At 60.9% G+C, this 57,671-nt stretch carries 42 protein-coding genes and 3 pseudogenes (1 of these 45 cut by a window edge); 13 read left to right on the top strand and 32 right to left on the bottom strand.

Features of this window, described 5'->3' with window-relative positions; translation table 11 throughout:
* The 3 genes in view from H8F21_RS06430 to H8F21_RS06420 are tightly spaced (at most 50 nt apart) and all read left to right on the top strand, a layout consistent with a single transcriptional unit that may run on beyond the window.
* Window positions 1–3,171, top strand: the 3' portion of a protein-coding gene (locus tag H8F21_RS06430) for an MBG domain-containing protein (protein ID WP_236042917.1). It extends 1,809 nt beyond the left edge of the window; only the last 3,171 of its 4,980 coding nucleotides appear in the window; its start codon lies beyond the left edge, outside the window; its stop codon occupies window positions 3,169–3,171.
* Window positions 3,172–3,173: 2 nt separating this feature from the next.
* Window positions 3,174–4,922 (top strand): ShlB/FhaC/HecB family hemolysin secretion/activation protein, encoded by a 1,749-nt coding sequence (locus H8F21_RS06425; protein ID WP_203480678.1) that lies wholly within the window; start codon window positions 3,174–3,176, stop codon window positions 4,920–4,922.
* Between the two features lie 50 nt (window positions 4,923–4,972).
* Window positions 4,973–5,230, top strand: a complete 258-nt coding sequence (locus tag H8F21_RS06420; RefSeq protein WP_136476191.1) for a hypothetical protein — start codon at window positions 4,973–4,975, stop codon at window positions 5,228–5,230.
* Between the two features lie 37 nt (window positions 5,231–5,267).
* Here H8F21_RS06420 and H8F21_RS06415 read toward each other — a convergent pair whose 3' ends face one another.
* Window positions 5,268–5,873, bottom strand: a complete 606-nt coding sequence (locus H8F21_RS06415; RefSeq protein ID WP_328824176.1) for a TetR/AcrR family transcriptional regulator — start codon at window positions 5,871–5,873, stop codon at window positions 5,268–5,270.
* Between the two features lie 242 nt (window positions 5,874–6,115).
* Here H8F21_RS06415 and H8F21_RS06410 point away from each other — a divergent pair, with 242 nt between their 5' ends.
* From H8F21_RS06410 to H8F21_RS06390, 5 genes are all read left to right on the top strand, one after another.
* Window positions 6,116–6,982 carry a fumarylacetoacetate hydrolase family protein gene (locus tag H8F21_RS06410; protein ID WP_203480682.1) on the top strand — a complete coding sequence of 289 codons (867 nt, stop codon included), beginning with the start codon at window positions 6,116–6,118 and terminating at the stop codon, window positions 6,980–6,982.
* Window positions 6,983–7,177: 195 nt separating this feature from the next.
* Window positions 7,178–8,176, top strand: a complete 999-nt coding sequence (locus tag H8F21_RS06405; protein WP_203480684.1) for a VOC family protein — start codon at window positions 7,178–7,180, stop codon at window positions 8,174–8,176.
* A gap of 19 nt (window positions 8,177–8,195) precedes the next feature.
* Entirely contained in the window at window positions 8,196–8,807 is a 612-nt protein-coding gene (locus H8F21_RS06400; protein WP_203480685.1) for a malonic semialdehyde reductase, read from the top strand.
* Window positions 8,808–8,935: 128 nt separating this feature from the next.
* A complete protein-coding gene (locus H8F21_RS06395; protein WP_203480686.1) occupies window positions 8,936–10,174 on the top strand; it encodes an MFS transporter in 1,239 nt (412 codons plus the stop codon).
* A 157-nt stretch (window positions 10,175–10,331) separates the two neighbouring features.
* Window positions 10,332–11,186 (top strand): hypothetical protein, encoded by an 855-nt coding sequence (locus H8F21_RS06390; RefSeq protein WP_203480687.1) that lies wholly within the window; start codon window positions 10,332–10,334, stop codon window positions 11,184–11,186.
* 146 nt (window positions 11,187–11,332) lie between these two features.
* On the opposite strand, the gene H8F21_RS06385 is transcribed toward H8F21_RS06390, so the two are convergent.
* The 3 genes from H8F21_RS06385 to H8F21_RS06375 are packed head-to-tail and all read right to left on the bottom strand — an operon-like array spanning window position 11,333 to window position 15,527.
* On the bottom strand, window positions 11,333–12,091 hold the full coding sequence (locus tag H8F21_RS06385; RefSeq protein ID WP_203480688.1) for an SDR family oxidoreductase: 759 nt from the start codon (window positions 12,089–12,091) through the stop codon (window positions 11,333–11,335).
* Entirely contained in the window at window positions 12,088–13,809 is a 1,722-nt protein-coding gene (locus H8F21_RS06380) for an FAD-binding protein (RefSeq protein WP_203584155.1), read from the bottom strand. Before H8F21_RS06380 ends, H8F21_RS06385 begins: the two co-directional genes overlap by 4 nt.
* An 8-nt stretch (window positions 13,810–13,817) precedes the next feature.
* The gene (locus H8F21_RS06375) at window positions 13,818–15,527 is read right to left on the bottom strand and encodes an FAD-binding protein (protein ID WP_203480690.1); all 1,710 of its coding nucleotides are present in this window, start codon (window positions 15,525–15,527) and stop codon (window positions 13,818–13,820) included.
* 198 nt (window positions 15,528–15,725) lie between these two features.
* Here H8F21_RS06375 and H8F21_RS06370 point away from each other — a divergent pair, with 198 nt between their 5' ends.
* The gene (locus H8F21_RS06370) at window positions 15,726–16,709 is read left to right on the top strand and encodes a flavin reductase family protein (RefSeq protein WP_203480691.1); all 984 of its coding nucleotides are present in this window, start codon (window positions 15,726–15,728) and stop codon (window positions 16,707–16,709) included.
* Between the two features lie 86 nt (window positions 16,710–16,795).
* On the top strand, window positions 16,796–17,758 hold the full coding sequence (locus tag H8F21_RS06365) for a site-specific integrase (protein WP_203480692.1): 963 nt from the start codon (window positions 16,796–16,798) through the stop codon (window positions 17,756–17,758).
* Here H8F21_RS06365 and H8F21_RS06360 read toward each other — a convergent pair.
* Both H8F21_RS06360 and H8F21_RS06355 read right to left on the bottom strand, forming a co-directional pair.
* Window positions 17,747–18,892 carry a glycerate kinase gene (locus tag H8F21_RS06360; protein WP_203584154.1) on the bottom strand — a complete coding sequence of 382 codons (1,146 nt, stop codon included), beginning with the start codon at window positions 18,890–18,892 and terminating at the stop codon, window positions 17,747–17,749. The genes H8F21_RS06365 and H8F21_RS06360 overlap by 12 nt on opposite strands.
* A gap of 103 nt (window positions 18,893–18,995) precedes the next feature.
* The gene (locus H8F21_RS06355) at window positions 18,996–20,096 is read right to left on the bottom strand and encodes a sugar diacid recognition domain-containing protein (RefSeq protein WP_203480695.1); all 1,101 of its coding nucleotides are present in this window, start codon (window positions 20,094–20,096) and stop codon (window positions 18,996–18,998) included.
* A gap of 161 nt (window positions 20,097–20,257) precedes the next feature.
* Between H8F21_RS06355 and H8F21_RS06350 the strand changes: the two genes are divergently transcribed.
* Window positions 20,258–21,592, top strand: a complete 1,335-nt coding sequence (locus H8F21_RS06350; protein WP_203480697.1) for an MFS transporter — start codon at window positions 20,258–20,260, stop codon at window positions 21,590–21,592.
* A 57-nt stretch (window positions 21,593–21,649) separates the two neighbouring features.
* Here H8F21_RS06350 and H8F21_RS06345 read toward each other — a convergent pair whose 3' ends face one another.
* The 8 genes from H8F21_RS06345 to H8F21_RS06310 form a co-directional block, all read right to left on the bottom strand.
* Complete coding sequence (locus H8F21_RS06345) at window positions 21,650–23,347, bottom strand: AMP-binding protein (RefSeq protein ID WP_203480699.1); 1,698 nt, start codon at window positions 23,345–23,347, stop codon at window positions 21,650–21,652.
* An 85-nt stretch (window positions 23,348–23,432) separates the two neighbouring features.
* Window positions 23,433–24,527, bottom strand: a complete 1,095-nt coding sequence (locus H8F21_RS06340) for a thiolase C-terminal domain-containing protein (protein WP_203480701.1) — start codon at window positions 24,525–24,527, stop codon at window positions 23,433–23,435.
* Window positions 24,528–24,589: 62 nt separating this feature from the next.
* Window positions 24,590–26,407, bottom strand: coding sequence for an SDR family oxidoreductase (locus H8F21_RS29815; protein ID WP_203480703.1), 1,818 nt, complete (start codon window positions 26,405–26,407; stop codon window positions 24,590–24,592).
* A 25-nt stretch (window positions 26,408–26,432) separates the two neighbouring features.
* Complete coding sequence (locus H8F21_RS06330) at window positions 26,433–27,572, bottom strand: acyl-CoA dehydrogenase family protein (RefSeq protein WP_236042928.1); 1,140 nt, start codon at window positions 27,570–27,572, stop codon at window positions 26,433–26,435.
* A 32-nt stretch (window positions 27,573–27,604) separates the two neighbouring features.
* Window positions 27,605–28,750, bottom strand: a complete 1,146-nt coding sequence (locus H8F21_RS06325) for an acyl-CoA dehydrogenase family protein (RefSeq protein WP_203480707.1) — start codon at window positions 28,748–28,750, stop codon at window positions 27,605–27,607.
* A gap of 262 nt (window positions 28,751–29,012) precedes the next feature.
* Window positions 29,013–31,694, bottom strand: a complete 2,682-nt coding sequence (locus H8F21_RS06320; protein ID WP_203480709.1) for a LuxR C-terminal-related transcriptional regulator — start codon at window positions 31,692–31,694, stop codon at window positions 29,013–29,015.
* A 254-nt stretch (window positions 31,695–31,948) separates the two neighbouring features.
* Complete coding sequence (locus tag H8F21_RS06315) at window positions 31,949–33,091, bottom strand: acyl-CoA dehydrogenase family protein (RefSeq protein WP_203480712.1); 1,143 nt, start codon at window positions 33,089–33,091, stop codon at window positions 31,949–31,951.
* A 97-nt stretch (window positions 33,092–33,188) separates the two neighbouring features.
* Window positions 33,189–34,325, bottom strand: coding sequence for a CaiB/BaiF CoA transferase family protein (locus tag H8F21_RS06310; protein ID WP_203584153.1), 1,137 nt, complete (start codon window positions 34,323–34,325; stop codon window positions 33,189–33,191).
* A gap of 243 nt (window positions 34,326–34,568) precedes the next feature.
* Between H8F21_RS06310 and H8F21_RS06305 the strand changes: the two genes are divergently transcribed.
* The gene (locus H8F21_RS06305; RefSeq protein WP_203480717.1) at window positions 34,569–36,545 is read left to right on the top strand and encodes an alkyl/aryl-sulfatase; all 1,977 of its coding nucleotides are present in this window, start codon (window positions 34,569–34,571) and stop codon (window positions 36,543–36,545) included.
* A 70-nt stretch (window positions 36,546–36,615) separates the two neighbouring features.
* Here H8F21_RS06305 and H8F21_RS06300 read toward each other — a convergent pair whose 3' ends face one another.
* From H8F21_RS06300 to H8F21_RS06220, 17 genes and pseudogenes are all read right to left on the bottom strand, one after another.
* Window positions 36,616–37,944, bottom strand: a complete 1,329-nt coding sequence (locus tag H8F21_RS06300) for an MFS transporter (protein WP_203584152.1) — start codon at window positions 37,942–37,944, stop codon at window positions 36,616–36,618.
* A 74-nt stretch (window positions 37,945–38,018) separates the two neighbouring features.
* Window positions 38,019–38,951 carry an electron transfer flavoprotein subunit alpha/FixB family protein gene (locus H8F21_RS06295; protein WP_203480720.1) on the bottom strand — a complete coding sequence of 311 codons (933 nt, stop codon included), beginning with the start codon at window positions 38,949–38,951 and terminating at the stop codon, window positions 38,019–38,021.
* Window positions 38,951–39,442: pseudogene (locus tag H8F21_RS06290) on the bottom strand (electron transfer flavoprotein subunit beta/FixA family protein); the annotation flags it as partial. The pseudogene H8F21_RS06290 and the gene H8F21_RS06295, both read right to left, overlap by 1 nt.
* A gap of 39 nt (window positions 39,443–39,481) precedes the next feature.
* Window positions 39,482–39,829, bottom strand: a pseudogene (locus H8F21_RS06285) (acyl-CoA dehydrogenase family protein); the annotation flags it as partial.
* A gap of 172 nt (window positions 39,830–40,001) precedes the next feature.
* Window positions 40,002–41,153 (bottom strand): thiolase, encoded by a 1,152-nt coding sequence (locus tag H8F21_RS06280; RefSeq protein ID WP_203480750.1) that lies wholly within the window; start codon window positions 41,151–41,153, stop codon window positions 40,002–40,004.
* Window positions 41,150–41,542 carry a Zn-ribbon domain-containing OB-fold protein gene (locus H8F21_RS06275; RefSeq protein ID WP_203584151.1) on the bottom strand — a complete coding sequence of 131 codons (393 nt, stop codon included), beginning with the start codon at window positions 41,540–41,542 and terminating at the stop codon, window positions 41,150–41,152. Before H8F21_RS06275 ends, H8F21_RS06280 begins: the two co-directional genes overlap by 4 nt.
* A 26-nt stretch (window positions 41,543–41,568) precedes the next feature.
* Window positions 41,569–42,036, bottom strand: coding sequence for a PaaI family thioesterase (locus H8F21_RS06270; protein ID WP_203480762.1), 468 nt, complete (start codon window positions 42,034–42,036; stop codon window positions 41,569–41,571).
* 19 nt (window positions 42,037–42,055) lie between these two features.
* A pseudogene (locus tag H8F21_RS06265) lies at window positions 42,056–42,682 on the bottom strand (NAD(P)H-dependent flavin oxidoreductase); the annotation flags it as partial.
* Window positions 42,564–43,601: an aldehyde dehydrogenase family protein gene (locus H8F21_RS06260; protein ID WP_236042915.1), complete on the bottom strand. Its 1,038-nt coding sequence runs from the start codon at window positions 43,599–43,601 to the stop codon at window positions 42,564–42,566. The pseudogene H8F21_RS06265 and the gene H8F21_RS06260, both read right to left, overlap by 119 nt.
* Before the next feature lie 29 nt (window positions 43,602–43,630).
* Window positions 43,631–44,431, bottom strand: a complete 801-nt coding sequence (locus tag H8F21_RS06255; RefSeq protein WP_203584150.1) for an enoyl-CoA hydratase/isomerase family protein — start codon at window positions 44,429–44,431, stop codon at window positions 43,631–43,633.
* Between the two features lie 25 nt (window positions 44,432–44,456).
* Window positions 44,457–45,605, bottom strand: a complete 1,149-nt coding sequence (locus H8F21_RS06250; protein ID WP_203541426.1) for an acyl-CoA dehydrogenase family protein — start codon at window positions 45,603–45,605, stop codon at window positions 44,457–44,459.
* Window positions 45,606–45,683: 78 nt separating this feature from the next.
* A complete protein-coding gene (locus tag H8F21_RS06245; RefSeq protein ID WP_203541427.1) occupies window positions 45,684–46,517 on the bottom strand; it encodes an SDR family NAD(P)-dependent oxidoreductase in 834 nt (277 codons plus the stop codon).
* Between the two features lie 17 nt (window positions 46,518–46,534).
* Entirely contained in the window at window positions 46,535–46,951 is a 417-nt protein-coding gene (locus H8F21_RS06240; RefSeq protein ID WP_203480770.1) for a MaoC family dehydratase, read from the bottom strand.
* 10 nt (window positions 46,952–46,961) lie between these two features.
* Window positions 46,962–47,405 carry a MaoC family dehydratase N-terminal domain-containing protein gene (locus H8F21_RS06235; protein ID WP_203584149.1) on the bottom strand — a complete coding sequence of 148 codons (444 nt, stop codon included), beginning with the start codon at window positions 47,403–47,405 and terminating at the stop codon, window positions 46,962–46,964.
* A 27-nt stretch (window positions 47,406–47,432) separates the two neighbouring features.
* Window positions 47,433–48,617, bottom strand: a complete 1,185-nt coding sequence (locus H8F21_RS06230) for a lipid-transfer protein (protein ID WP_203584148.1) — start codon at window positions 48,615–48,617, stop codon at window positions 47,433–47,435.
* A gap of 34 nt (window positions 48,618–48,651) precedes the next feature.
* Entirely contained in the window at window positions 48,652–50,217 is a 1,566-nt protein-coding gene (locus tag H8F21_RS06225) for an acyl-CoA synthetase (RefSeq protein WP_203480775.1), read from the bottom strand.
* 178 nt (window positions 50,218–50,395) lie between these two features.
* On the bottom strand, window positions 50,396–52,081 hold the full coding sequence (locus H8F21_RS06220; protein ID WP_203584147.1) for a GMC family oxidoreductase: 1,686 nt from the start codon (window positions 52,079–52,081) through the stop codon (window positions 50,396–50,398).
* A 324-nt stretch (window positions 52,082–52,405) separates the two neighbouring features.
* Here H8F21_RS06220 and H8F21_RS06215 point away from each other — a divergent pair, with 324 nt between their 5' ends.
* On the top strand, window positions 52,406–55,150 hold the full coding sequence (locus H8F21_RS06215; RefSeq protein WP_203584146.1) for a LuxR C-terminal-related transcriptional regulator: 2,745 nt from the start codon (window positions 52,406–52,408) through the stop codon (window positions 55,148–55,150).
* Here H8F21_RS06215 and H8F21_RS06210 read toward each other — a convergent pair whose 3' ends face one another.
* Complete coding sequence (locus tag H8F21_RS06210; RefSeq protein WP_203584145.1) at window positions 55,151–57,622, bottom strand: LuxR C-terminal-related transcriptional regulator; 2,472 nt, start codon at window positions 57,620–57,622, stop codon at window positions 55,151–55,153. It lies immediately after the preceding gene.
* Between the last annotated feature and the right edge of the window lie 49 nt (window positions 57,623–57,671).

The following is a 57,671-nucleotide window of genomic DNA, read 5'->3' as shown; positions in this document are numbered from 1 at the left end:
GGTTTGAACTTCGCTGGCGAATTGGCCGGCAAGGCCAGCAACGGCATATTCACCTTCAGCCAGACCAATGCCAGCGGCACCGGGCCTGACACCAGCAAAACCATTACCGCCCCGCTGACCGGAGAAACCCTCAGCGGCATCAAAGCCTATGCCCTGACCAAAGTCGGGACACAAGTGATTATCGGCAACAACAACGTGGACCGTACCGTTGAACTGAGCCCTGGAAACGGTCAGGCATTCGACTATGTGGTGTTCGAGGCGTTGAATCTTCGTGACGAGAATGGCAACGAGATTGCGCAAGCAGACGTACTGCGTTATCTGGACAGCTCCGACTACCTGATCTACGGCATCAGTTTTCGCGATAGCCAAGGCGCGTTGTGGAAGTTCACCCCCAACCCCAGCGACGTCAATGCCCCCATTGTCAGCCGCGACGGCGTTCCCGTTAATGTCCCCGTGGGCTTTTCCCTTAGCCCGGTGGGTGGACAGCTCGCCGTTGGTGTCATGACCGGCATTGGCTACTGGGGTGTGGATGGCGAGTACATCCCCGGTGCATCGAACCAGCACGAGATACAGTACAAACCCGCCACAGATACCTCCCAGCAATTGATTTTCAAGCTGCCCGGTGAAACCGACGCGATGCTCGCACGCATTGGCTGGCTGGCCGATGACAAGCCCTGGATAACCACCACGGACGGCACGCCTGTCACCCAGAAAAACCTGTTTGAAACAGCCCAGGTCCAGTTTCTTTCAACACAGGACAAAACCGACACAAACGTTGCGATCTCCACTAACAAGGCACAAATCAGTGCTACCCCCGCGCACGCCAGCCGCGAATACGGCGAGCACAACCCGGCCTTTACCCAGGGCATCGTCAACAGCGGGTCAAGCGTGGAACAAGTACGTGGGTTGGACCAGTATGTTGACGCTCAATTGGGTCGGGTCGGTGTCACCAAGGCCGCGCCATCGACAGCCGCAACCGAGCACTCCAATGTCGGCCAGTACGCGATCGAGGGTGGCTTGAGCGGCGATGCATTTGCCCAGCAGCGCTATGAACTGCAAAACAACACCGCCACCCTGACCGTGACCCCGGCAGAGCTGACCGTGACCGCCAACGACAAGCACAAAGTCTACGGTGACAATGACCCTGGCCTGGACTACAAGGTCGGCGAGACAAAACTGGGTCACACCGGCGCTGAGCTGCTTCAGGGCAATCTTGATCGTCAGTCCGGTGAAAATGTCGGCCAGTACACCATCAACAAGGGCGGCCTCGCGTTGAACAACGGCCTGGGCGGTAACTACACCCTCAAGTATGTCGACGGCACGCTGCAGATCACCCCGGCGACCTTGACCGTTCAGGCGCAGAACACGTCGAAAGTCTATGGCGATGCCGACCCTGCCCTGACTCGTAGTGTCTCGGGCCTGAAGAACGGCGACACAGTGGCATCGGTACTCAACACCGGCACCCTTGGCCGTGAAGCCGGCGAAAACGTGCGTGCCGCCGGCTACACCATAAATCAGGGCAGCGTCGGCCTGAACAATGACCAGGGCCGTAACTACGTTCTGCAGTTTATCGACGGCAAGCTGACCATTACCCCCGCCGCCTTGACCGTAGCCGCTGATAACAACGGCAAGGTCTACGGCGACCTCGACCCTGCGCTGGGTTATCAGGTCCGTGGCCTGAAAGCCCAGGACAGTGCCGGCGAGGTGTTGAACAACGGCACACTGGTTCGCCAGACGGGTGAACAGGTCAGCGCTGGCGGCTACAGCATCGAACAAGGTTCGGTAGCCCTCAACCAGGGCAAAGGCCAGAACTACATACTCAGCTATGAGGCTGGAAACTTCAGCATTACTCCGGCAACCCTCCTCGTGCGTGCCGATGACAAAACCAAGGTCTACGGTGAAATCGATCCGGCACTCAGCTATCAGGTGTCCGGACTCAAACGTGGCGATCAGCAAACCTCGGTGCTCAACGGCGGCGCCTTGCAACGCACAGCTGGCGAAGACGTCAAGGCAGGTGGCTACGCCATCGGCCAGGGCACGCTGGCCAACATCAGCCAGAACTACATCCTCAACTACGAAGCTGGCGTATTTACCATCACGCCAGCCTCGTTGCAGATCGACGCTGGCACGCACTCCAAGGTGTATGGCGAGGTAGATCCAACGCTTTCCTACCGCCTCAGTGGCCTGGTCAATGGCGACAGCGCCGGCGATGTGCTCAACAGCGGCGCCATCGCCCGTAACAGCGGCGAAAACGTCGGCCAGTACGCCGTTCACCAGGGCGATCTCGGCCTTAACAGCGGCAAGGGTGGCAACTACATCCTCACCTTCAACAACGGTCAACTGGCAATCACCCCAGCCGTGCTAAGTGTGACCGCCGACCACAAGGCCAAGGTCTATGGCGATCTTGATCCTGAGTTGACCTATTCGGTCGCCGGCCTGAAACGGGGTGACAGTGCTGCCGATGTGCTCAAGGGTGCGCTCACTCGGGATGCCGGCGAGAACGTCAAGCCCGGCGGTTACGCCATCACCCAGGGCAATGTGCTGCTCACCAGCGGTAACTACGCCATGGTTTTCAAGGACGGCAAACTGCAGGTCACCCCGGCTCCGCTGGATGTACGCGCAGACAACAAGTCCAAGGTTGTCGGCGCTGCCGACCCGCAACTGACCTATAAAGTCAGCGGCCTGAAAAACGGCGACAAGGCTGATCTCGCCCAAGGTTCGCTGGTCCGCGCTCCAGGTGAAAGTACCGGGGCCTATGGCATTGGCCAGGATCAGACCTACCAGGCGGGCAGCAACTACACCGTGACCTTCCATGACGGCACCTTGACCATCACCGGACCGCTCGCGCCCATTGACCCATTGCCCACTGCGGTACGCCAAGTTGTTCCTGTCACCGCGCAATCGCCAGGCAACACCCGCTGCACGGCCCTGGAATCACCCTCGGCGGTATCGGCCAACTACTCGGTAACCCCCGCAGTGGCCCGCACCTACGCCGTGCAATTGCTCTGTAAACCCCGTGCCTACGGCGATAGCAACAGCACCATCCCGGATATCCGCGATGTGCTCAGTTACGCCAACAGCCACTTCAAGGACGGCCAGTTCATCGTCCCTGATTGGAGCCGCAGCGTCATTCCTCACGACCTTCAGGCTCCGCAAAAGGGAGGTAAATAATCATGAAATCCTATCCCTCACGCATGACCCGTATCGCGGTGGCAGTGCTGTCCAGCCTGCTGGTGCTGTCGGCGCAGGTAAACGCCGCGCCGCTGGGGCAACTCAACCCCGGCCGGATCGAAGTTCCCGACCGCAGCGGGATGCGCAACTCGCCCACGCAGATGCCTGAAACGCTGGAGCTACGTGAAACCTCCGTCACCCCGCAGCTGGAACAGTTGCCCGAAGAAATGACTGCACTGCCAGCGAACCTGTCACGATTCAAGGTCAACAGCGTCACCCTGATCGGTGCTGACAGCTACCCTGCCGGCACCTTCAAGCCGGTGCTAGCGCGCCTGGAGGGCAACAGCGTCAACCTTGCCGAGATCAACGCCGTGGTGGACACCATCACCCAGCGTTATCGCAAGGCCGGTTTTTTGCTGGCCAAGGCCTTCGTTCCACAGCAACGCCTGGAAGGCGGCAAGCTGACGATTCAGGTGTTCGAAGGCAAAATCAACCAGGTCAGCTTCAGCGGCCCAAGCAACAAGGCACTGGAGCGCTACGCCGAAAACATTCGCCAGCAAACCCCACCGAAAAGCGCCACCATCGAGCGCAACTTGCTGCTGATGAACGATGTGTCCGGTAACGAAAGCCGCGGTGCCTTGCAGGCATCACCGCTGCAGGCCGGTACTGAACTGACGGTAGAAAACCAGCTGCGCAAGTACGAAGGTTTCATCGGTTTCGACAACCGAGACAGCCGCTACTTCGGGCCCTGGCAGGTCTATGGCGGCATTGGTGTCAACGACCTTACTGGCAACGGCGACCATTTGGGCATCCGCGCCGGCCGGTCAGTGGAAGGCAACAAGATGACCTTCTTCGAGGGCCAGTATGAGTTGCCGGTTGGCAGCCAAGGCGATGTCCTCAGCGTACTGGCCCAACATAACGATGGCCACGCCGACACCTATTCGTTCCTCAATGCCAACAGCTCCGGTGACACCTTGGCCGTGCGTATCACTCGGCCATGGATTCGTCAGCGCGACAGTACGTTCAAGACGTCGGCGGCGTTCACCTACTTCAACGGCAAGTCCGAGTACCTCGACGACGCTGATCTGCCACCTTCCAGCGACGACCGCATTCGGGCAATACGCCTGGGTGCAAGCTATGACTTCGTCGATAGCTACGGCGGCAAAAACCTCGCCAAGCTCGAACTGAGCAAAGGCCTGGCAGTGATGGGCGCCAGCAGCGAAAGCCGGCAGAACCCGTCCCGCGAAGGGGGTGAAACCGACTTCACCAAACTCCAGCTGGATGCGCAACGGCTGCAAGACCTGAGCCGCCTCATGGACGGGCTGAACCTGTACATGGCCGCCACTGCGCAGACATCCTTTGGCCAAGCCCTGCTGTCGCCGGAACAATTCGGTGTGGGCGGCAGCGAGTTCGGCCGCGGCTATGACCCTTCGGAAATCACCGGTGACCGTGGCTTTGCAGTCAAGACCGAACTGCAATACAACCGCATCCACGCCTTCAAAGGCTACGCCGTACCCACTCAGTACTACGCGTTCTGGGACTTTGGCAAAGTGTGGAACGAAGAGCCCTATTGGGTCCCGACTCAGAGCTTGTCTTCCGCGGGCGTGGGGGCTCATTTGCAAGTGTTCAAGGACACCTTCGTTTCCCCGGAAATCGCCTTCCCGCTGACCCGTTCGGTCTCTGCTGAAGAGTTGGATAACGATAACGGCAAGGCGCCACGGCTCTACATCAACTTCCTCAAACTGTTCTGAAATCAGCGAAGCGAATGCCCCTCCTGGCGCATTCGCTGTGGAGACCGCACATGACTAGCCACGGTGAACTTTTGCGCACAATCAGAAGCGCTTCGTTCAATGACGAAGCGGCGGCAGAACTGTTGCTGGAAATACGCCGCCTTGGCCTGGCACCAAAGCTCAGCCATCGCCTCGACGATATCGCCATTCATATGCACCACGATGCCAGGGCGCTGGAGGCGCTCTACCTGGCGTTGAGCAGCGGCCGCATCGTGTTCAGCACAGGAGGGTCAGCGGATGACCAGGATTGTGCTGCATCGCCCAGCTAAAAAGCGATGGCAGGCATGATCACCCGTCACCTGCGTTTCATGGTTGCAGACCCCGCAGAAATATAGTGATGGCCTCATCCACCCGCCGCTGTCGATCCACCTGCGAAGGGATATCCATCAACCCCAACAAGCAGCGCAACTGAAAATCACCGGTCAGGGCATCAAGAAACAGCACTGCCCGGGTCTGGGCGTCTCCCGCCCGGACGATTCCGTCTTTCTCGGCCCAGACAAAATAATCAAGCAAACAGCCGTAGGCTGCGCCGGGTGCCGCCTCGAAAAACGCCCGTGCAGCTTCCGGGGCACGCAATGCTTCAGCGACGATCAGCCGGTGCATGGCGATCGTTCGTGGCGAAAGAATTACCTCCAGGAAGGTTTCGGCAATGGTGCGCAATGCCTGCGGCAGCGGTTTGCAGGTGAGGTCCATGTGCGTGAGTGGATTGACGATCTGCTCGCACAGACGGGCGATAATGGCCGCAAACAAGCCGTCCTTGTCCCCGAAGTAGGCATACACCGTACGCTTGGAGCCGCCGATGCGGGCGATGATGGCGTCGACGCTGACCCCGGCATAACCCTCTTCAAGGAACATTTCCGTCGCTGTGGCGAGAATGCCCTCCCTCTTTTCGACCTGCCGCTTACTTTCCACCCGCTCGCTCAAGTAGCACCTCTGTCAGTTCCAGACGCAATCGCTGCGCGCTAAGCCTACCTGCCCTGCGGGAGGCGTTCCACTTTGTCGATAAAAATGCATATCTGACCTGCATTTTTATGCAAAACACTTCCTGGCAATGGCATTGACAGACTGTGACCGCAATGGGAATCTTCACGCAACGGTACGGTACGGTACCGTTTACTTAAACCTTGAAGAACAATAACAGCGAGGTACGGATCATGCGTTTTGTCAGCTTTGCCGAGGGTGCTCTCAAGGGCCTGGCCGTGGAAACCGAAAGCGGCCTGCGCGGCCTCACTGAAAACCTCCCAGGCTACCCGGGCTCGCTGTTCGACTTGCTCGGTCGCGGCGCGAAGGCGCTGCAGCATGCTCACCAGCAGTTGAGCACAGCGCCCTTACTCGACAACGGGCGGATTCGGTATCTGCCGCCTCTCGAACGCCCCGGCAAAATCGTCTGTGTCGGCCTGAACTACGCCGACCACACCAAGGAAAGTCCCTATGAACAGCCTACCTACCCAACCTTCTTTCCCCGGTTCTCCACGACACTGATTGGCCACGGCGAGGCCATTATCCGTCCTCAGGTGTCCGAGCAACTGGACTACGAAGGCGAACTGGCAGTGATCATTGGCACTCGAGGCCGTCACATCTCGCAAGAACAGGCCTTGCGGCATGTTGCCGGCTACTCGATCTTCAACGAAGCCTCGGTGCGCGATTACCAGTTCAAGTCGCCGCAGTGGACCATCGGCAAGAACTTCGATGGCACCGGCGCGTTCGGCCCGGTCTTCGTCAGCGCGGATGAGTTGCCGCCCGGCGCCCGTGGCCTGTCGCTGACGACTCGCCTGAACGGCAAGGTTGAACAGCACGGTAACACTGCCGACATGGTCTTTGATGTGGCGCATCTGATCGCCGTACTCAGCGAAGCCGTCACCCTCGAACCGGGCGATGTCATCGTTACCGGTACCCCCGCCGGCATTGGCTGGGCCCGCCGCCCGATGTTGTTCATGAAGCCTGGTGATGTCTGCACCGTGGAGATCGAAGGGCTCGGCACTTTGGTCAACCCCATCGCCGCTGAGACGCCGCCCGCCTGAGGCCGCGTTTGAAACGCTAGTCCAATCCCGTTCGCCTTTGACAGGCGGGAGCTTCACGGTCGGCCTCGCCGCGCCGTGACCCCGGCTGCGCGCGCCCGGACCGATTTGCGGTTCGCGGGTGCGGCTGCCTGGAGAATGCCTCTTGCCAGCGAACGCCCGAACAAATCGTCGGCCCTGGGCTGAGGAGACGCAGCCATGCTGCACATCAAAGACATCAACCATGTGGTCTACCGGCATGCCGATCTGGACCTGCTTGAACGCTTCCTGCTCGACTTCGGCCTGACTGTCTGTCACCGCAGCAAACACCGGCTTTACCTGCGTGGTACCGGGCCGCTGCCCTATGTCTACATTGCCGAGCACGCTGACACGCCGGCCTTGGGCGCCATCGCGTTTGCCGTCGAGTCGTTCGCCGACCTGCAGTTCGCCGAACGCTTGCCAGGAGCCTCAACGATCCAGGCGCTGGAGCACCCCGGCGGTGGTCATGTTGTGGCACTGCAAGACCCCTGCGGGCGTCGCATCGAACTGGTGCAGGGTATCGAGCCGGTCCAAGCCCTGACGCAACGCTCGGCGCTGGTACTCAACTCGGCGGTCGAAAAGCGCCGCTTTGGCGATGTGCAGCGCCCCGGTAAAGGCCCGGCACAGGTCATGCGCCTGGGCCATGTCGCAATCGGCGTCGCCGACATGCCCAGCATGATTGCCTGGTACCGAAACGTGCTGGGCATGCTGCCGTCCGATCTGATCGTCGAAGGCGACGAGCAGGGTTGCCCATCGGCGGCATTCCTGCGCCTGAATCGCGGCAGCCAATGGACCGACCACCACACCATTGCGCTGTTCCAGGCCAGTCGTGATGTTGTGCACCACGCCTCCTTCGAGGTTCAGGACTTCGATGCGCAATGCCTGGGCCATGAGTGGATGGACGATCAAGGCTGGACCCCTTTCTGGGGCGTTGGCCGCCATGTGCTTGGCAGCCAGATATTCGATTACTGGCGCGACCCGTCGGGCAACCTCATCGAGCACTTCACCGACGGTGACCTGTTCAATCATGCCTCACCCATGAACTGCACCCAGGCCTGCGATTCCAGCCTGTACCAGTGGGGACCGCCCATGTCGGTGGAGTACTTCCTCGGTGGCAGCGATGAAAGCGAGACCGTCGCACCACGATCGCTGGCCGAACGCCAACGCCGCAGCCGCTGACCATCACAGGAGTTCTGCCATGAATGAAACATTGTCCAACCACGCCCTCGACCAGCTGTTTCGCAGTGCGCGCAGCCAGAATGGTTGGCTCGACAAAGCTGTAGACGACGACACCCTGCGTGCTATCTACGACCTGGTGCGCTGGGGGCCGACCAGTACCAACGGCTGCCCGGTGCGTATTATCTTTCTGCGTAGCGCCCACGCCAAGGCGCGACTGCTGCCTGCGCTAGCCGCGGGCAACGTTGAAAAAACCCTCAATGCCCCGGTCACCGCGATCATCGGCTATGACGTCAACTTCCACGAGCAGCTACCACGCCTGTTTCCACATAACCCGGGCATGCGCGACTGGTACGCCGCGCAACCGCAGGCAATCCATGCCACTGCGCTGCGAAACAGCGCCTTGCAGGGTGCCTATCTCATTCTTGCCGCACGGGCACTGGGTCTTGACTGCGGACCGATGTCCGGCTTCGACCATGAGCAGGTCGACGCCGAATTCTTTGCAGGTAGCACCCGCTTTCCCGGCCAGCAGATAAGCACCAATTTTCTCTGCAACATCGGCTACGGCGATCCCTCGAAGCTGTTCCCACGCAGTCCGCGACTGAGTTTCGACGAGAGTTGTGCCCTGCTGTAAAAGCCTGCGCTCTGCGCACAGCCAAGCGCGCCATGTCGTTCACAACAAAAACAAAGGAGAACACCATGCGGCATACCCACCCAACCCTCCCTTCCACACCTTGGTTCGACCGCTGACGGAGACACACCATGCAGAACATTTCGAAATGGCATGTGCTTGTCGGCGGCTTCCTCGCCTATCTGTTCGACGCGATGGAAATCATTCTGCTGACCATCGCCCTGCCGGTAATCCAGCAGGACCTGGGCCTGACCATTGCTCAAGCTGGCATGCTCGCGTCGGCGACATTGCTTGGTATCGGCTTCAGCAGCATTACCACCGGCTGGTACTCGGACAACTTTGGCCGGCGCAAGGCGCTGCTGCTGTCACTGATCAGTTTTGGTGCGCTGACTATGGCCGTGGCATCCACCAGTAACTGGTACCTGTTACTGGTGCTGCGATTTTTCTCCGGTTTGGGCCTGGGTGGCGTGTGGGGGATTGTTTCGGCCTACATTGCCGAAACCTGGCCTGCGCACCAACGTGCCCGCGCCACAGGCTTTGTGCTCAGTTCGTTTCCCATCGGCGCAGCAATCGCCGCGATGGCTGGCAAGGCTTTGCTGCCGGATTGGCACGTGCTGTTCCTTGCTGCGGGCATCTCGACGCTTATCCCTGTGCTGTACCTGTGGTTCTTCGTTCCAGAGTCCCCCGAATGGAAGGCACAAAAAGCGATCGCCAGCCCCTGTGCCGATGCCCCTCGCAATGCTTCGGTGCGAGAAATCTTCGCCCCAGGCTTACTGCGCCTGACCCTGCTTGGCACCGCTGCGGCAAGTTGTTCGGTGATCGGCTTCTGGGGGGCCAGTACCTGGTTGCCAACCTATCTGGTGCACGAGCGCGGCTTGGAGATCGGGATGATGGCGCACTTCATGACCATCATGAACATTGGCGCGTTTATCGGCATCAACGCCTTCGGCTTTTTCGCTGACCGTATCGGCAAGCGCAATGCCACGCTATTGTCGCTGCTGGGCAGTTCAGTGATGCTGGCAATCTACGCCCTAACCACCGATAACCAGATTCTGTTCTGGCTCGGCCCGGTGTACGCCTTCTTCTATGCCTTTGCCAGCCTGTTCGCTTCATATTTCAGTGCCCTTTACCCGGTGCGCGTTCGTACCATTGGCGCCGGCTTCTGTTTTAACTTCGGCCGTGGCCTTGCCGCTTTCGCACCCTTGCTGCTCAGCGGTATTGCAACCAGCTACAGCTTGGCGTTGGGGTTGCTGGTATGCGCCGGATTCTTTGCAGCTGGCATGCTAATCATGTTTTTCATGCCACATGCCGAAGCACCACTGGGCATCCACGCAACACCCTTGAAGCCTGCGCAAAACGCTACCTCCTGATCACCTCACGCTGAAATCGCAAGCGTACTGCCCGACAGTTTGCCTGTCGGCTCGGGACTGCTCGCCCGGAGAAAACCTGGGCCCGGCCGTACCGTCCTTCCCCAACGCCAGCGGCGCACGAGCTGTGCAGCTGGCAAGCCATCGGAAATGCACCTCGATGAACGCACAACAATTACAACAACGCATTTGCAAGGTACTGAGCGCTTTAACCCTGTGCAGCACTGCTGTTGTCGCCAATGCGGCGCAGTGGAGCGACACCTTTGTCGGCTTTCGCTACGGTGAGCATTACAGCGAGCCACCCGTGGACAAGAAAATCCAGAAGGAGATCTACCAGCTTGGCCACAGCAGTGGAAATGAATGGGGCGCTAATTTCTTCAACCTGGACGTGCTCAAGTCCGACAGCAATGACCCGAAAAAGGACAGCGACTCCGGCGCCGTCGAGGCGTACCTGGTCTATCGCCATCAAGTGTTCCTGAGCAAGGTGTTCGACCGTTCACTGCGCTATGGCCCGATCAAGGACGTAGCCCTGACCGGCGGTATTGAACTGAACTACAAGAACAACGACTTTTCCACTCGCAAACGCCAATTGCTGATCGGGCCCACGCTCAAGTTCGATGTGCCCGGTTATCTAGACCTGAGCCTGCTGTATTCGATGGAATGGAACCACTGCGGTCTGTCCGCGTGCAAAACAGAAAACATCGAATTCGATCCCTACTACGTCATTCATCTCGCCTGGGGCTACCCCTTCCAACTTGGCGAGGCTGCGTGGAAGTTCCACGGATTCGCCAGTTACAAGACGGCCAAGGGCAAGGACTATTTCAACGACGACACCGGCGAGGAAAGCCTGATACGTGGCGCATTGATGGTTGATGTCGGCAAACTGGCGTGGGGAACGGCGAGCACGCTCTGGGTCGGCCCTGGCTATGAGTGGTGGCACCACAAGTACGGTGCGATGCATAAACCGGGCGTCAATACCCATGCCCCGACACTGCACATGGAGTGGCATTTCTAAGCGCTGTAGGGGTAAAGCTAAAGCGTGTCGACGGACCTGTGAGCCCCCCGGCACGCTCAAGGCTAGCGTGGCGGTGGCAACTGGATCGGCGTCGGCACGTGTAAGGCGCAACGGTGACTTCACGCTACCATCGCACATGCCCCGCCCTAAATACTCATCAGCAGCTGCCCGCTGTCGACCCGCAGCTCCACTCCGTTGATCGCCCGCGACTCATCGCTGGCCAGGAACAACACACTGGCAGCTACATCTTCTGGCAGACACATGCGCTGCATCGGATCGCTATCGATAGTCATCCGCTCAGGGTCAAGCCCTGCCGGCCAACTGCCGCGAGTCATGGCAGTGAGTACGCTGTCCGGGTGCAACGTATTGCAACGAATACGGTACTTGCGCTGGCGACAATGCACCGCCACCGAACGCGACAAGGCCGCCACCGCGCCTTTGGAAGCGCTGTAAGCCAGGTAATCACCACGCCCACCCAACGCCGCAATCGATGACATATTGATGATCGAGCCACCCGTTGCCTTCATCAGCGCAATGCCCTCACGGCAGCCGAGAAACACGCTGTCGCTGTTCACCTGCAGTACCCGATGCCAGTCATCCAGCAACGTATCTTCAATCGAGCCGCTGCGCAGGATGCCCGCGTTATTGAACAGAATATCCAGGCGCCCATGCCGATCACGCAAATAGGCCATCACCTGCTGCCAGTCGTTTTCACTGCTGGCATCGTGACGAACAAAGGCGGCGGCCGGGCCTATCTCGGCGGCAAGGGCCTGGCCTGCTTGTTCATCAATGTCGCTGATCACCACCTGCGCGCCTTCTGCCGCCAGCAACCGCGCGCAAGCGCGGCCAATACCGTTTGCGCCGCCTGTGACCAAGGCAACTTTGCCCTGTACTCGTCCACTCATATACCGGTCCTCGTTGGAATTGCTTGCGCCGTATCGCGGGGCAGGCCCGCCTCTGAAACCTTCACTGAAGCGGCGGCGCAACCGGCCCGGCGCCCGGAAAACACGCAGTCCGCCAAAGACAGGCCACTGATATACAGGTGTGAGGGAATGCCCAGCGCCGTGCGACCCGCGGCATAGAGCCCGGCAATCGGCTGACCGCGGCTGTCCAGCGCCGCGCCGGTGTCTTCGTCCACTTTCAAGCCGCCGAGGGTCAGCGCCCCGAGGGGGAAGATCGGGTTGCCAACGGAAATATCACAGGCATAGAACGGCCCCTGATCCAGCACCTCACGACAGCCGCTGGACTTGCCGAATTCGTCCTCGCACTCGCCACGGGCGGCACTGTTGTTGCGCTGCAGCGCCTGGTTCAAGGCATCGACCTGCATACCGGTAGCCTTGGCCAGTTGCGCCGGGGTCTTGCCCTTGCGCGGCTTGAACATCATCAAGGCCAGCGCCGGCAAAGCCTGGAACCACCAATAGCCACCGAACAGCGCCTGCCTGATAGCCTTGGCCCGCAGTCGCGCGTCGAGCACCAGCCAGGCGCGCCCGCCCTGCTCTTGCATGAGCGGCTGGCCGAGGGTGGCCCCATAGACTTCCTCGTTGCAGAAGCGTTTGCCGTCGCGATTGACCACAATGCCTTTGGGCCAACAATGCGGAGGGTTGATAAAACGCCACGCCGAGACGCGCTCAAGCCCAGCACTGGCGGCGCCAGCGCTTTGACCCAGGCGCAGGCCGCTGCCATCGCAACCACTGGCGCCCACCTTGAAGTTGCGGCGATAGGCGGGTGCATGCTCGCGCATCAATTCCCGGTTGAAGATAAAGCCCCCGGTGCTGAGCACCACGCCCTGGCGCGCGCGCACCCGGTATGGCTGGGCGTGCTCGCGTTCCAGTTGCGTGGCACGCAGGCGCAGCTTGTCACAGTAACCGGGTGCGAGGTTTTGCCAGCGTTCGGCGCGTGCCGTCAGCCGCGCATGGGCCTTGGCCGCCTCGCTACCTGGCTGCAAGCGCCACAACTCGGCACCGATCACCCGACCTTCGCCGTCCTGCACCAGGCGCCGCGCTGCCGATTGCAACAGCGGACGTACACCGGCTTTCAGGCAGGCTGACTGCAGATGGCCGTACAGCACAGCGCCGCACTGCCCTTTGCCCACCGTACGATGACCGCGGGCTGCCGGGGCCAGCGAACCGGTGTGCGACGGCACTAATTCATTGCCGGAGTAATAGAGAAAATAACCATCTGCGGGATAGGAGGTCTTGCCGCCGGGGGGCATCTGGTGACCGAAGGGCGCGCCGTGGCTTTGCAGCCATTCCAGGTTGGCCACGCTCTGCTCGCAAAATCTGCGCAGCGTGCTGTCGCTGACCACCCCGCAGGTTTCGTGCTTGAGGTAATCGAACATCGCTTGGGGGCTGTCGCTGATTCCGGCAGCCTGCTGCTGGCGGGTGCCTCCCCCGGCGTAGACAACGCCACCGCTTTTGGCGCTGGCGCCACCGCCGGTAAAACGGTCGGCGATCAACACGTCGGCGCCATTGGCGCGCGCCTCAAGGGCTGCGCAGGCGCCCGAAGCGCCCCAGCCAATCACCAGCACATCGCACAGATCGTCCCACTTCAACAGTTTGCTGTCGCTCACCCGCAAAGGCGCCAGGATGGTGCTGCAGGTTGAACCCTTATTGATTGGCTGCATGGTGGCTCCTAACGTTGACTGGCAAGGTGGTTGGCGGCGACAAAGGCGAAGGTCAGCGCTGGCCCCAGGGTGCCACCGGCACCGGGATAGCTGGTGCCCATCACCGAGGCCGAGCAATTGCCAATGGCATACAGGCCTTCAATCGGCTGGCCGTCTTCGCGTACCACCTGGGCGTCGGCGTTGGTCAACAGGCCGCCCTTGGTGCCAATGTCGCCAGCATCCATGCGCATGGCGTAGAAAGGCCCTTTGCGCAGCGGCGCCAGACACGGATTGGGTTTGACAGTGCTGTCGCCGTAATAGCGGTCGAAGACATTGCCGCCGCGGCCAAAGTCCGGATCAATACCGTCACGCGCATAGTCGTTGACCTTGGCCACGGTATTTTCCAGGCCATCGCCGTCTACACCGATCAACTGGGCAAGTTCGGCCAAGGTTTCGGCCTTGAAGTACAGAGTGTTGCGCCATTCCTTGCGCAGGCGGCTGTCGGGCATTACTTGTGCCGGCATCAGCGGGCCCATGGCATAGTGCTGGCGAAAGTGGCCGTCAAAGATCACCCAGGCGGGCACGCTGTTGCCACCGGTTACCTGGTTGTCGCGGTACATGGCGTCGACGAATTCAAGGTACGGCGCCGCCTCGTTGACGAAACGCTGGCCGTTGCCGTTAACCACGATGGCACCGGGAAACGCCCGTTCAGCGAAGATGCCTCGTGGTTTGTCCTCCCCCGGAACGGCAATGGTTGGCGCCCACCACGCCCAGTCCATCAGCGCTGTTGCCGCACCCTGGGCGATCCCGGCCTGCAACGCGACGCCGGTATTGTTGCCGGGCGGGGTTGCACTCCAGGCCATACGCGTAGGCTGGGGCAGGTACTGTTCGCGTAATGCCTGGTTCTGTTCAAAGCCACCGGAGCCGAGGATGACCCCATGTCGCGCCCGAAGCGTAAGCGGCTGCCCGTCGCGCACCACGCTGACGCCGGTGATTCGCCCGTTGTCGCTTAGCAGTCCGGAAAAATCGGTGTTCAACCACAGCGGTACATCGCGGTCCATCAGCGAGCGGCGCAGCGCGGCGACCAGCGAACTGCCCAGCGCTGCGCGTCGGTCGTACTGGCTTCTGCGCCGCCATTTGAAGTCCAGCTTGTAGCGCAGCATCAAACGGAGAATCAGCAACTGCCAGCCAAAGCCACGGGCCATGGCCTTGTGGGCATCGCGTGCGGTCCAGGCAATGCGCCCCATGAGCAAGGTGGTGGGTGAAGGCTTGCGCAGGTGGTCCAGTTCCTCGCCCAGTTCACTGGTGTCGAACAACTCAGGGTCCAGGGTGCGGCCACCTGGCAAGGCACCTGGAAGGTGCGGGTAGTAATCCGGGTATTTGTCGGCCACCGCATAGCGCACTCGGCTGGTACGGGTGAGGGTTTCAATCATCTTCGGTGCGTTGTCGAGGTAGGCGCGCAAGCGCCCCTCGTCCACCTGATCACCTGCGGCCGCCTGCAAATAGGTCAAGGCCAGTTCGGCACTGTCTTTGCCACCCTTGCGGGCGAAGTAATGATTGTTGGGAATCCAGATCCCGCCGCCGGAAATCGCCGAAGTCCCCCCGTACTTATCGCTCTTTTCCACGATCAGCACGCGCAACCCCTGGTCAGCGAGAAACACCGCCGACGCCATCGCGCCAGCGCCTGAGCCGACCACAATCACGTCATAGACACTTGGAGCCTGAACTTGAGCAGTCATTATTGTTATGCCATTGGCTGAAATTCAGTGTTGATCATCGACCCAGCGCAGACCGCGCTCATCGTCAAAGCGGACTAGATGCAACACCGCGCAGGGCTGGCCCTGCACGGTAAAAAGCGTTAGTCCGTTAAGACGATGTGTTGACAAGGCGTGCGTCCAATACTTGCACCACGAAATCCCACCCCATGAGGACATGTCATGGCTACGCCAAACATCGGTTTCGACCCTCAAGCCTTCCGCAATGCGCTGGGCACGTTCACCACCGGGGTCACTATCATCACCACCCAGGCCGAAGACGGCTCGCCAGTGGGAATCACCGCCAACAGTTTCAACTCGGTGTCGCTCAATCCGCCGCTGGTGCTTTGGAGCTTGTCGAAAAAAGCCCGCAGCTTGCCGGTGTTCAGCACCGGCAAACACTGGAATGTGCATGTGCTGTCTACCGAGCAGGAGTCGCTGTCTGGCCGTTTCGCCACGCAGGGCGAGGACAAGTTCGCTGAAATCCAGTTCGACAGCGGCATCAGCGAAGCCCCGTTGCTGCAAGACTGCACCGCGCGCTTTCAGTGCCGCACCGCCTTCCAGTACGAAGGCGGCGACCACGTGATATTTGTCGGCGAGGTGCTGGCATTCGATCACAGTGAGCGTGCGCCGTTGGCGTTCCAGAGCGGCCAGTACGCCCTGGCCACGCGCAAACCGCGCAGCGAACTGCGCCTGGCTACCACCCCGCCGCCGCCCGAGTGCAGCTACACCGAAGACCTGCTCGGCTATTTGCTGGGACGCGCCCACTACCAGTTGCTCAACGCCTTGCGCCTGTTGTTGAACAATCAGCAACTGGATGAACAGGCGTTTTTCATTCTCTCGGTGCTGTGCATCCGCGACAACCTCAGCCTGGAAGAGATCAACACCTTCGTGAACTACACCGGACACGAAGTGACGCTGCCAAGCATGCGCTTTCTTGAGCGCCAGAACCTGGTCGCCATTGAAGGCGTTCCAGGCCAGCAGCGCTTTGTACTGACCGCCAACGGCCGCGAAGCATCGCTGCAGCAGTTGGCCCTGGCCAAGCTGGTCGAGGAAGATCTGTCAGCCAAACTGGGCCCGGCTGATGCCCAGGCGTTGAAGGTGTTGCTCAAGCGTCTGATCGTAGTCAGCGACCCAGGCTTGCCAGACCTGTGGGCGCCGCGCTGACGCACCTCCCCGCTTGGCCCGCAACTGTTTTACAATGCATGGCGCTCGAGGCCTCTCATTTTCAGCCTCGAGCACCGAGGCGGGTAATGAACACCATCGAGCGCTATCTTCAGGCGGCCACCCGCGACAACACCCGACGCAGTTACCAAGCGGCGGTCCAGCACTTCGAAGTAAGCTGGGGTGGCTTTCTTCCCGCCACCGCCGACAGTATTGCCCGCTACCTGGCCGACCACGCTGACACCCATGCAATCAGTACCCTCAAACAGCGCCTGGCGGCGCTTGGGCAGTGGCATGTCAGCCAGGGCTTCCCCGATCCGACCAAGGCACCGGTGGTACGCCAGGTGCTCAAGGGTATTCGCACCCTGCACCCGGCCGAACCTCGGCAAGCGGCGCCATTGCAGATCCAGCACTTGCAGCAAGCCATCGAGTTCCTGGAGCAGGCGGCCCGCCAGGCCCGCGAGCGTCACGACCTGCCCGCCCTGCTGCGAGCTCGACGCGATGTGGCGTTGTTGCTGATCGGCTTCTGGCGTGGCTTTCGTGGCGATGAGTTGGCCCGCCTGCAGGTCGAGCACATTCAAGCCCAGGCCGGTAGAGGCATGCACATCTATTTGCCACGAAGCAAAGGTGACCGCCAGGCACTCGGCACGCGCCATCAGGCCCCGGCGCTGAAAGTGCTGTGCCCTGTGCAGGCCTACCTGCAATGGATCGAGGTGGCGGGCATCGCGCACGGCCCGGTGTTCCGCAAGCTCGACCGCTGGGGCAATCTGGGTGAAGCTGCGCTCAACAGCAACAGCCTGATCGCCATGTTGCGGCGCATCCTTGAGCGCAGCGGGATCTCGGCGTCCTTATATACCAGCCACTCGCTGCGCCGTGGCTTTGCCACCTGGGCCACCAGCAACGGCTGGGAGATCAAGGCATTGATGAGCTACGTCGGCTGGAAGGATGCCAAGTCGGCGTTGCGCTATATCGATGCCTCGGCCTCTTTCGGTGAACTGGCGGTGCTCGACAAGCCGCTCGCGCAGCCTGCGATCACCGATTCAACCCGCTGATTGACGGGCACAGGACCACAAGCGAGCCACATCGCCAGCACGATCCTGCAATAGCTCGGCGGCGTTGCCACACGCCTGTTCAAGGCTCATCGGCCCGCTGGTCACAGCGAACGCTGCGTCAATGCCGTAACCGTACAACTGCTGGTAACCCTCACCCAGGGTTCCGGCGATGACCAGCACCGGTACACCGTGGCGCTTGGCAATCCGAGCGACACCGAAGGGTGTCTTGCCCCGCAATGTTTGCGCATCGAAGCGTCCTTCGCCGGTAATCACCAGATCAGCACCTTGCACGGTCGATTCCAGGCCGGCCAGCTCTGCCACCACGTCGACACCCGCACGGAAGGTCGCCTGCAGGAACGCCTTCGCCGCAAAGCCCATGCCGCCCGCTGCACCGCAGCCTGGAAAGTCACGCACGTCTTCGTTGAGCCACGCTGCGCAGTGATCGGCAAAGTGCCCCAAGGCTTTGTCCAGCATCAGCACCTGATCAGGACTGGCGCCTTTCTGGGGGCCGAAGATAGCCGACGCGCCATTGCTGCCGCACAGCGGGTTATCAACGTCGGCGGCAACTTCCATCTGCACCCCGGCCAGGCGCGGGTCCAGCGCGCTGGCATCAAGGCGCGCCAGTTGGCTCAACGCCAGGCCACCCTCGGCCAGCGCCTGATCCTGCGCGTCGAACAGGCGTACGCCCAAGGCCCGCAGCATGCCGCTGCCGCCGTCGTTGGTGGCGCTGCCGCCAATGGCCAAAATGATCCGCTGCGCACCGGCATCGAGGGCGGCGCTGATCAACTGACCAGTGCCAAAGGTGCTGCTACGGCACGCGTCACGCTGGCCAAGACCGAGTAACTGCAAGCCGCTGGCCTGGGCCATTTCAATAATCGCCGTGTGGCTTTCAGCCAACCAGCCCCAACCGGCTTGCACCGGTTCGCCCAGCGGGCCTTGTACGTGCCGACGGCGCAGTTCACCGCCACAGGCCGCGATAATTGCCTCCATGGTGCCTTCACCGCCATCGGCCATCGGGCACTTGAGCAACTGCGCGTCAGGCCAGACCTGAGCCAGGCCCAAGGCAATGGCGTCGGCCACGCCTTCGGCGCTGAGGCTGTCCTTGAACGAGTCGGGGGCGATGACGATTTTCATGGGGGTTCTCCTGCTCCAGTTCGTTGCATGCTGACAGCTAGCGCGTCCGCGGGCTTCTGGCAGATGCACAAAAGCTGCAAATGAGCATTGGGCAGTTCGCCAATCAGGTGTTTGCCGGCAGCAGTTGCAAGCCCAGGTACAAACTCAGCATGCCATCCAGGCGCAGCGGATCAACCTCGCTCAGTTCGGCAATACGCTCCAGGCGATAGCGCAAGCTGTTGCGGTGAATCCCCAGGGCGTCGGCACAGGCCTGACTTTGTCCGTCATGGGCACACCAGGCGCGCAGGGTCGCCAGCAACTGACCGCTGTTGTCCTTGGCGCGGATGCGTTGTAAGGGTTCGAGCAGCTCATCCAGGGCATCATCGTTGCGATGGCGCCACAACAGTGCCGGCAACCGGTAACGCTGCAGCGTAAGCGTTTGCTCGCCCGGCACCACTTCGCGGCCGTAGGCCAGCAGGTCTCGCACCCGTCGATAGCCGCGGCGCAGTTGCTCGATGCTGTGTGCCGGCAGGCCTGTTGCCAGGCGCTGCACCTGCCAACCATGGCGCTGCAACCGTTCCAGCAGCCGCGACTCGTCGATGGCCACACTGGCCGGGCGGCACCACAGCAATGACTGGCGCGCCGGGCTCACACACCAGCTGTCTGGATACCGGCTCATTAACCAGCTGGCCAGCTCTTCGGCCGCAGGGCCGGTGTCCAACTCGAACAGGCAAGGTACGCGTGCCAGCTGCGGTTTGAGGCCCAACTGCCGTGCCTCATCGACCAGACGTGGCGAATCCCCCGAGCCACCCAGCAACAACGCGAGCAGATCGTCACAACGTTGTCGCCGCCATTGCTGCTCCACCTGCAGGTGGCGCTGGGCCAGGAGCATCTCCGCGGTCATGCACACCAGTTGCGCGTAGGTGCGCAACTGCTGCGGGTCGCCCGTAAGACCCAGCACCCCCATCAAGCGCCCATCGAGTAACAAGGGTACATTGATGCCTGGCTGCACACCTTTCAGGCATTTGGCGGCCTCGACGTCGAGTTCGACGATGCGACCATTGGCCAACACCAGCTGTGCACCCTCATGGCGGGTGTTGATGCGCTCCGGCTCGCCGCTGCCCAGGATCAGGCCCTGACTGTCCATGACGTTGACGTTACACGGCAGAATGGCCATCGCTCGATCGACGATATCCTGCGCCAGATCATGGTCCAGTTCGAACATGAGAGGATCCTTGTTATCGCAACAGTTGGTCCGGGGCACAGCAGGTCAGGCGATTTGCTGTGCAAAAGCACAAAGACAGCCACGGCCCGCTCACTGAGACTCGTCGCAGCAGCCACGTTGACGCTGACTGCGGCGATAAACATAAAAACAGAGAGAGAATCATGTCATACAGCTCTGCCCCTGACCAAGGCCAAGACGTCGCCCGCAATGCGCTCTACCGGCGCATTACCTGGCGACTGATTCCCTTCATCTTCATCTGCTACCTGTTCAACTACCTGGACCGGGTAAACGTCGGCTTTGCCAAGTTGCAGATGCTTGATGCGCTGAAATTCAGCGAAACCATCTACGGCCTCGGCGCCGGGATCTTCTTCATCGGCTATGTGGCATGCGGCCTGCCCAGCAACCTGGCGCTCAACCGCTTTGGTCCGCGACGCTGGATTGCGTTGATGATGATTGTCTGGGGCACGTTATCCACCTGCCTGCTGTTTGTGACAACGCCGATGGAGTTCTATGTACTGCGCCTGTTTACCGGCGCGGCTGAAGCGGGCTTCTTCCCCGGCATCGTGCTGTACCTCTCGCGCTGGTTCCCGGCCACACGCCGTGGCCGGATCATGGCCCTATTCATGTCGGCGATCCCGGTTTCCGGCTTGCTGGGCGGCCCGTTCTCCGGCTGGATCCTCAACCACTTCGCCGCAGGCCAACATGGCATGGCCGGCTGGCAGTGGATGTTCCTGATCCAGGGCCTGCCAACGGTACTGCTTGGTTTCCTTGCGATCTTCCTGCTCAGCGACGGTTACGCCACCGCCAAATGGCTGAGCCCGGCCGAGCGCCAGATCATCAAGGCCGATCTTGATGCCGATGCGGCAAGCAAACCGGTGACCACCAGCGACAGCCTGATGTCGGTATTCAGCAACCCGATCATCTGGACATTCGGTTTTGTCTACTTCTGCATCCAGAGCGGCGTGTATGCGATCAACTTCTGGCTGCCGTCGATCATCAAGAGCCTGGGTTTCAGCGACGCCTTGCTGATTGGTTGGCTGAGCGCAATTCCTTACTTGCTGGCGGGTGTATTCATGTTGCTGGTGGGCCGTTCGGCGGACCTGCGCAACGAGCGGCGCTGGCACTTGGTAGTGCCGATGTTGATGGGTGCGTTGGGGCTGCTGATTGCGGTGAACTTCGCGCATAACCCGGTTATTGCCATTATCGGCCTGAGCATCGCCACCATGGGCGCCCTCACCGGCCTGCCCATGTTCTGGCCGATGCCTACCGCCTTGCTCAGTGCTGGCACTGCGGTGGCGGGCCTGGCAATCATCAACTCGGTTGGGCAGATGGCCGGCTTCCTCAGCCCGTACCTGGTCGGTTTCATCAAGGACCAGACCGGGTCGACCGATGCCGCGTTGTATTCGCTGGCCGCCTTAATCGTGGTGGGTAGCCTGGTGGCGTTGCGCGTATCACGCGTGCGCACGCTTGGCACAGTGGGCGAACAGGCTAACTGAGGGTGAGTGCAAAGGCCGGTCATCGTAGACCGGCCTGTTTGTTCACCAGGTTGAACCTTACTCGAACATTACCTTGCCACGGCTGTTACCCCAGTGCTCGAACTGGTGGTGATAACGATCCTCGATCTGGCTGCGACGAATCTTCAGGGTCGGGGTCAGTAGCGCATTGGCGATCGACCACGGCTCATCGACCACCACCAGGCACGCCAGTTGCTCATGTGGCTCGAACTGGCTGTTGATCTCGGCGAGGAACATCTCAAGCTCCGTCAGCACCTTGTCGCGGCCCTCGGCAGTGGCCAGGGCTGCGCGGGTTTCGGCTGAGACATTGAGCAACGCCAGCGGCTGCGCCAGGCCGACGCCAGTCACACAAGAGGCTTCGACCCGTGGATGGTTGCCCAGCTTGGCTTCTATCGGAACCGGGGCCACGTATTTGCCCTTGGCCGTCTTGAACAGTTCCTTTACCCGGCCGGTGATGCGCAGTCGCCCCTGCTCGTCCATCTCGCCGCGGTCGCCGGTGCGGAACAGGCCATCTTCGGTATAGCTCTGTGCGGTCAGTTCCGGCAGTTTGTAGTAACCAAGCATCTGTGCCGGGCTCTTCACCAGGATCTCGTTGTCGGCACCGATACGGCTTTCAACACCCGGAATCGCCGCGCCGACATAGCCGACCCGAACTTGCCCCGGCAAACTGAAATGTGAAGTGCCGAAGTTCTCCGACATGCCGTAGCCCTCCAGCAATTCAAGGCCCAACTGGCGATACCACTCCATCACCGTCACCGGTAAAGGCGCCGAACCGGACAAACCGGTGTGCACATGATCGAGCCCCAGTGCCGCGAGAATGTTCTCCTTCATCAACTTGCCTGCAACCGGATCGGCAAACGCCGCAGCCTGAACAGCCGGATCGATCTTATCGTTGATGCCCTGATAGAACTTGCCCCACAGCCGAGGCATCGACAGAAAGATGGTCGGGCGGGCACGCCGCAGGTCTTGCGCAAAGGTTTCCAGACCCAGGCTGAAGAACACCCGGCAGCCACTGAACAGCGAAACTGCCTCGACCACTGCCCGCTCTGCGGTATGGGCCAGCGGCAGGTAAGACAACAAGCGGTCGTTGTTGCTGGTGCCGTTGCCATTGGCGTACATGCAGCCGGTCACTGCCGGCGCGGTATACATGCTGCGGAAGCTGTGCATCACACCCTTGGGGTCACCGGTACTGCCCGAGGTGTAGATGATGGTTGCCAGTTCCTCAGGTGCGGGCAGATGTACACTCTGCAAGGGTTCGGTGCTGGCGATGATCTGTTCCCAGGAGCGGCCTTTACCGCAACTGGACATCGGCAGGTCTATCAGCGGCAGGTCGGCAGGAATCGAAGCGCTTACTGCACTCCAGCCTGCCGCTTCGCCTTCCAGGCGGCCGACGAATAACAGGCGCACTTCGGCGTGTTCCAGCACGTAGCGCACAGTATCGGCGTTGGCTGTGGTGTACAACGGCACACTCACGTGCCCGGCCATCCAGATCGCCAGGTCGGCAACAATCCAGTGCGCGGTGTTCTTGGCAAACAAACCAATCGACGACTTTTCCGGTAGCTCAAGCGAATGCAGGTGCGCGGCCATACGTCGGGCCTGATCACCGACCTCACGCCAGCTGTAGTCCTGCACGCTGCCATCGGGCATGGGCTGGGTCAGGTAGATCGAATCTGGAGTACTGCGCTCCCAGTCGAGGAAGCGATGCAACAGCGTTGTCTGATTCTTGTTGTTGTTCATGGCAGATCCTGGAGCTGAACGGTGGTGTTCCACCTATTGAAATTATTCTGGTTCACGATGTACCGGTGCGCGTTGGCACCTTGGATCAACTGCGCTGATAAAGCGTCGTAATCACCGTACCGTCGGCGCTCGCCTGCTGTTGCAGGGCAATGCGTGCATTGGCCACCTGGCGCCGACCGGCACTGCCGCGCAGTTGGCTCGTCAGTTCCAGGCATTGTGCCAGAGCGCTGGCCGCGCCCGCTTGGCCCAGTGACAAAAGGCCTCCGCTGGGATTTACCACCAGATTGCCACCATAGGTGTTGTCACCTTCCTCGACCATTTTCTCGGCGCCGCCCTCGGGACAGAAGCCCAATGCCTCGTAAAGCAGCAGTTCATGGAGGGTGCTGGTGTCTTGCAGCTCGCACAGCTCTACTTCCTGTGGCCCCCTGCCCGCCTGTTCGTACAACTCACGGGCCGAGGCCACATTGATGTCGTAGCCGACGCCAGCGAACGTAGCGCCGAGTTTGGCGACCACTTGTGTGGGTGAAACACAGGCCTGGGCCAGCACCTGAACGTGCGGCCCGTGGCCATGGTGCTTGGCAAAGTCGCTGGAGCACAGCAGCAGCGCCGCAACACCCGCGCTGGGCCAGGCGAACTGAGGCAGGGTCAGGGGTTCGGCGAGCAGGCTGGCGTCGAGCACCTGTTCCAGGCTCAACGCGCGGTTGAAGGGGGCCAATGAATTGAGTGCGCCATGCTGGCGCGCCTTGACCGCAATCATCGCGAAGGTTTCACGCCGTGTCTGGTAACGGGCCATGTAATCCCGGGCCGTAGCGCCCAGGTGTGCAAGCGCCACACTCAGGTCCGGGAGATTTGCCGGTGAGCGTTGAATGCCGACCAGCAGAATACTGTCTGCCTGCCCTTGGACAATGGCCTGGCAGGCTTGATAAAACAAATCGCATCCCTGCCCAACGTAGCGCCTTGGCACGCCGCCCATCCCGCCCCGTTCGAGCGCTAGATGCAGGGCTGCGTCCTGGGGCACATCCGAGGCGGCATACACCGAGCCTATGCTGCTGGCGCCCAGGCCGGCATCGACAAGCGCCTGCTGTACCGTACGACCGATCAAGGCCGTTGGATCCGGGCTCAATACGGCCGAACTGAAGGCGGACATACCTACGCCAATCACATTGACGCAACGTTGCATTGTGCTCTCCTGGAATACAAAGCTGCCGCTACCCGACCCGGCTAGCGGCAGATGGCCATGAATCAGGCCGGTACGGACTCGAACAATTCGACCGCACCATTTTTCAGCACGATGACGTCACGCTCCACGGCACGCATCTCAACAATGATGCGCGTGGCAGACTCACGCCACATACGGGTTTCCAAGGTGTCGCCCGGCATCACGATCGAAGCGAAACGCGCCCTCACGCTCTTGAACAGGCGCGAGTCGTTGTCGCAGAACGCCTTGATCACATGGCGGCCCAGGTAACCGAAGGTGCACAGGCCATGCAGGAACGGTTTCTCGTAACCTGCCTTGGCGGCATAGTCCGGGTCCACGTGCATCGGGTTCCAGTCACCGCACAGGCGATACAGCAGTGCCTGATTGACATCAGTGGTGTCGGCCAGCACGGCATCCGGAGCGCGCATCGGCGCAACGTTGATTTCTTCGCTGGCCACACGCTCAAGCCCGGCGCCCGGAACACCTGGATAGAAGCCGGTCACCTCGTTGTAGAACAGCGGCGTGCCATGCTCATCGGTGGTTTCAATGGCCAGGACGCTGACCGAGCTCTTGCCTTTGTCGATGGCAGCTTTCAGGCGCATGGTGTGCTTGAGCTTGGCTTTGGGCGGCAGTGGGCGATACATCACGGTGTATTGCTCACCGTGCAAGCCCTTGGCGAACGGCAAGTTCAAGCCTTCGATCTGCGGCTCGCCGGATTTGGCAGCCCGCAGGAACACTTCGGTGGCCGGCAACACGGCCATCGTCGGCAACACGCGGAACTCATCACCCACGAACTCGTTGACATAGAGCAGCTCGGTGCGGTCCAGTGGGTCCTTGGCGGCGCCGACGGCAAGTGCGTAGAGCGCGGCGTCATTCTGGTCGTACTCGGTTTCCAGGTACGAGACTGCATTGGCCGCCACTTCCATGTCGACGAAGGCGTTGCCACCCTTGGCCGGCGATTCCATCCGGGCGAAAAGCTCTTTGAAGCCTTCTGTGCCATTGGCGTGATGAACGCTGTGCTCGTCAAAACGGGTGATGCGCTCCCAGTTGTCGCGTACCAGCTCCGGGCTCAAGGTGTTGGTGTGCAGGAAGCGCCCGTGGGACCGCTCCCAGCGGTATTTGGCGTGGAAGCCGCCACCCACTTCGAACAAGCCACCGGTGTCCGGGCATTGTTCGCTGCACAACCAGCCAACCAGCGGCGCAACATCTTCCACTTTCAGCTTGTCGTGCAACTCTTCAGGAAACAGCCCGCTGGCGATAACCATGCGTGAGGCAGCGATTGGCGCGATGGTGTTGACACGAATGTTCTTGCTTGCGCCTTCAATGGCCAGCGAATTGGCGAAACCGATCAGGCCGGACTTGGCAGTGGAGTAATTGCACTGACCGAAGTTGCCGAAGATCCCGGCACCCGAGGCGGTCATGACAATGCGGCCATAGCCCTTGTCGCGCATGATCGGCCATACCGCGTGGGTCAGGCGGAAAGCGCCCTTGACGTGGACGTCCTGAATCAGGTCCCACTGCTCTTCGGTCATCTTGTGGAACGAGGTATCACGCAGAATGCCCGCGTTGTTGATCAGGATGTCGACGGTACCGAACGCCTGCAGTGCGGTCGCGACAATCTTCTCGCCTTCGGTGACTGAATGGTGATCGGCGACCGCCTCGCCACCCAGGGCGCGAATTTCGGCGACCACCGCGTCGGCGGCAGCGCTTGAGCTTCCGCGGCCATCGGTGCTGACGCCGAGATCGTTGACCACCACTTTGGCGCCACGGGCACCCAACAGCAATGCGTGGGCGCGGCCCAGGCCATTACCGGCGCCAGTGACGATGGCGACTTTACCGTCGAAACGAATTTCTTCAGACACGTGTGCACTCCTATTGTTATTTCGCTCACAAAGTACGAGCGATGATTTCCTTCATGATTTCGTTGGTACCGCCCCAGATACGGTTGCCGCGGGTATCCAGGTACAACCTGGCAATCGGGTATTCGGTCATGTAGCCGTTGCCACCATGCAGTTGCAGGCAGGCATCGACCACTCGGCTACTGAGTTCGGCGGTCCAGTACTTGGCCACCGCCGCGGTCTCGGCACTGAGTTCACCGCGCAGCAATAGCGCCATGCAGCTGTCGACCCAGGAACGACCAATCTGTATTTCGGTCTTGAGCTGGGCCAGGGTGAATCGCGAGTTCTGGAAATCGAGCACCGGCTTGCCGAACACCATGCGGGTGCGGGTGTACTCCAAGGTGTGTTCAAGCGCGGCTTCAGCCTGGGCCTGAAAACCCACGGCGCCGATGATTCGCTCCCATGCCAGGTCGTGCATTAGCTGGTAGAAGCCCTGCCCTTGCTCGCCGCCGAGCACGTTTTCTACCGGCACCCGGCAGTCATCGAAGAACAACATGCTGGTGTCCTGCGCATGCAGGCCGATTTTTTCCAGCGGTTGCGAGCGGCTGAAGCCTTCGCGCTCTTTCTCGACAATGATCAGCGAGATGTCCTTGGCGCTGCCGCTGTTGCCGGTCTTGCACACCACTACCGCAAGGTCACAGGACGCACCGTTGGAAATGAAGGTTTTCGAACCATTGAGAACAAAGTGGTCGCCGTCGAGCACGGCGCGAGTACGTACCGCTTGCAGGTCCGAACCGGTATTGGGTTCGGTCATGGCTATTGCGCCGACCGCTTCGCCGGACACCATCTTCGGCAGCCAGGCCTGCTTTTGCGCCTCGGTGCCGTAGTTGAGGATGTAGAACGCCACCAGGCCATGCACACCAAAGCCGATCAGGCCGGTAGCACCGATACGCATGAACTCTTCGGAGAAGACCATATCGAACAGGCGGTCAGCGCCCGGGCCACCGTATTCTTCGGGCATTGAGGGCAACAACATGCCCAACTCGCCTGCCTTGCGCCAGACGCCACGGGGGACACACTTGTCTTTCTCCCACTGCGCATGGAAAGGTGCGACTTCTTCCTCCATGAAGCGGCGTGCGGCGCGACGGAACGCTTCGTGCTCGGAACTGAACAGGGTTCGGGGGATCAGGTATTCCATTGCTTATTCCTCTGCGGCACGGATCAGAGCGTGCGTCCGACCAGGTCTTTCATGATGTCGTTGGCGCCGCCGGCAATACGCAGGACGCGATGGTCAAGGTAGTGACGGGCTACCGGGTACTCGAGCATGTAGCCATTGCCGCCATGCAGCTGGACGCACTCGTCCACCACCTTGGTATACAAATCCGAACACCAGAGTTTTGCGGCGGCCGCAGCCTCAGGGCTAAGCGTCCCTTCCAGGCACTGCTCCATGCAGCGGTCGACATAGTTCTGCGATACCGCCAGCTGCATCTTCAGGTCAGCCAACTTGAAGCGGGTGTTCTGGAAGGCGAAGATCGGCTTGCCAAACACATTGCGACTCTTGGTGTAGTCCAGCGTACTTTCCAGTACCGCGAGGGAGCCGGCGACGCTGCTGATCGCAATGGACAGGCGTTCCCAGGCCAGTTCTTTCATCAATTGAAAGAAGCCCTGCCCGGCAACACCGCCCAAGAGGTTTTCCTTTGGCACACGCACGTCTTCGAAGAACAACATGGTGGTGTCCTGCGCGTGCAGGCCAACCTTGCGCAACGGCTGCGAGCGACTGAAGCCTGCACGGTCGGCCTCAACCAGAATCAGCGAGGTGTCCTGGGCGCCCTTGCCCGAGTTGCCGGTCTTGGCTACCACCACGACGATGTCGCAGTTGCTGCCGTTGGAGATGAACGTCTTGGCGCCGTTGATGACGTATTCATCACCGTCCAGCACTGCACGGGTCTTGACTGCCTGCAAGTCGGAACCGGTGTCGGGCTCGGTCATGGCCACCGCGCCGATGGCTTCACCTGCGGCCATTTTTGGTAGCCATTGCAGTTTTTGCGCTTCGCTACCGAAATTCACCAGGTAGCCGGCAACAATGTCATGCACACCAAAGCCGATCAGCCCGGAGGCCAGGCCTGCGCGGTAGATTTCTTCGGTCGCGACCATCGAAAAGCGCCGATCAAGACCAAGACCGCCATAGGCTTGGGGGGTGGTGGCGTTGAGCATGCCCAGTTCGCCGGCGCGTCTCCAGATGTCCCTGGGAACCCGATGATCCGATTCCCACTGTTCTTGGCAAGGCGCACAGTCTTGCGCCAGGAAGCGCCGCACACTGTTGCGGAACTCCTCGTGCTCATGATCAAACAGGCTACGCGGAATCATTAAAGGCTCTCTCCTCAAGTCATCGTTCTGCCACCTTTTCAAGCAGCTCTGAATCGATCATAGGAGGAGCCAACAAGCAGCCGCCCCCTCACAGCGGGGGGGATTTGAGTCGTTGTTGAAATGACCTGGCATGCCCCCCCCCGACCGGGGTTGGTCGGCGAGTGGCCTGGGCGCCTAGGATAGGCCGGCAAAACATCAGGCCAGGCTGCGTTGCGGGCGTCCACGCAACGTTCGCAACGCGCCTGCCCTGGTGGTTTGTCGCTTACTCGATCAAGCCGTGCTTGCGCGCCCACGACACCGCGTCGTAGCGGCTGGAGACGCCCAGCTTGGCGTAGATGTTTTTCAGGTTCCATTTCACCGTTTCCAGTGAAATGTTCAACGTCAGCGCCACGCGCTTGTTGGCCATCGCCTGGCTGATCAACTCAAGGATGGCCAACTCTCGCGGCGTCAGCATCGACGGCGCGCCGGTGGCACAGGCGTCACTGCTGCGCCCGGCGCCACCTTGGCCAAAGCGCTCCAACAGCATCGTCAGGTAGCTATCATCTTCACTGTCCAGGGGGGTGCCCGCCAACGCGCTGAGCATTTTGCGCCGTACCTCACCTTCATCGAGGAAAGTACGCACCATGCCCAACTGACGCCCCTGGGACAGGGCCGCGCGCAAATGCGCCTGTGCTTGCTCAGGCTGCAGCAAGTCCGCCCTTGCGCACGCCATCAGTAGCTGGCCGATGACCAGCAACTGACCACGGCGATAGGCAATGGCGTAGCGTTCCAGGGTCTGAAGGTCGTGCAGGGCTTTGTCCGGATAGTTGGTGGCCAACAGCAAACGCGCGCTGGCCAACGCTGCGATCGCGACGATGTCGGCCTGGAAACCCACCGCACCTTCATGCCGCGCTGCCAGCGCTTGCAGCTTGGCGACCTGTTCAGCAGCGAACGCCTTGTTGCTTTCGATCAGGGCGATTCGTACCTGCTCGGCCAGGCAGTGCACCAATGCACGCTCCTGGCCAATGGTGCGAAAGTGGCGTTCCTGGCGTTGCAGAAAAGCCATGGCGACCGCCGCGCAATCCTGCAGCAGGTCCAGGCGTGCACGGCTGATCGTGGCGCGCAGCATGGTATCGGGCATCGCCCACTGCAACAGTCCGCTGCGATTGGCGAGAATCTCCCGCGCTTCGTCGGTTCGATCCAGCTCGCGATACACCTCGGCCAGGGTAGCGGCGCCCAGGTAGGCGCTGGCAGAGCGATGGCCGTGAACAGAAACCGCACGCGCCAATTGCGTAGAACCGATGCGTTCGGCCTCCAGAATCCGGCCCTCCTGCAAGTAACACAGTGTGCGCGCCCCTTGAGCCACCAAGGCCATTTCGGCATCGCGCTCGGATTCGGGTATGGGATTGTCATCCAGGCAGCGCAAGGCGTCCTCCATCCTGCCGGCGGCCAGATAAGCAATGGCCAGCAGCGCGGGTGCGCCGTAGCGAGTGACCGAATAGTCATCGGGCAGCGCCTGGAAGTCCTTCAACAAGGCAATGATCGGTTCAGTGCGATCACGCTGCAGTTCAATGGTCGCCTGCACCAGCGGCAAACGGTAGGCCACATCGTCCTGATGTGCCGCACCGCTGTGGCGAAACTGTTCGAGCCAGGCCTCAGCCTTGGCCGGGCGTGCCGTCAGGGCATAGGCCAGGCAGCCGAGGAAGAACAGCCGTGGACGCGAGAACAGAATGTCCTGGGGCAGTCGGTCGAGCAGACGCAATAATGGGCTGAGCTGTCCCAGGCTCCAGGTTGCCGGCGCGGCGCGCTCGATTACCTCGGCGGCAAAACCGAGGTCGCCGGCCAGTGTCGCGTGGCGTACGGCTTCAGCCAAAAGCTTTCGTCCGGCAAACCAGTGAGCGGCGCGGCTATGCAGTTCGGTTTGCGAAGCGCTGTCACGTCGCGCCAGACGCGTGGCGAGAAAATCAGCGAACAGCGCATGAAAGCGATACCAGGGCTGCCGGTCGTCTGCCTCCACACGAAAAATCAGCAAATTGTCTTCATCAAGGCGCTTCAACATTGCCTGTGCCGAGTCACTGCCGGTTACTGCCTGGGCGAGTGAGGCATTGAAGCGACGGCAGATGCTGATGCTTTCCATGAAGCTCGCCAGCTCCACGGGCAAGTGCGCCATCACGTTTTCAGCCAGGTAGCTCGGCAAGTCATCAGAGCGCCAGCCCATCTCACGCAAGGTGTCGCGGGCATCGGGATCACTGCGCAACAGAATGATCACCAACTGCAGCGTCGCAGGCCAACCACTGGTGAGCTCATGAATCTGGTGCAACTCCTCGGGGCTTAGCTTCAACGCTGACAGGCCCTGTTCGATAAAGGCTCGTGACTCGTTGAGGTCGAACGGCAAGGCGGCGCAGTCGATTTCAACCAACTGCCCACTCAAGCGCAGGCGGCTGAAACTCAACGGCGGGCCCACCCGCGAGGAAATGACGAAATGCAGGTTCTCGGGGCTATGGTCCAAGAGCTTCTGCATCAACTGATGGGCGCGTGGGTCTGTTACATGCTGGAAGTCATCGATAACCAGAAACAATTCTTTGTTGATGGCCGCTGCGCCCTCGACAACTGCTGCAACCACTTCATCGATCAATTCCTGGCGCGTGCCCTCGAACGGCATGCCGCTGTCTAGGGCGATGCCCAGGCGTTGCAGGGCGCCACGCAAATAGGCGAAGAATATCGACAGGTGCGTATCATCGGCACTCAACGACAGCCATGCCACCTCCGCCCCGGAGCGCATCATGACCTGGCGCCATTGAGCCAGCAGCGTAGTTTTACCAAAGCCTGGACTGCCGGTAATCAAGCCTACCCGGCACTCTGACATGCCGCGCAAATCCTCCAGCAAGCGTTCGCGGACGATTGTCTGGGTACCAATGCGCGGTGGAGCAAATTTCGTCGATACGAGCAGTTTATCGGTGTGCATGTGCTGACTGGTCTCCGATCCTGCCCAGCCCGACGACACAGCGACTCGGGCGCTGCACGATGGGGAAAGGCAAGGTGTGGCCACGTTCTGGCGATTGTCGGATTATTAACCCGAATACCGTCAAAGTCAGCACGTATCAGCGCCACGCACTGGCTTGCGGTAACCGCGGTGATCCGCCTGGCACAGATGGTGGCGGGGAACCGATACAAACCGCCCCCTACAAGTGAGGGGGGTGTCGATATCGGCCCCACACTTCAGAGCGTTCGTGCTACCAATTCACGCATGATGTCGTTGGCTCCCCCGTAAATACGGTTGACGCGACTGTCCAGATAATGCCGGGCCACCGGATATTCCAGCATGTAGCCGTTACCACCATGCAACTGCACGCACTGGTCGACCACCTTCGAGTACAGCTCCGTACACCAGAGCTTTGCTGCTGCCGCCGCCTCAGGACTCAATTCGTGCTGCAGAATCAGCTCCATGCAGCGATCGGTGAAGGTCTGGCCCAAGGCGATCTCGGTCTTGAGCTCGGCCAACTTGAAGCGCGAATTCTGAAATTCGATGATCGGCTTGCCGAACACCTTGCGTTCGCGGGTGTAGTCGATGGTCTGCTCCAGCACCGCCTGACTGGCGGCGATAGCAAGAATGCCAATGCTCAGGCGCTCCCAGGCCAGCTCCTTCATCAATTGATAGAAGCCCTGGCCCGGTTCGCCACCGAGCACATTCGCCGCAGGCACGCGCACGTCCTGGAAAAACACCATGGTGGTGTCCTGGGCGTGCATACCGACCTTGCGCAGTGGTTTGGACTTGCTTACCCCGGCACGGTCGGCTTCCACCAGAATCAGCGAGATATCCCGCGAACCCTTGCCACTGTTACCGGTTTTGGCAATCACCACGATGATGTCGCTGTTGGTGCCGTTGGAGATAAACGTCTTGGCACCGTTGATGACGTATTCGTCACCGTCGAGCACCGCACGGGTCTTGACTGCCTGCAGGTCCGAGCCGGTATCGGGCTCGGTCATGGCTACGGCGGCGATGGCTTCACCGCTGGCCATTTTTGGCAACCACTGCAGCTTCTGCGCCTCGGTGCCGAAGTTGATGAAATAGCCAGCGCAGATGTCATGCACATTGAAACCATTGAGCCCGGAGAGCCCGGCACGGGCGACCTCTTCGACCGAAATCATCGAAAAACGCCGATCCAGGCCCAGGCCGCCATAGGCTTCTGGAGTGGTGGCATTGAGCATGCCCAACTCACCGGCGCGCTGCCAGACCTGCCGGGGAACCAAATGATCCTCTTCCCATTGTTCGTGGAATGGCGTGCACTCCTCCGCCAGAAAACGCCGAACGGTACTGCGGAACGCTTCATGCTCATGATCGAACAAAGTACGCGGAATCATGGATTGCCCTCGGGGTACGTGGATACTTCGCGTCACCTTATGGCCGCCGCAGCCGGATTCGCCCCCTCCAAGCGGGTAGGCATGCGGCAAATGTGATTTAGATAATGCGCTGCGCTTTCAACGCCTCGATCCGCTCATTGTCGATGCCCCAGTCGGCCAGGATGGCCTCGCTGTCGGCCCCGCTCGGCCTAGGGGCGCTCGGGGTTGGGGGCACGCTGCGACTAAAACGTGGTGCAGGCGCCGGCTGCAACACCCCATCCACACGAATAAAGGTCTCGCGCTCGATATTGTGCGGATGCTCTGCTGCCTCGTCCCAATCCAGTACCGGAGCAAAACAGGCATCAGTGCCTTCGAGCAATGCGCACCACTGCTGCCGCGTCTGCGTCATGAACAACGCGCTCATGCGCTCCTTGAGCGGTGCCCAGGCCGACTTGTCCCGCTGGGTATGGAACGCCGGGTCGGTAATGTTGCACAGCTTGAGCAACAAAGAATAGAACTGCGGTTCGATAGCTCCAATGGCGATGAACTTGCCATCGGCACAACGATACGTATCGTAGAAGTGTGCGCCGCCATCGAGCAGGTTGTCGCCACGCTCATTGTTCCAGGCCCCCGCGGCCTTGAACCCGTACATCATCGCCGAGAGCAACGCGGTGCCATCGGTCATGGCTGCATCGACCACCTGGCCTTTGCCCGAACTGCGCGCCTCGGTAAGTGCGCAGAGCACGCCAAAACCCAACAGCATGCCGCCGCCACCAAAGTCACCAACGTAATTCAACGGCACCACCGGTTTTTCGCCTGCACGGCCAATGGCATGCAAGGCACCGGCAATCGCGATGTAGTTGATATCGTGCCCCGCCGCGTGCGCCAGGGGACCGAACTGGCCCCAGCCGGTCATGCGTCCGTAGACCAGCTTCGGGTTACGCGCCAGGCATACCTCCGGACCCAAGCCCATTCGTTCCATGACGCCAGGGCGAAAGCCCTCGATGAGGATATCCGCCTTGGCGATCAGCGCCAGGACGGTCTCGGTGGCACCCTCGGCACGCATGTCGATGGCCAGCGAACGACGGCCGCGATTGAGCACCTGTACACGGCTATTGTCGACGGCCTCGGCCTTCACAGGCTTTTCGATACGAATCACCTCGGCGCCCATGTCCGCCAGCATCATCGCGCAAAAGGGCGCCGGCCCAAGCCCTGCCATCTCTACAACTTTCAACCCTGCCAACGGTCCTGACATTGCGCTACACCTTTGTGGTTGTTTGATGACATCAAGCCTAGTGCCTGCGCCTGCCGCGACAATCGTTCGAATGAACCAAAGCCACCGCTGCAGCCGCCACACCGATAGTGCGCAAACGAAGCGTATGGTTCGTTCGATCTACTGCCATTGCCCACCCCGTCCTTTAGTGTGCAGTTTCCAAGACCTGCAACGTCAAGGTGGGTGAACACACCCGTTACGCATAACAATAACCAAGGTGGATTCATGAAACACGTCTTCAAACCCCTGCTGCTGGCTGCAACAATCGCTGCCATCAACAGCCCGATGCTGTACGCAGCCGAGCCTGCCCTCAACCAACCTGCCTCAAGCCAGACGATCAGTAGCAACAAGGCGGTTCTGAGCCAGTTGCCGTTTACTGATCGCGCTGACTACGAGTCTGTCAGTCGCGGTTTGATCGCAGCATTCAACGGTCAGATCAAACGCGCCGACGGTAAGGTGGTTTGGGACACCACTGCGTATCAGTTCCTCGACAAAGACCAGGTGCCCGACAGTGTCAACCCGAGCCTGTGGCGCCTGGGCCAGTTGAACAGCCATGCCGGCTTGTTCCAGGTTTCCGAGCGCATTTACCAGTTGCGCGGGATGGACGTATCGAACATGACCGTGATCGAAGGCGATCAGGGCCTGATCATCATCGACCCGCTGACTGTTTCCGAAACCGCTCGCACCGCACTGGACCTGTACTATCAGCACCGTCCGAAAAAGCCGGTGGTCGCGGTAATCTACAGCCACACGCATGCCGACCACTTCGGCGGCGTCAAAGGCATTGTCGACGACGCCGACGTGCAGTCGGGCAAGGTGAAAATCTACGCGCCGAGCGGTTTCATGGAACATGTGGTCAGCGAGAATATCTTCGCCGGTACCGCCATGAGCCGCCGCGCCTTGTACCAGTTCGGCAGCCTGCTGCCGCGCGGTGAAAAGGGCCAGGTCGATGCGGGCATGGGCAAATCGACCCCCGTGGGTGGCACGATCACCCTGATCGCACCGACCGTATCGATCAAGGACCCTTACGAAACTCACCGTATCGACGGAGTCGATGTCGAGTTCCAACTGACCCCCGGCACCGAAGCACCTTCTGAGATGAACATGTACCTGCCGCAACTGCGCGCGTTGTGCATGTCTGAAAACACCACGCAGATGATGCACAACATCCTCACCCCGCGTGGTGCCCTGGTGCGCGATGCCAAGGCCTGGGCGCAGTACATCGATGCCAGCCTCGAGCGCTACGGCGACAAGACCGACGTCATGTTCGTTTCGCACAACTGGCCGACCTGGACCGGTGAACGCGTGCGCACCCTGCTCGCTGACCAGCGTGACATGTATGCTTTCCTCAACGACCGCACCTTACACCTGCTCAACCAAGGCCTGACCCCCGCGGAAATTGCCGCGGACATGCAGAAACTGCCGGGCGACCTGGAGAATAAGTGGTACACCCGGGGCTACTACGGCTCCCTGAGCCACAACTCGCGGGCCGTGTACCAGCGTTACCTCGGCTACTACGACGGCAACCCGGCAAACCTTAACCCACTGCCACCCGAGCAGGCCGCCGAACATTTCGTCAAAGCCTTGGGAGGCCTTACGCCGGCCATGGAGAAAATGAAGGAAGCACTGGCCAACGGCGAGTATCGCTGGGCTGTGCAACTGGGCAACAACCTGGTGTTCTTCGCCCCCGACAACCAAGAGGCGCGCGAGCTTCAGGCCCGGGCCATGGAGCAATTGGGCTATCAGAGCGAAAACGCCCTTTGGCGCAACATGTACCTGACCGGGGCCATGGAACTGCGCCAGGGTGTGCCGCAGTACCAAGGTGGCACCAACTCCCCGGACATGATCCAGGCCATGTCACCGTCGATGTTCTTCGATTACCTGGCCGTGCGCCTGGATTCGCAGAAGGCCCAGGGTCACGACATGACCTTGAACTGGGTGTTCAGCGACCTCGACCAGCCGTTTGCATTGACCTTGCGCAACGGCGTGCTGACGCACCGCTCGGGTACCCAGAACGCGAAAGCTGCGGTCACCGTGACAATGGATAAAGCCACGCTGGATAAAATCAGCCTGCGCCAACTGGATTTCCCAACGGCCATCAAGCAAGGCGATATCCAGATCCAGGGTGACAGCAAGAAGCTCGGCGAACTACTGGGCATGCTCGATACCTTCTCGCCCTGGTTCAATATCGTCACACCTTAAGGGATTTTCGCGGGGCTTCGCGCCCCGCGATTCCTTTTCCCCATTGCGGGGAGAGCCCGCGCCTACCTGTTCAGGGTTTGGCGCGTTCGGTCAGTTGCCGCGCAGGTATTGCCAGCAGCAACACCAGCACACCCACAATCAGTACACCACCAATCAGATCGAAGGCCAGGTACAAATCCCCGGTCGCTGACTTGATCGCACCAACGGCAATCTGGCTGACAACGCCCGCCAGGCCACCAATGCAACTGATAACCGCAATCCCGACCGGTGCCGCTGCAGGCGTTAGCAGTGCTGGGGGAATGGTCCAGAACAACGACAGCGAGGTCAGTGACGCTGCCGCGCCGACACTCATCAGCGCCACCGAGGCAACCAGATTGCCTTGTGCCGGCCCCAGCAGAAAGAAGCAACTGGCGCCGACCATTACCGTCACCGCCACATGCCAGCGTCGTTCAAGGCGCTTGTCGGAGCTGCGCGCCAGCAGGTACATACCCACCAATGCCAACAGGTAGGGAATGCTCGCGAGCATACCAATGGTCTTGAGATTCTCCACGCCGAAGCCGCGGATCAGTGTGGGCATCCAGTACGACACGGTATTCGAGCCGCTGTACAGGCAAAAGAACACCAATCCGGCAATGTACACCCGCGGGTTGCGCAGTACCTGGGCAAGGCTGGCATGAGCACTACCGGCGGCCTGTCCCTGGGCCAGGGCGTTGGCCAACAGCTGCTTCTCGCGGGTGCTCAGCCACGGCGCGTCGGCCGGTTTGTCGACCAGCCAGAACCAGCCAAACAGCCCCAGCAACATAGCCGGCACCCCCTCGAATACAAACAGCACCTGCCAGTCTCGCAAGCCCATGAAACCGCCGAAATGACTCATGATATAGCCCGCCAGCGGCCCGCTGACGATTCCGGCGATCATCGCTGCCATTAGAAACACTGCGGGGATGCGCGCTCGCAACGCAGCGGGGAACCAGAAGGTCAGGTAAAGGATGACGCCCGGGAAGAACCCGGCCTCGGCAACCCCGAGCAGAAACCGTGCGGCAATCAACTGTCCCGGCGTGGTGACAAAGGCCGTTGCCACAGTCACCGCCCCCCACAGCACCATGATTCGAGTCAGGGTGGCTCGCGCGCCAATGCGCTGCAGATATATGTTGCTTGGCACTTCGAAGAGGATGTAGCCGAGGTAGAAAATCCCTGCACCAATGCCGTAGGCAGCATCGGTAAGGGCAATGTCTTCGGCCATGCGCAGCTTGGCGAAGGACACGTTCAAGCGATCGATGGTGTTGATGGCATAGGCCAGGAACAGGTACGGCAGCAGGCGCAGAATTACTTTGCGGTAAACCGCGCGGGTTTGCTGCTCATCCTGCTCGGCCGCAGCCGGCAGTACGACGGCGTCATTCATGGAGCACTCCTTGGCTGACAGTTGCGCAGGCCGCCGACGTTGCAGACGCCAGCGGCCAGGGACAGGAAGGTCGATTAGAGAGAGGCTTGCAGCTCAGGCACCGCCTCGAACAGGTCAGCCACCAGGCCGTAATCGGCAACCTGGAAGATCGGTGCTTCTTCGTCCTTGTTGATCGCCACGATCACCTTGGAGTCTTTCATCCCTGCCAGGTGCTGAATCGCACCCGAAATGCCGACGGCAATGTACAACTGTGGCGCAACGATTTTGCCGGTCTGCCCGACCTGCATGTCGTTGGCGACAAAACCGGCGTCAACCGCCGCACGCGAAGCGCCCACCCCTGCGCCAAGCTTGTCGGCCAGGCTGTACAGGTGCTTGAAGTTGTCACCGTTCTGCATGCCGCGACCGCCCGACACGACGATCTTCGCTGCGGTCAGCTCCGGCCGATCAGAGCTGGCCAACGCCTCGGCAACAAAGCAGGAGACCTGCCCGCAAGGCACACTGGCCACTGGCTGCACGCGGGCTTGCCCAGCAGCTGAGCACCCCGCACTGGCAAACGCGGTACCGCGCACCGTGATGACCTTGATCGGCGCACTCGACTGTACCGTGGCAATGGCGTTGCCCGCGTAGATCGGCCGCTTGAAGGTGTCAGCCGAGACCACCGCGGTAATCTCGGAGATCTGATCGACATCGAGCAGCGCCGCTACCCGTGGCAGAAGGTTCTTGCCATTGGAGGTGGCCGGTGCCAGCACATGACTGTAGCCCGCGGCCAACTCAGCGATCAGCGGCGCCAGGTTTTCCGCCAACTGATGCGCATACGCTGCATCGTTGGCCACCAGCACGGTACTGACACCGTCGATGGCCTGCGCGGCACTAACAGCGCCGTCGATATCGGCACCGGCCACCAACACATGCACCTCAGCACCGATTTGCTGTGCGGCCGTGACCGTGTTCAAGGTGGCGGCGGCAAGTTCAGCGTGGCTGTGTTCTGCAATAACCAGGATTGTCATCAGATTACCTTCGCCTCGTTCTTCAGTTTCTCAACCAGTTCCGCCACCGACTTGACCTTGATCCCGGCACTGCGGGTAGCCGGTGCTTCTACGTTCAAGGTGCTGACTGTCGATGCCGTGCTCACACCTAGCGCTTGTGGGGTGACAGTCTCCAGCGGCTTCTTCTTGGCCTTCATGATGTTTGGCAGCGACGCATAGCGCGGCTCGTTCAGGCGCAGGTCGGTGGTGACGATTGCAGGCAGGTTCAACGCTACCGTCTGCAGGCCGCCGTCGACTTCACGGGTGACATTGATCTTGTCGCCAGCGACTTCGACCTTGGAGGCGAACGTGCCTTGGGCATAACCGCTCAGCGCAGCGAGCATCTGGCCGGTCTGGTTGTTGTCACTGTCGATGGCTTGCTTGCCCAGGATCACCAGTTGTGGTTGTTCTTTGTCGGCCACAGCCTTGAGCAGCTTGGCCACCGCCAGGGATCCCAGTTCATCGGCCGATTCCGAATAGCCCTGCGCCCACCAGTCGGTGCCATCGAGGATGCGTGGCAGAAAGTGAGCCTTCTGCTCCGGGGTGCCAAACTTGATGATCACCGGCCCGACCATGACCACACCGAACGGCAGCACCCGCGGTGCACCGACCCGGGCGCATTCTTCATCGAAGATGTGCTTCTGGATCACACTCCAGCCCGTACCGCCCAGCTCTACCGGCCAACCGTTGGCGTACCAGCCACGCGCGTTGAGGGTGTTCATCCAGCCGCAGATATCGGCCTTGGACTGACGTTTGCCAAGCTTGACCTTGGCTGCCAGGCTCGCCGGCAGTTTTTCACGCAGAAAGCTTCTTACCTCCTCACGGAAGGCAAGTTCATCGGGTGTGAAGTGGATGTCCATCGAGACTCCTCGAGCAGTCGAGACGCACAGTCAGACCCTCGGCGTCGAGGGCCGTCTGCGCGTGGTTTCTTGTTGTTATGCGAACCTGCGGTGAGTATTGAATGACTCACCTGTCGAGGCTCTAGATCGTTCGGACCAATTTGCGCCCGTACTTCCTTTCCCGGGTACGCACTCAGAGCGCGTTTTCGCTACCCAGGAACGCGGTTACCTGGCTCGACAACGTGCCACCGTTGCCATGCAGCAAAGCGATGTCGGCTTTTTTCAGTTGCCGCGCCCCTGCCTCGCCACGGATCTGACGCACCGCCTCGATGATCAGGAACAGGCCGTACATGCCGGGGTGAACGCAGGAAAGGCCGCCACCGTTGGTGTTTACCGCCAGACCGCCGCCTGGCGCGATATGCCCACCCTGAACGAAGCGCCCGCCCTCACCTTTCGGGCAAAAGCCGAGGTCTTCAAGAAACAGGATGGTGTTGATAGTGAACGCATCGTAGAGCATCACCAGATCGATATCGGCGTGACTCACACCGGCCATTTCCATCGCGCGTGGCCCGCTCTCGGAGGCTGCCGTTACGGTGAGGTCGGGCATTGCCACGACCGAACGGTGCCACTGCGCGCCGGCGGCGCCGAGAAAGTAGGCCGGCTTGCGCTGCAAGTCTCGGGCGCGATCAGCACGCACCAGCACACAGGCGGCGCCGCCATCGGTAACCAGGCAGCAGTCGGCGGACGACAACGGATCGCTGACCATGCGGCTGGCCATGACATCATCCAGGCTCAACGGCCCACGGGCGAAGGCTTCGGGATTAAGGTTGGCCCACTGGCGTGCCGACACCGCGACTTCGCCAAGCATCTCTCGGGTAGTGCCGTACTGATGCATATGGCGGCTGGCCGCCAGGCTGTATGAGGTGATGGGATGGCGCGGCTTGTAGAACGCCTCGTGCCATTGCGGTTCGCTCATCGAAACCAGGCGACCACCGGCAGTACGCTGGTTGGAGCCGTAGCAGACCAACGCGGCGTTGCACAGGCCGGCTTCCAGCGCCAGGGTCGCTTGCAGCAGATGCATCTCGAAGCTGGAACCACCGATATTGGTGCCATCCACATAGGACGGTTTGATCCCCAGGTATTCGGCCACCGATAGCGTCGGAAACGCATGGGAGCTGGTGGCGGCAAAAATACCGTCGATATCCTGCAACTGCAGGCCGGCATCGGCGATGGCCTGCAGCGACGCCTGGCCAAGCAGTTCCATGGCACTGAAGCCCTTGGCTTCGCCAACACCAGCGGTACCGATACCGACAATGGCGGTCTTGCCGCGAATAGCCTGGTTCATGCCGCGACCTCCTCAATCACATCAAAGACCACCATAGCGACGCCCTCCTCCTCGATGATCCGTGCCTTCACTCGGCTGCCGATCGGTGCCGTCTCACGCCCTTCAATGCGCGACATCATCCGCGGACCTTCGTCAAGATCGATCAGTGCCACGCTGTGGCTGCCGTTGCGTGCACGATTGACGGTGATGGCGTAGATCGTGCCGGTACCCTTGGCTTGCTCCCATACCAGGTCGGTTTCACCGGTGCCTGGAATCAGCACCCGCGGATAGAACACATAGCGGCCGCTGGACAGGCTGCGCTGCAGCATGAAACGGCCCTGGGCAAGAAATTCGAGGTACTGCTCCTGCGGGCCAAGCATGGCCGCAGCCGTGGCTAAGACTTCACTCATGAGGTGCTCCGAACGAGGTGAATCAATTATTGTTTGTCAGGTTTGCTGGACGGTACGCTTGCGGTCGCGACGAAAATCGCGTTGCCCTTGGCAATTAGGCGCTCGCCGTCCTTGAGGACACAGCTGGCATTGGCAAGACGTGCACCGATCTTCTGGATCTCGACCGTGGACTCGACCCATGACCCGGGGTATGCCGGGCTGAGGTACTCGATGTTCAGGCAGACCGTTACCGGCGGCACTTCGGTTTGCGTCGTCAACTTGATCGCCATGCCAAACGACGTATCGATCAAGGTCGCGAGCATTCCGCCATGAGCAAAACCCAATGGATTCAAATGACTTTGGGCAATCCGGGCGCCCATGCTGCGGCGCTGGCGATTGACATAAATGGCTCCGATCGAAGGAACAAAACCGCTGCCCTGCATGGGCTCGAAGCCTTCGGGTACATCAGTGCCCGGCACGGGGGCATGACCGGGATAAAGTGCTGGGGTATGCATGTTCGCTCCTCCTACAGGCTCAACCCATCAAGTTCCGGGCACGGTGCAGACTGTCGCGACACTCGCGAACCATGCGCTCGATCAGCTCGGCGCAGGTCGGTACATCGTCGATCAAGCCAACGCATTGGCCGGCGGTGATGATCCCGTCCTCGTGCTGCCCGGATTCCAGCGCCGCACGCCCACGGGCACCGGCCACCAGGTGGCGGATGTCCTCGAACTGCGCGTTGCCACGTTTCTCGATGCTCACCACCTCCTCGGAAATCGGGTTACGCAACACCCGAGCGGTATTGTGCAAGGTGCGGAAAATCAGACGCGTATCGCGCTCACTGGCCGCCACCAAGGCCTGCTTGATGTGGTCATGGATCGGCGCTTCACGGGTAGCGCAAAAACGCGTTCCCATGTTCACCCCTTCCGCGCCCAAGGTCAGTGCCGCGGCCATGCCGACACCATCGGCAATCCCACCCGAAGCAATCACCGGCACGCTCAGTTGACGGACCGCCAGCGGGATCAGCACCAGCCCCGGAATATCATCTTCGCCAGGGTGCCCGGCACACTCGAAACCATCGATGGACACCGCATCGACGCCCAGGCGCTGCACGGTCAGGGCATGGCGCACCGCCACGCACTTGTGGATCACCGTAAGCCCGGCTGCTTTGGCGCGGGTAGCCCTGCAAACGCTGGAAATGCCGGGCGTTGATCACCGAGGTGTAGTCGGGGTTATCCAGCAACCGCGGGAAAAAGGTCGCCACGACTTTTTTTGCCGCAGCGATAAAGTCCTGCAGCGACTCCTCTGGCACGAACACATAGTCCGGCGCCAGGCAGATTTGCCCGGCGTTATGCAGCTTGCCGGTGATGATCTTGGTCACGGCGGCATCGAAGTCTGCCGAACGCGAGATGATCGTCGGCGATTTACCACCCAGCTCCAAGGTAACCGGCACCAGGTTTTCCGCTGCGGCGCGCATCACATGCTTGCCGATACTGGTCGCGCCGGTAAACAGCAGGTGGTCGAATGGCTGGGCGCAGAATGCCTGACCGACTTCTGGCCCGCCGGTAATCACTGCCACTTCACTTTCACTGAAGACCGAAGCAATCATCCGCGCCATCAGTGCCGAGGTATGCGGGGTAAACTCGGAGGGTTTGATCATTACCCGGTTGCCCGCCGCCAAAGCGCCGGCCAGCCCCCCAAAGGCCAGGTTGATCGGGAAGTTCCATGGGCTGAGGATGCCGATCACGCCCAGCGGCTGGAACTGCACCCACGCCTCGCCACGCTCGGTGTGGCGAGCTTCGGGCTTCATCCACTCACTGAGTTGGGCCTTGGTCTGTTTGAGGGTCATCAGCGGGGAAAGCACTTCGGTAACGCGGCTGAAGTCTTTACTGCGCTGGCCAAAATCGGCATACACCGCCTCGACGATGTCTTCCTGATAATCCACCAGCAGGCCGATGGCGCGGTCGATCAGCTCGATACGCTGGGCAGCGCTCAGTGGCTCGCGTTCCAGCAGGCTGGCGCGCTGTTTGTCGAGGATCGAACGAATGGCAAGCGGACTCGTGTTCTCAATGCTGCTCATGGCACACCTCCTGTGGTGATGACAGTCGTTTATTCGCTGCTGGGCTGTGCCAGCGGCCACTGGTACAACGGCGGCTGTTTGCTGGCAAAGCGCGCTGTGGCTTGCTGCAGGTAGCTGGAGCTCATGGCCACCGCCTGGCTGCTGGCTTCAGCGTCCAGTTGGGTGGCAAGATCGGTTTCGAACGAACGGGCCAGCAGGCGTTTGGTCATGCCAAAGGCACAGCCCGACATGTTCGCCATGCCCCGCGCCAGTTCTTCGGCGCGGCTGAGCAACCGTTCGGCAGGCTGCATTTCCAGCGCAATACCCAGCGCCAAGGCCTGCTCGGCGCTGATTTCGGCCGCCGAATAGATCAGTTGCTTGGCTTTCTGCAGCCCGACAATGCGCGGCAGAAAATAGGAAGCACCAAGGTCTGGCGCCAACCCGACGCGGGCAAAGGCCATGCAAAACCGCGCCCGCTGCGAAGCGATGACAAAATCTGCGGCCAGCGCCAGGCTGAAACCGGCGCCGAAGGCGACGCCATCGACAGCGGCGATAACCGGGCGGTCAAAGTCGGCCAGGGCGCTGAGCAAACGATTGTTTTCGACCATACGCGTGCGTACTGCGTCCGCCTCGACCCCGCCTTGCATGCTGCCCAGGTCGCCGCCAGAGCAGAAATCGCTGCCGGCACCGGTCAACAGCAACGCCTTGACCGCGCTGTCGCGGCGCAAACTCGCTAGCGCCTCGAGCATCTCGGCGAACATCTGCGCCGTCAGCGCGTTCTTGCGCTCAGGACGGGTCAACACCAGCGTTGCCAAACCGCGGTCAACGCCCACTTCAATGGTTGTGCTCATGCCTGCACCCTCGCCACGCGCGCACCTACAAGGTGCGAGCGACCAGCTCTTTCATGATTTCGTTGGAACCGCCAAAGATCTTGCCAACGCGTGCGTTGACGTACAGGCGAGCGATCGGGTACTCGGTCATATAGCCGTAGCCACCGTGCAGTTGCAGGCACTCATCAATCACGTTGCAGTTCTGCTGGGTGCACCACCACTTGGCCATGGCAGCGGTTTCAGGGTCGAGCTCGCCCTTGAGCACCTTGGCCATGCAGTCGTCGACAAAGCTGCGCGCAACGGTGGCGATGGTCTTGCACTCGGCCAGCTTGAAACGGGTGTTCTGCAGGTCCAGCAGCGATTGACCGAAAACTTTGCGCTGGCGCACGTATTCAGAGGTTTCTTCAACGGCGCGCTCCATGGTGCTGATCGCGCCCAAGGCGATGATCATGCGTTCCTGCGGCAGTTGCTGCATAAGCTGGATAAAGCCCTTGCCCTCCTCCGTGCCCAACAGGTTGGCGCATGGCACGCGGACGTCATCGAAGAACAGCTCGGTGGTGTCCTGGCCTTTCTGGCCAATTTTTTCCAGGATCCGGCCACGGCGAAAGCCCTTGAGGTCCTTGGTTTCGACGACGATGATCGAAACACCCTTGGCGCCTTTTTCTGGGTCGGTCTTGGTCACCACCAGAATCAGGTCGGCGTGGTAGCCGTTGGTGATAAACGTCTTGGAGCCGTTGATGACATAGCTGTCGCCATCACGCACGGCGCGGCATTTGATGCTCTTGAGGTCGGAGCCTGCACCCGGCTCGGACATGGCGATGGCTGCAACCATTTCGCCGCGGGCCATTTTCGGCAGCCAGTTGAGCTTTTGCTCTTCGCTGGCATAGCGCAGCAGGTAGTGCGCGACAATACCGCTGTGTACGTTGGTGCCAAGGCTGGTGCTGATTGCGCGGCTTTGTTCCAGGGTGACAATAGCGTCATGGGCGAAGGTGCCACCGCCGCCACCATATTCTTCCGGGATGCTCGGCAACAGCATGCCGAACTCACCGGCCTTGAGCCAGGTTTCACGATCGACGTGCTGCTGCTTGGCCCAGCGTTCTTCGTGCGGGGTCAGCTCATTGGCTATAAATCGACGGATCGAATCCTGGAAGATCACCAGGTCATCAGTGATCCAGGGAGAGGTTTGGGCACTCATGAAAGCTCCTCGGCAAGACGGTCAAGCAACAGGAAGGGAGTGAGCTACCACGCCGATGCATGGCAGCTCGCAGGTCACTTATGGACGCCCGCCGCCCACGACCAGTACTTGGCCAGACACATAGTTGGATTCCGGAATGCAGAACAGGTACACCGAGCCCGCAGCTTCCTGCGGCGTACCGGCACGGCCCATCGGAATCATCGACTCGATATTCTTCATCAGTTGCGGGTTGACCCCGACCTTGATCTGCTTGCCATCGATATCCAGGGTGGAGGTGTTGTTTTCACCCGCGGTGGCTTCGGTCAGGCGGGTCTTGATCAGGCCGAAGGCGACGCTGTTGACGCAGACCTTGTAGCGGCCCCATTCCTTGGCCAGGGCCTTGGTCAGGCCGTTGATGGCAGATTTGGCCGCGGAATAGTTGGCCTGGCCGGCGTTGCCCATCACACCCGACACCGAGGAGATGTTGACCACTTTGCGGAACACTTCCTGGCCCGCTTCGGCTTCCTGCTTGGCGCTTTCACGGAAATAGTCACTGGCAGCACGCAGGATGCGAAACGGTGCGCTGACGTGCACATCCATGATCGCGTCCCACTGTTCATCGGTCATTTTCTGGATGACGTTGTCCCAGGTGTAACCGGCATTGTTGACGATGATGTCCAGGCGGCCGAAGGATTCCAGTGCAGTTTTGACGAAGCGGTCGCCAAAGTCCTTGTCGGTCACGCTGCCAACGCAGGCCACTGCCTTGCCACCCGCGGCGATGATTTCTGCCACCACTTCTTCGGCAGGTGCCGCGTCAAGGTCGTTGACGACGATGGCAGCACCGTCCGCCGCCAGCTTCAGGGCGATCTCGCGGCCGATGCCACGACCAGAACCCGATACGATTGCCACTTGGTCTTGAAGTTTGTTGCTCATGTTTTTCTCCTTGTTGTTCAAGCGCCCAGGGCCACGATGGCTTCGCCGGACAATTTGATTTCGCCTGCCTGATTGCGGGTGGTGACTTCAAGGCGGACGGTGCCCGTCGCCTCGTCCTTCTCCACCACGGTGCCCGAGCAGGTCACGGCATCACCCAGCTGAGTAATGGCGACAAAACGCACCGAAAACTGCTGAATCGATTGCTGCGGCACCCAGGCGGTCAACAGGCGACCGAGGTAGGCCATCGACAACATGCCGTGGGCAAACACATCGGGCATGCCGGCCTTGCGGGCAAAGTCGAGGTCGACGTGAATCGGGTTGTGGTCGCCCGACGCACCGCAGTACAAGGCCAGGGCCAGACGGCTGATCGGCTCGCTGGTGAACGACGGCAACTCGCTACCGGCCTGCACGTCGACAAAGTTGACTGGCTGCATTCGTTGCTCCTTATCCATTGCGCACCACCAGGCTGTTACGCAGTTCTGCGACCAGTTCACCGCTCTGGCGGGTTACGCGGGTTTCACGCACGACAAACTCCAGGGCGCCGCCTTTTTTGTCGTAGATGTCGACGATCCGCGACTCGAAGTTCAGGTAATCGCCGGCATATGCCATCTGGTGGTACTTGAAGCTCTGTTCGCCGTGCAGCACTTTGCCGATGTCGATGTTCAGCAGGTCCATGGTGGCGCGCGGGTTCGGCGCCTCCATGTCCAGGCAGAACAGGAAGGTCGGCGGTACCGGCAGGTTCGGGTAACCGGCGTCTTGCGCCGTTGCCGGGTCGGTGTAACGCGCATCGCGCTGGCCGGTGGCCTTGGCGAAGAAGCGCAGGCGACCGGCTTCAACGTTTACGCTGTGGCTCGAGACCACGGCGCCGATATGGCTTTTATCGATCATGCAGGCATCTCCGGTTCGGGGCGCGGGTCATTGACGCTGGTAGAGGGTGACGACGCAGGCGCCACCCAGGCCCAGGTTGTGTTGCAGGGCCAGACGCGCACCCTCTACCTGACGCGCTTGGGCGGCGCCGCGCAGTTGCCAGGTGAGCTCGGCGCATTGCGCAAGGCCGGTGGCGCCCAGCGGGTGGCCTTTGGAGAGCAGGCCACCGGACGGGTTGGTGACCACACGCCCGCCGTAGGTGTTGTCACCCTCGAGAATGAACTTCTCGGCGCTGCCTTCCGGGGTCAGGCCCAGGCCTTCGTAGGTGATCAGCTCGTTGGCGGTGAAGCAGTCATGCAGCTCGACCACGTTGATGTCGGTCGGTGCCACGCCCGCCTGCTCGTATACGCTCAGCGCGGCGCTGCGGGTCATGTCGTAACCCACTACCTTGCGCATGTCGGCTTCATCGAAGCTGCTGTTGCGGTCGGTGGTAATGGCCTGCGCGGCAATCACCTCGCGGGTGTCCAGACCGTGTTTCCTGGCGAAGGCTTCGGAGCAGAGGATCGCGGCAGCAGCACCGCAGGTCGGTGGGCAGCACTGCAGGCGCGTCATCGGCTCGAACACTGTCGGCGAGGCCATGATTTCCTCCAGGCTGACCGGGTTGCGGAACACCGCGAACGGGTTGTTGGCGGCGTGGTTACGCGCCTTCACCGAGATGCGTCCGAAAATTTCCGCGCTGATGCCGTACTCACGCATGTAGGCACGCCCGGCGCCACCGAAGAACTGTGCGGCACGCGGCGCCTCGGGTTCAAAACCCTGGATCTCAGTCATGACATTGGCGAAACGTTCCATCGGACCTGGACGATCGGTCCAAGCTCCTTTCAGCGCGCCCGGCACCATCTGCTCGAAGCCCAGGGCGATAGCACACTCGACCGCGCCGCTTTCTATCGCCTGGCGTGCCAGGAACAGGGCTGTAGAGCCGGTGGCGCAGTTGTTGTTGACGTTGATGACCGGAATACCCGTCAGCCCAACGCCATAGATGGCCGCCTGGCCCGAGGTCGAATCACCGAACACGTAACCGACGTAGGCTTGCTGCACCAGGGCGTAGTCGATACCGGCATCGGCCAGTGCCTTCTTTGCCGCATTGGCCCCCATGACCGGATACGTGTCGCTTTGGCCCGGTTTGGTGAACGGGATCATGCCGACGCCGGCAACCACAACTTTATTGCTCATGTTTTACTCCATCAGGGTCAAAGGTTGGCCGGGATCAGTTGACCGCTCGGGCCTGGTCTTTCCAGTAGGGTTCGCGCAGGTCGCGCTTGAGAATCTTGCCGGCGGCCGACAGCGGCAAAGCGGCGGTGAAGTCCACCGATTTCGGGCACTTGAACCCGGCGATGTGACTGGCGCAGTGTTCACGCAATTGCGCTTCGGTCAGTTCGCTGCCGGGGGTGCGTACCACCACCGCGTGCACCGCTTCGCCCCAACGCTCGTGCGGAATGCCGATCACCGCGCACATGGCGACGTCGGGATGGCGGGCGATGACGTTTTCGACTTCGGCGGAGAACACGTTTTCGCCACCGGTGACGATCATGTCCTTGAGGCGGTCGACGATGAACAAATAACCGTCCTCGTCCATGTAGGCGCCGTCACCGGTGTGCAGCCAGCCGTTTTTCAGGGCCTTGGCGGTTTCTTCCGGACGGTTCCAGTAGCCCTGCATGATGTTCGGGCCGCAGGCAACGATTTCACCCACGGTGCCACGCGGCACTTCATCGCCATTCTCATCGACGACCCGCACCATGCCACCGTAGCCACCGTAGCCACCGCGGCCAACGCTGCGCACGCGACCGCTGGCAATGCCTTCAGGGCCGTGACTTGAGTGAGGACTTACCGAAACCACCGGCGCGGCCTCGGTCAGCCCGTAGGCGTGCATGAACTCGATACCCGGCAGCGCCACCATGGCTTTTTCCAGCAGCGTTGGCGAAATGGGCGATGCGCCATACGCCAGGCGTTTGAACGAACTCAGGTCGTAGTTGGCGAAGTCAGGATGCATGACCATGGCCTGCAGCATGGTCGGCACCAGGAGCATCTCGTTGACCTGCTCGCGCTCGATGGTCTGCAGTATTTCGAGAGCGTCGAAAGCAGGAATCAGTACATGGGTGCCGCCGACCACGAACATGCCCACGGCACGGGCCATTGCTGCGGTATGAAACAGCGGTGCAGCGTGCAGGCCGCGGCAATTGTCCAGGGCTGGAAACTGCGCGGCACGGGCAATAGCCGAAGACCACAGGTTCATGTGCGATTGCATGACACCCTTGGGCAAACCGGTGGTGCCGCCGGTGTACATGATCGAGGCCAGATCGTCGCCGCCGCGCCCGGCATCGGCAATCGGCGCGGATTCAGCGATCAACTGCTCGTAGGCATACATGCCTTCCGGTGCCAGGCCGTCGCCGGCATGGATGACGATTGGCGCACGGCGGGCGGTGGCGCGGATCTGCTCGACCATTGGCAAGAAGTGATCGTCGACAATCAGGATGCCGGTATCACAGTCGTCCAGGGAGAACACGATCTCCGGGACACTCCAGCGAATGTTGACCGGATTGAGCACACCACCGCCCCACCAGGTGGCCAGCATGTACTCCAGGTAGCGGTCGGAGTTGAGCGCAAGCATTCCCACCCGATCACCGCTGTTCATCCCCAGCGAACGCAACGCGCCAGCCAGCCGACTAACCCGCTGGCCGAGCTCGCGATAGGTCTGGCGGCGGCCACGGTAGATCGTGGCAAGGTGGTTCGGCTCCTGTTGCAGCATGCGCTGCAAGCCTTGGGTCAGGTACATGGTCAAGCTCCTGATGCTGTTGTTCTTGTGGGTTTGATACTAAGGAGAGTGCGACCGCTCAGCGTCGATCAAAGGGATGAACCTGACGGTGGTTTTCCGCTGGTTCGAATGAACTAGGGCCATCCCCCAGGCACGCAGATACCGCAAACCCTGGCGGTTTGCGGCATCTGCTGCAGGGCTAGGCGAGTGCTGGTTGGGACGTGTCGCCCGCAACCACCGGCGCACGACAGTCGGCAATGATCAGGTCCGCGGCCTTCTCGCCGATCATCATGCACGGGGCATTGGTGTTGCCGGCGACCACCCGCGGCATTACTGAAGCATCGACAACGCGTAGGCCTTGAACCCCACGCACCCGCAGTTGCGGATCGACTACCGAGGCTACATCGCTGCCCATTCGGCAGGTCCCCACCGGGTGATACACGCCATCGGCGCGCTCGCGGATGACTTTCTCGATCTGCTGGTCATCGCTGCCGTCGAACTTAAGCCCGCCAAAGTGCAACGCCTTGCCGCCAAAGCGCGCCAGCGCAGGCTGCTCAAGAATGTCCTGGACCTGATGCACGCCCTTGAGCATCACCGCCATATCGCGGTCATCGGCGAGCATGTTGAGTTCAATTACAGGGGCATCACGCATGTCGGCGGATGCCAGACGCACCTCGCCACGGCTATGCGGATGCAGAACGCAGACATGGCACGAATAGCCGTGGCCGTAGCGGAACTTGCGCCCATGATTGTCACCGGCGGACATCACAAAGTGCAGTTGCACATCCGGCTCGGCCAGCGCGGGGTCGGTCTTAAGGAAGCCTCCCGCCTCGGTAAAGCTACGGGTGAAGACCCCTTCGCGACGACCTCGGTACTTGACCAGCTCCCAGAGATAGCGGAACGCTCCGCGCACCGACACCCCGAACAGCTCGGTGCGAAACAGACGCTTGTGCAAAATCACATCGACGTGTTCCTGCAGGTTCTTGCCCACCTGCGGCGCATCGACCAGCACCTCGATTCCGTTCTCGCGCAAATGCTCGGCCGGGCCCACCCCTGACACCATCAGCAGTTGCGAGATCAGGCTGCCCGCGCTGAGAATGACTTCCTTGCGCGCACGCAGGACCTGCTCGCGACCATCCTTGAGCACTACCACGCCCACCGCCCGCAGCCCTTCGAACAGCACCCGCAGCACTTGCGTGTTTACCTGCACGTGCAAATTGGCGCGGCCGCCGTTGAGTTGACCTTCGCCGGTCTTGCCCTGGTGCAGATAGGCACGCGCCGCGTTCCAGCGCTCGCCGTTGCGCTGAGTAACCTGGAAGTAGCCAACACCTTCCTGGACAGGGCCATTGAAGTCGTGGTTATAGGCATGCCCGGCGCTGCTTGCCGCTTCCAGAAAATGCCGGGCCATGGCGCAGGGTGAGCGAGGATCGGTCACATGCAGCGGGCCCGTGCCACCGTGCAGCGGATCGTCATCGCGACCGGCGACCCGCTCGTTGCACTCGGAACGCTTGAAGTAAGGCAACACATCCTTCCAGCCCCAGCCTTCAGCGCCCATGCTTTCCCAGTGGTCATAGTCAGAGGCACGGCCACGGATGTACACCATGCCGTTGATCGAGGAACTGCCGCCCAGGCCCCGTCCCCGCGGCTGGTAACCTGCGCGGCCAGCCATGGTCGGCTGCGGCAAGCTGTTATAGGCGTAATTGAATTCACCGGCCCGCGGGATCACCAGCGCGATGCCGACCGGCGTCGTCACCAATGGACGATGATCGTGGCCGCCCGCTTCCAGCAGGGCCACCTCACCACACTTGGCATCAGCCAGCCGCCCGGCTACTGCGCAACCCGCCGACCCTCCCCCGACCACGATGAAATCGTAAGCCTGTTCCATACCGTCACCCTTGTTATTGTTCGAAAGTCGCATTGCCGTGAACGGCAAGCCATTGGTACATACAGCGCCCAGCCTAAGCCGGCGACCAACGAGCACAATCGTTCGAACAGGTGAAACGGTGACTAGTCCCTTTGACTCAGCGGTTGATTGATTAAGTCTGGCAGGGATGGGCTTTATGCCATCTGGAGGCGTGAACTAGTTCGAAAGAACGGCATACCTGCCACATTTGACGTGGCAAGATACTCACCTCAAATAACAATAAAAGCGGAACCATGGCGGCGTCTATGGGCGCCACCCCTCTAGCCCGCTTGCTGGAGACCCTCTATGCCCGATGTTCTGGAGCACCACGACTCAGCCGCCACGGACCTTGGCCACACTACTCCCGCAAAGGTCCTGCAAGGCAAGCTTTCAGCCCCGATTGCCGCGCCGAGCCATCTTGTTCGTGCCCACTTGCTGGACACCATGGACAGTGTCGCCAATGCACGGTTGATACTGGTGCGCGCTGCTGCCGGCTTCGGCAAGACCACCCTGCTCCTGCAGTACCGCGAACGCTGCCTGGCTGGCGGGCGCAGCGTGCAATGGCTGAACCTGGACAAAGCCGATAACGACATTCAACGCCTGATCAATCATTTGCTCACCGGCATTCGCGAGCTGAGCAAGGGTGACGCACTCGAGGTTGATACGCCCGCCTGCTTCAGCGCCGCCGAGCAACTGCAGGAGCTACTGGAGCGCGTCAGCAGTTTTGTAAAGCCGTTTTCCATCGTGCTCGACGAATTCGAAGCGATTGAAAACCCTTCGGTCCTGGATTTCATTCAACGCTTGATGGACGCCCTGCCTCCCTGCGGGGTGCTGGTGATTGCCTCCAGAACTACACCCGACATCGGCCTTGGGCGCATCCGCGCCCGCGGTCAACTGGTGGAGATCAATCCCGCCGCGCTGCGTTTTTCCCTGGAAGAAGCTACGCGCTTTATCCGCGACAAGCGCCAATTGACGCTGCGCGACAATGAAATAGCTACGCTGTTTCGCTGTACCGAAGGCTGGATCACCGCCATTTACCTCGCCAGCCTGTCGTTGCAAGGACGCACCGACCCCGCCGCTTTCGTCGCTTCTTTCTCCGGCTCCAACCTGGAGCTGGCGCAGTACCTGGCCGAAGACATTCTCGCCAGGCAAAGCGAAGACTGCCGCTTGTTTTTGATGCAAACCAGCATACTCGACCAGCTCAACGCCCCCCTGTGCGATGCCGTCAGCGGACGCAACGACAGCCAGGCAATGATCGAGCATCTTGAGCGCAGCAATCTGTTCATTTTCCCGCTGGACAACGATCATCAGTGTTTTCGCTATCACAGCCTGTTCGCCAGCTATCTGAAGGATGCGCTGAACCGGCAATTCCCCGGACATGCGGTCACCCTTCACCACGCCGCTGCACAGTGGTATTTCGAGGCTGAGCGACCGATTCCGGGCATCGAGCACTTGCTGCAGGCCGGGGCTACCGCTGAAGCTGCCAGCCGCCTGGCGATCTATGCCGGACAATTGATGGCCGAAGCACGCTCACGCCTGCTGCTCAGTTGGCTTGACCGAATTCCGGCGACTTACCTGGAACTGCATCCCAACCTCAACGTTGCCTATGCCTGGGCCCTGGCATTGCACCGCCGCTACCGCGACGCATTGAAAATTGTCGAACAGCTTGAAGCCCGCGCCGACGAAGACACCCACAAGCTGTTCAAGCTGGAGGCCAGAACCATTCGCTGCATGGTCCTGGCCATTACCGATCAGGTGGACGCATGCTATGTCGCCGGTCTTGAGCACATTGACCAGATACCCCTCGATGAAGTGTTTCAGTACGGCGTAGTGACCAATTCGCTGGCATTCAGCATGCTGGTTACCGGGCGCCATGAAGAAGCACGCCGCCTGTTTTCCCGGGCCTTCAAACGCAGCTCGCCGGACCGCGTCACCTACCTGACCACGGTCACCGATTGCATCGAAGGCGTTCTGGATCTGACCCAAGGTCGCCTGGGCAATGCCCTGGCGCGACTGCAGGCTGCGGCCCAACGTCAGTGGGTGGACAATCGCAGCAGTGCATTCGGTGGCAAAACCTCACTGAATATCACCTTGTCGCTGGCGTTGTACGAGTCCGATGCCTTGGAAGAGGCCGAACATAACCTTGCCGAGGCCTTGCCTCACGCCAAGGACGGCAGCCCGCCGGACTCGCTGATTTCCAGTCACGTGCTATTGGCGAGAATCGCCTATTTGAAAGGCGAACGCGACACCTGGCTGCGCTACCTTGCCGAACTGGAACAGATCGGCCGCCAATCCGGCTCCGACCGCGTGGTGTGTTCCACCTGGCTGGAGCGCGCCCGTATCGCCACCCTGGAGAACCGACTGGACGTGGCCGCCCAAGCGCTGCGCTCGGCCAACCTGATCAGTAGCTGGGAGCGGCCGGGGCTGATCTTTCACGGCAGCGATGTCGATCTTCCATCCATCGCTCGCCTGCGCCTGCAAATTGCCCAGGGCGGCTGTGTGGATGCCGCCGCGCAACTGCAGGATGCCATCGTTCAGGCCAACCACCGTCAGCAGTATCGCCGCAAGCTTAAATTGCGCCTGTTGCTGGCCATGGCGCTGGACGGCGCCGGGCAGCCGGAAGAAGGCTTTGCCCATCTGACCAAAGCGCTGCGCTTCGCCAGCCACGAAGGCTTCCTGCGCACCTTCCTTGATGAGGGATCTCGGTTGGCCGAGCTGCTTCAGCGCTGGGCTGTGTCGTACCAGGCACGGGCCAGCAGCCTGGGCATCGAGACGCGCTTTCTAACTACCTTATTGCAACGCGCGGGCAACCTGGGCGATTCCTCTTCAGCCTCGCCGGGCGACAGCGACACACGTGAATCGCTGACGACTCGCGAAATACAGGTGATTCAGCTATTGGCGGCCGGGCTGCGCAACCGGGCGATTGCGCAGAAGATGTTCCTTTCCGAGTTCACGGTAAAATCACACTTGCGCAACATCAACGCCAAGCTCGGGGCGCAAGGGCGCACCGAGGCTGTGGCCATTGCCCGCGCCAAAGGTCTGCTCGACTGATCATCCCTGGGTCAGGCGATGCGCAGGGTCGATCACCGGCGCGTCGCCCCGCTCCAGCAGGCCCATTTCCTGGGCGCGCATCACCGCCAGCGCACGGCGCTTGACCCCAAGCTTGGCGTTGATGTTCTTGGTGTGGGCCTTGACGGTGTTGAGGGAGATAAACAGGCTATCGCCGATTTCCTGATTGGTAAGGCCGCTGGCCAACAGCTTCAGCACCGCCAGTTCGCGGCCGGACAATTCAAAACGTGAGGGCTTGGCGACCGGTGGATCGGCCAATGGCGCATTGCTTTGGTCGTGGGCTTGGAGCGATGCAAGCTGTGAGCGCGCCTCTCTGGCCAGCGCATTAAACTTGAACCGCTCGCATTGCTCGATCATTGCCACTAGACGCTGGCGTGCTTCATCTGCCTGGCCAAGCTCGCGCTCGGCAACCGCAAGCACCCGCTGTATACGCAGGGGCAACGACGGTGTGTGCAGGGGGGCGATACGCCCGGAGTCCGGATTCAGCTGTGCTTGCATCGCCAGGGCAAGCGGCACAACCGCCTGCCACTCGCCCTTGTGTACCAGCACGCGCAGGCGCTGGTAGTCCAGCAGCATCTGATAGCAGCTGGCTTGGGCGTTCTGGCAGTGCATGTGTCTTTCGGCGTCATGCATTGCCCGGCTTGCCTGATCAAAGTCACCGCGTCTGGCGGCAATTTCACCCAAGCCTATGTAGCCGTGCAGCTTGAACGGGTCAGCACTTTCGCGGGCCAGGCCCATACCCAACTGAAGCGCCTTTTCGGCTTCACTGGCATTGCCGCGCAACAGGTGCAGTTCGCCCTGCAGCAATTGCAAACGCCCCAGCAAAAGGCTCGGCCGGGTATCGGCGCGGGTCAGCTCCAGACTCTGATTGAGGAGAATTTCGGCCTGGGCCAGTTCATCCGCGAGGATCGCCTGGCGGATTCGGTCGGTGTTGATCAGTACTTCGTTGGCCAGACAGCCATGGCGGCGTGCAATTTCTACCGCGTCCTGGAGCAACTGGCGGCCGTCCTGACTGTTGCCGGTCGCCATTTCCACCCGGCCAAGGGTCGAGTAGCACAGAATCGCCGATCGCCAGTCGTGACTGCCCAGGTACGCCAGCGCCTGCCGACAATGTTCACGGGCCGTCTGCGCATGACCGCGCAAGCCCTCGAGGCTGCCGTGCAATGCCTGCCAATTGGCAATCAGGCGCTGGTTCTGTGCCGGGTCGGGATGCGGCAAGAAGCGCTCCAGACGAGCGATGCAGCTGTGTGCTTCATCCAGGCGCCAGCTCAACAGCAAGGCCCGGACGCTCTGAAAAATCAGCCGCGGTGAGCCGAGCAGCAACGACGGCGGCATCCTGTCGTACCAACCCAGCCATTTACGCAGGTGCTGGCGGGCGAACAGCCAGTCAAAGCCCAGGCGGTCCATCAGGTTGGCGGCAAGATCGGGCTGGCCTGCACACAGGGCCAATTCAATGGCGTCGTCAATGCACCCTGCGGCGCTCAGCCAATGACAGGCGCGCAGCCGCAGTTGATTGAGCGCAGCGCCCTGGAGTTGGTCGCGCAGGGCATTGGCGATAGCGGGCAACAGGCAGTACCACTGGCCTGCCGCATCCAGCAGATGGAAATAGGCGTTGGTGCGTAGCATCAGTTCAAAGGCCGCGGTACCGCTTTCGTCGTCCCACAGGTGCGCATACAGCGCAGCATTGAACTTGGGCAGATGAGCCAGGGCGCAGAGTATCGACACCTGCCGCTCCGTCAGGCGCGATAGTACCTCGTGTTGCAGGTATTCGCGCAACCAGACCGTACCCTGCTGCTGCGACGCTTCAGACAACAGCCGCGTGGCGGCGCACCAGCCCAACGATTGCTGCCAGAGCATCGCGTTGTCGTTGGCACAACGATTGGGCGCCAACTGGCCCATCAAGCGCTCGAACTCGTCGTGGCTGAACCCCAGTTGGCGACTGTCCAGCTCCAGCAACTCATCCTCGAGCAACAGCCGCGACAGGTTCAATTGCGGGCGCTGGCGGCAACTGACAAACACCTGCAAGGTACAGCCTGGCAAGCCAAGCAACTGGTCGAGCCAGTGACCAATCGGGTCCGGGCCCTGGCTTGGGTAGTCGTCGAGCACCAGGCGCAGCGTTTCCTCGCACTCGCCGAACCAGGCACGCAATGCATCCGCATCCCGATAAATGTCCGCGCCGACCCCGAAAGCCCTGCCGATTTGCTGGCAGAACGCGCCGAGGGTAAGCCACTGACCACTCATCGGGATCCAGGCACTGCGCCCATGCGGCACCTGGCGCAGGGTTTCGCATAACAAGGTACTTTTGCCAAAGCCTGCCGGTGCACACAACAGGCGCAAGCGCGGGTTCTTTTCCAGCAGCAGGTCGACCAGATGCGGGCGCGGCAAGTGCCGAGCGGGCAAGTTGGGCAATGACAGCGGCTGCGAAGGCAGTGTCTTGAAGTTAAGGCTGGTCATGACAACACCTGATAATTGTTATTGGCCAGGCGGCAGAGTGTGCCTAGCA

Origin of the sequence: Pseudomonas arcuscaelestis, from assembly GCF_016881005.1 — a bacterium.
GTDB classification, from domain to species: Bacteria; Pseudomonadota; Gammaproteobacteria; order Pseudomonadales; family Pseudomonadaceae; genus Aquipseudomonas; species Aquipseudomonas arcuscaelestis.
Note: the sequence above shows the minus strand (reverse complement) of the source record. Positions and strands in the feature narration are given on the sequence as shown.

Coding starts and splice junctions, on each gene's coding strand:
- H8F21_RS06210 (WP_203584145.1), bottom strand. CDS start 57,622: ATGACCAGCCTTAACTTCAAGACACTGCCTTCGCAGCCGCTGTCATTG.
- H8F21_RS06215 (WP_203584146.1), top strand. CDS start 52,406: ATGCCCGATGTTCTGGAGCACCACGACTCAGCCGCCACGGACCTTGGC.
- H8F21_RS06255 (WP_203584150.1), bottom strand. CDS start 44,431: ATGAGCACAACCATTGAAGTGGGCGTTGACCGCGGTTTGGCAACGCTG.
- H8F21_RS06365 (WP_203480692.1), top strand. CDS start 16,796: ATGAACACCATCGAGCGCTATCTTCAGGCGGCCACCCGCGACAACACC.
- H8F21_RS06315 (WP_203480712.1), bottom strand. CDS start 33,091: ATGATTCCGCGTACTTTGTTCGATCATGAGCATGAAGCGTTCCGCAGT.
- H8F21_RS06305 (WP_203480717.1), top strand. CDS start 34,569: ATGAAACACGTCTTCAAACCCCTGCTGCTGGCTGCAACAATCGCTGCC.
- H8F21_RS06390 (WP_203480687.1), top strand. CDS start 10,332: ATGAACGCACAACAATTACAACAACGCATTTGCAAGGTACTGAGCGCT.
- H8F21_RS06325 (WP_203480707.1), bottom strand. CDS start 28,750: ATGATTCCGCGTAGCCTGTTTGATCATGAGCACGAGGAGTTCCGCAAC.
- H8F21_RS06245 (WP_203541427.1), bottom strand. CDS start 46,517: ATGAGCAACAAACTTCAAGACCAAGTGGCAATCGTATCGGGTTCTGGT.
- H8F21_RS06275 (WP_203584151.1), bottom strand. CDS start 41,542: ATGAGTGAAGTCTTAGCCACGGCTGCGGCCATGCTTGGCCCGCAGGAG.
- H8F21_RS06270 (WP_203480762.1), bottom strand. CDS start 42,036: ATGCATACCCCAGCACTTTATCCCGGTCATGCCCCCGTGCCGGGCACT.
- H8F21_RS06395 (WP_203480686.1), top strand. CDS start 8,936: ATGCAGAACATTTCGAAATGGCATGTGCTTGTCGGCGGCTTCCTCGCC.
- H8F21_RS06405 (WP_203480684.1), top strand. CDS start 7,178: ATGCTGCACATCAAAGACATCAACCATGTGGTCTACCGGCATGCCGAT.
- H8F21_RS06420 (WP_136476191.1), top strand. CDS start 4,973: ATGACTAGCCACGGTGAACTTTTGCGCACAATCAGAAGCGCTTCGTTC.
- H8F21_RS06425 (WP_203480678.1), top strand. CDS start 3,174: ATGAAATCCTATCCCTCACGCATGACCCGTATCGCGGTGGCAGTGCTG.
- H8F21_RS06235 (WP_203584149.1), bottom strand. CDS start 47,405: ATGATCGATAAAAGCCATATCGGCGCCGTGGTCTCGAGCCACAGCGTA.
- H8F21_RS06220 (WP_203584147.1), bottom strand. CDS start 52,081: ATGGAACAGGCTTACGATTTCATCGTGGTCGGGGGAGGGTCGGCGGGT.
- H8F21_RS06300 (WP_203584152.1), bottom strand. CDS start 37,944: ATGAATGACGCCGTCGTACTGCCGGCTGCGGCCGAGCAGGATGAGCAG.
- H8F21_RS06380 (WP_203584155.1), bottom strand. CDS start 13,809: ATGCAGCCAATCAATAAGGGTTCAACCTGCAGCACCATCCTGGCGCCT.
- H8F21_RS06385 (WP_203480688.1), bottom strand. CDS start 12,091: ATGAGTGGACGAGTACAGGGCAAAGTTGCCTTGGTCACAGGCGGCGCA.
- H8F21_RS06400 (WP_203480685.1), top strand. CDS start 8,196: ATGAATGAAACATTGTCCAACCACGCCCTCGACCAGCTGTTTCGCAGT.
- H8F21_RS06355 (WP_203480695.1), bottom strand. CDS start 20,096: ATGTTCGAACTGGACCATGATCTGGCGCAGGATATCGTCGATCGAGCG.
- H8F21_RS06230 (WP_203584148.1), bottom strand. CDS start 48,617: ATGAGCAATAAAGTTGTGGTTGCCGGCGTCGGCATGATCCCGTTCACC.
- H8F21_RS06295 (WP_203480720.1), bottom strand. CDS start 38,951: ATGACAATCCTGGTTATTGCAGAACACAGCCACGCTGAACTTGCCGCC.
- H8F21_RS06250 (WP_203541426.1), bottom strand. CDS start 45,605: ATGAGTGCCCAAACCTCTCCCTGGATCACTGATGACCTGGTGATCTTC.
- H8F21_RS06370 (WP_203480691.1), top strand. CDS start 15,726: ATGGCTACGCCAAACATCGGTTTCGACCCTCAAGCCTTCCGCAATGCG.
- H8F21_RS06360 (WP_203584154.1), bottom strand. CDS start 18,892: ATGAAAATCGTCATCGCCCCCGACTCGTTCAAGGACAGCCTCAGCGCC.
- H8F21_RS06225 (WP_203480775.1), bottom strand. CDS start 50,217: ATGTACCTGACCCAAGGCTTGCAGCGCATGCTGCAACAGGAGCCGAAC.
- H8F21_RS06310 (WP_203584153.1), bottom strand. CDS start 34,325: ATGTCAGGACCGTTGGCAGGGTTGAAAGTTGTAGAGATGGCAGGGCTT.
- H8F21_RS06410 (WP_203480682.1), top strand. CDS start 6,116: ATGCGTTTTGTCAGCTTTGCCGAGGGTGCTCTCAAGGGCCTGGCCGTG.
- H8F21_RS06240 (WP_203480770.1), bottom strand. CDS start 46,951: ATGCAGCCAGTCAACTTTGTCGACGTGCAGGCCGGTAGCGAGTTGCCG.
- H8F21_RS06320 (WP_203480709.1), bottom strand. CDS start 31,694: ATGCACACCGATAAACTGCTCGTATCGACGAAATTTGCTCCACCGCGC.
- H8F21_RS06375 (WP_203480690.1), bottom strand. CDS start 15,527: ATGACTGCTCAAGTTCAGGCTCCAAGTGTCTATGACGTGATTGTGGTC.
- H8F21_RS06280 (WP_203480750.1), bottom strand. CDS start 41,153: ATGAACCAGGCTATTCGCGGCAAGACCGCCATTGTCGGTATCGGTACC.
- H8F21_RS06345 (WP_203480699.1), bottom strand. CDS start 23,347: ATGAACAACAACAAGAATCAGACAACGCTGTTGCATCGCTTCCTCGAC.
- H8F21_RS06260 (WP_236042915.1), bottom strand. CDS start 43,601: ATGAGCAGCATTGAGAACACGAGTCCGCTTGCCATTCGTTCGATCCTC.
- H8F21_RS06340 (WP_203480701.1), bottom strand. CDS start 24,527: ATGCAACGTTGCGTCAATGTGATTGGCGTAGGTATGTCCGCCTTCAGT.
- H8F21_RS06350 (WP_203480697.1), top strand. CDS start 20,258: ATGTCATACAGCTCTGCCCCTGACCAAGGCCAAGACGTCGCCCGCAAT.